The organism is Streptomyces sp. NPDC050842 (assembly GCF_044456565.1).
Lineage (GTDB): Bacteria > Actinomycetota > Actinomycetes > Streptomycetales > Streptomycetaceae > Streptomyces.
In genome coordinates this window covers 115,344-171,589 of sequence record NZ_JBITGA010000010.1, presented here as the reverse complement: position 1 = coordinate 171,589, position 56,246 = coordinate 115,344, and the positions used below count along the sequence as shown (strand labels likewise).

51 protein-coding genes and 1 pseudogene (2 of these 52 cut by a window edge) are annotated in these 56,246 nt (G+C 71.9%); 31 read left to right on the top strand and 21 right to left on the bottom strand.

The features are described 5' to 3' along the window. A protein-coding gene (locus ACIBG6_RS30555; RefSeq protein ID WP_399225922.1) for an acyltransferase domain-containing protein crosses the window boundary here: on the bottom strand, positions 1-5,556 show its 5' portion. It extends 468 nt beyond the left edge of the window; only the first 5,556 of its 6,024 coding nucleotides appear in the window; it begins with the start codon at positions 5,554-5,556; its stop codon lies beyond the left edge, outside the window. Between the two features lie 605 nt (positions 5,557-6,161). Between ACIBG6_RS30555 and ACIBG6_RS30550 the strand changes: the two genes are divergently transcribed. Continuing rightward, positions 6,162-7,508, top strand: a complete 1,347-nt coding sequence (locus tag ACIBG6_RS30550; protein ID WP_399225921.1) for an MFS transporter — start codon at positions 6,162-6,164, stop codon at positions 7,506-7,508. Positions 7,509-7,775: 267 nt separating this feature from the next. Here ACIBG6_RS30550 and ACIBG6_RS30545 read toward each other — a convergent pair whose 3' ends face one another. Beyond that, positions 7,776-8,096, bottom strand: coding sequence for a hypothetical protein (locus tag ACIBG6_RS30545; protein WP_399225920.1), 321 nt, complete (start codon positions 8,094-8,096; stop codon positions 7,776-7,778). A gap of 23 nt (positions 8,097-8,119) precedes the next feature. Between ACIBG6_RS30545 and ACIBG6_RS30540 the strand changes: the two are divergent. Continuing rightward, positions 8,120-8,385: pseudogene (locus ACIBG6_RS30540) on the top strand (short-chain fatty acyl-CoA regulator family protein); the annotation flags it as partial. Between the two features lie 163 nt (positions 8,386-8,548). Here the strand turns inward: ACIBG6_RS30540 and ACIBG6_RS30535 are convergent. Beyond that, positions 8,549-10,096, bottom strand: coding sequence for an MFS transporter (locus tag ACIBG6_RS30535; protein ID WP_399225919.1), 1,548 nt, complete (start codon positions 10,094-10,096; stop codon positions 8,549-8,551). 186 nt (positions 10,097-10,282) lie between these two features. Here ACIBG6_RS30535 and ACIBG6_RS30530 point away from each other — a divergent pair, with 186 nt between their 5' ends. Beyond that, positions 10,283-11,347, top strand: coding sequence for a nitrous oxide reductase family maturation protein NosD (locus tag ACIBG6_RS30530; protein ID WP_399225918.1), 1,065 nt, complete (start codon positions 10,283-10,285; stop codon positions 11,345-11,347). A gap of 52 nt (positions 11,348-11,399) precedes the next feature. Beyond that, positions 11,400-12,449 carry a methyltransferase gene (locus tag ACIBG6_RS30525; protein WP_399225917.1) on the top strand — a complete coding sequence of 350 codons (1,050 nt, stop codon included), beginning with the start codon at positions 11,400-11,402 and terminating at the stop codon, positions 12,447-12,449. A gap of 76 nt (positions 12,450-12,525) precedes the next feature. Here the strand turns inward: ACIBG6_RS30525 and ACIBG6_RS30520 are convergent, their stop codons facing one another. The 7 genes from ACIBG6_RS30520 to ACIBG6_RS30490 form a co-directional block, all read right to left on the bottom strand. Beyond that, complete coding sequence (locus tag ACIBG6_RS30520) at positions 12,526-12,858, bottom strand: TcmI family type II polyketide cyclase (protein ID WP_329620429.1); 333 nt, start codon at positions 12,856-12,858, stop codon at positions 12,526-12,528. Between the two features lie 52 nt (positions 12,859-12,910). Beyond that, the gene (locus ACIBG6_RS30515; RefSeq protein WP_399225916.1) at positions 12,911-13,390 is read right to left on the bottom strand and encodes an SRPBCC family protein; all 480 of its coding nucleotides are present in this window, start codon (positions 13,388-13,390) and stop codon (positions 12,911-12,913) included. A gap of 1 nt (position 13,391) precedes the next feature. Continuing rightward, positions 13,392-13,652: a phosphopantetheine-binding protein gene (locus ACIBG6_RS30510; RefSeq protein ID WP_399225915.1), complete on the bottom strand. Its 261-nt coding sequence runs from the start codon at positions 13,650-13,652 to the stop codon at positions 13,392-13,394. 24 nt (positions 13,653-13,676) lie between these two features. Further along, positions 13,677-14,924 carry a ketosynthase chain-length factor gene (locus ACIBG6_RS30505; RefSeq protein ID WP_399225914.1) on the bottom strand — a complete coding sequence of 416 codons (1,248 nt, stop codon included), beginning with the start codon at positions 14,922-14,924 and terminating at the stop codon, positions 13,677-13,679. Continuing rightward, positions 14,921-16,189 (bottom strand): beta-ketoacyl-[acyl-carrier-protein] synthase family protein, encoded by a 1,269-nt coding sequence (locus ACIBG6_RS30500; protein WP_399225913.1) that lies wholly within the window; start codon positions 16,187-16,189, stop codon positions 14,921-14,923. The genes ACIBG6_RS30505 and ACIBG6_RS30500 overlap by 4 nt, the downstream gene beginning before the upstream one ends. Next, a complete protein-coding gene (locus tag ACIBG6_RS30495) occupies positions 16,186-16,656 on the bottom strand; it encodes a cupin domain-containing protein (RefSeq protein WP_399225911.1) in 471 nt (156 codons plus the stop codon). Before ACIBG6_RS30495 ends, ACIBG6_RS30500 begins: the two co-directional genes overlap by 4 nt. Positions 16,657-16,721: 65 nt before the next feature. Next, positions 16,722-17,843 (bottom strand): SchA/CurD-like domain-containing protein, encoded by a 1,122-nt coding sequence (locus ACIBG6_RS30490; protein WP_399225910.1) that lies wholly within the window; start codon positions 17,841-17,843, stop codon positions 16,722-16,724. Between the two features lie 231 nt (positions 17,844-18,074). Here ACIBG6_RS30490 and ACIBG6_RS30485 point away from each other — a divergent pair, with 231 nt between their 5' ends. The 10 genes from ACIBG6_RS30485 (at position 18,075) to ACIBG6_RS30440 (ending at position 27,363) form a co-directional block, all read left to right on the top strand. Then, complete coding sequence (locus ACIBG6_RS30485; protein ID WP_399225909.1) at positions 18,075-19,751, top strand: FAD-dependent oxidoreductase; 1,677 nt, start codon at positions 18,075-18,077, stop codon at positions 19,749-19,751. A 260-nt stretch (positions 19,752-20,011) separates the two neighbouring features. After that, complete coding sequence (locus ACIBG6_RS30480) at positions 20,012-20,530, top strand: sortase (protein WP_399225908.1); 519 nt, start codon at positions 20,012-20,014, stop codon at positions 20,528-20,530. Between the two features lie 206 nt (positions 20,531-20,736). Next, positions 20,737-21,987 carry an alpha/beta fold hydrolase gene (locus ACIBG6_RS30475; RefSeq protein ID WP_399225907.1) on the top strand — a complete coding sequence of 417 codons (1,251 nt, stop codon included), beginning with the start codon at positions 20,737-20,739 and terminating at the stop codon, positions 21,985-21,987. A gap of 9 nt (positions 21,988-21,996) precedes the next feature. Next, positions 21,997-22,629: an MBL fold metallo-hydrolase gene (locus tag ACIBG6_RS30470; protein WP_399225906.1), complete on the top strand. Its 633-nt coding sequence runs from the start codon at positions 21,997-21,999 to the stop codon at positions 22,627-22,629. A 70-nt stretch (positions 22,630-22,699) separates the two neighbouring features. After that, entirely contained in the window at positions 22,700-23,479 is a 780-nt protein-coding gene (locus tag ACIBG6_RS30465) for an exodeoxyribonuclease III (protein ID WP_399225905.1), read from the top strand. An 86-nt stretch (positions 23,480-23,565) separates the two neighbouring features. Continuing rightward, positions 23,566-24,015, top strand: a complete 450-nt coding sequence (locus ACIBG6_RS30460; protein WP_399225904.1) for a DUF6278 family protein — start codon at positions 23,566-23,568, stop codon at positions 24,013-24,015. 151 nt (positions 24,016-24,166) lie between these two features. Further along, entirely contained in the window at positions 24,167-24,913 is a 747-nt protein-coding gene (locus ACIBG6_RS30455) for an amino acid ABC transporter ATP-binding protein (protein ID WP_399225903.1), read from the top strand. A 15-nt stretch (positions 24,914-24,928) separates the two neighbouring features. Beyond that, positions 24,929-25,846: a glutamate ABC transporter substrate-binding protein gene (locus ACIBG6_RS30450; RefSeq protein WP_399225902.1), complete on the top strand. Its 918-nt coding sequence runs from the start codon at positions 24,929-24,931 to the stop codon at positions 25,844-25,846. 18 nt (positions 25,847-25,864) lie between these two features. Then, complete coding sequence (locus ACIBG6_RS30445) at positions 25,865-26,509, top strand: amino acid ABC transporter permease (RefSeq protein ID WP_329620414.1); 645 nt, start codon at positions 25,865-25,867, stop codon at positions 26,507-26,509. Beyond that, complete coding sequence (locus ACIBG6_RS30440; RefSeq protein ID WP_399225901.1) at positions 26,506-27,363, top strand: amino acid ABC transporter permease; 858 nt, start codon at positions 26,506-26,508, stop codon at positions 27,361-27,363. The genes ACIBG6_RS30445 and ACIBG6_RS30440 overlap by 4 nt, the downstream gene beginning before the upstream one ends. Before the next feature lie 38 nt (positions 27,364-27,401). Here ACIBG6_RS30440 and ACIBG6_RS30435 read toward each other — a convergent pair whose 3' ends face one another. Both ACIBG6_RS30435 and ACIBG6_RS30430 read right to left on the bottom strand, forming a co-directional pair. Further along, positions 27,402-28,958, bottom strand: a complete 1,557-nt coding sequence (locus tag ACIBG6_RS30435; RefSeq protein ID WP_399225900.1) for an alpha/beta fold hydrolase — start codon at positions 28,956-28,958, stop codon at positions 27,402-27,404. 107 nt (positions 28,959-29,065) lie between these two features. After that, the gene (locus tag ACIBG6_RS30430; protein ID WP_399225899.1) at positions 29,066-30,319 is read right to left on the bottom strand and encodes a hypothetical protein; all 1,254 of its coding nucleotides are present in this window, start codon (positions 30,317-30,319) and stop codon (positions 29,066-29,068) included. 133 nt (positions 30,320-30,452) lie between these two features. Between ACIBG6_RS30430 and ACIBG6_RS30425 the strand changes: the two genes are divergently transcribed. After that, positions 30,453-31,715: a cytochrome P450 gene (locus ACIBG6_RS30425; protein ID WP_399225898.1), complete on the top strand. Its 1,263-nt coding sequence runs from the start codon at positions 30,453-30,455 to the stop codon at positions 31,713-31,715. Here ACIBG6_RS30425 and ACIBG6_RS30420 read toward each other — a convergent pair. Then, a complete protein-coding gene (locus tag ACIBG6_RS30420) occupies positions 31,666-32,397 on the bottom strand; it encodes a hypothetical protein (RefSeq protein ID WP_399225897.1) in 732 nt (243 codons plus the stop codon). The two genes, ACIBG6_RS30425 and ACIBG6_RS30420, sit on opposite strands and share 50 nt — an antisense overlap. A 104-nt stretch (positions 32,398-32,501) precedes the next feature. Here ACIBG6_RS30420 and ggt point away from each other — a divergent pair, with 104 nt between their 5' ends. Further along, complete coding sequence (gene ggt, locus ACIBG6_RS30415; RefSeq protein ID WP_399225896.1) at positions 32,502-34,313, top strand: gamma-glutamyltransferase; 1,812 nt, start codon at positions 32,502-32,504, stop codon at positions 34,311-34,313. Between the two features lie 79 nt (positions 34,314-34,392). Here ggt and map read toward each other — a convergent pair whose 3' ends face one another. Then, the gene (gene map / locus ACIBG6_RS30410; RefSeq protein WP_399225895.1) at positions 34,393-35,160 is read right to left on the bottom strand and encodes a type I methionyl aminopeptidase; all 768 of its coding nucleotides are present in this window, start codon (positions 35,158-35,160) and stop codon (positions 34,393-34,395) included. 32 nt (positions 35,161-35,192) lie between these two features. Between map and ACIBG6_RS30405 the strand changes: the two genes are divergently transcribed. Further along, positions 35,193-35,459, top strand: a complete 267-nt coding sequence (locus tag ACIBG6_RS30405) for a helix-turn-helix domain-containing protein (protein ID WP_399225894.1) — start codon at positions 35,193-35,195, stop codon at positions 35,457-35,459. A gap of 19 nt (positions 35,460-35,478) precedes the next feature. On the opposite strand, the gene ACIBG6_RS30400 is transcribed toward ACIBG6_RS30405, so the two are convergent. Then, positions 35,479-36,168 carry an NAD(P)-dependent oxidoreductase gene (locus ACIBG6_RS30400; RefSeq protein WP_399225893.1) on the bottom strand — a complete coding sequence of 230 codons (690 nt, stop codon included), beginning with the start codon at positions 36,166-36,168 and terminating at the stop codon, positions 35,479-35,481. Between the two features lie 60 nt (positions 36,169-36,228). On the opposite strand from ACIBG6_RS30400, the gene ACIBG6_RS30395 reads away from it, so the two are divergent. The 8 genes from ACIBG6_RS30395 (at position 36,229) to ACIBG6_RS30360 (ending at position 45,016) form a co-directional block, all read left to right on the top strand. Further along, positions 36,229-36,666: a winged helix-turn-helix transcriptional regulator gene (locus ACIBG6_RS30395; protein WP_399225892.1), complete on the top strand. Its 438-nt coding sequence runs from the start codon at positions 36,229-36,231 to the stop codon at positions 36,664-36,666. Between the two features lie 27 nt (positions 36,667-36,693). Further along, on the top strand, positions 36,694-37,089 hold the full coding sequence (locus ACIBG6_RS30390) for a PPOX class F420-dependent oxidoreductase (RefSeq protein ID WP_399225891.1): 396 nt from the start codon (positions 36,694-36,696) through the stop codon (positions 37,087-37,089). A 103-nt stretch (positions 37,090-37,192) separates the two neighbouring features. Continuing rightward, positions 37,193-38,551 carry a UL36 very large tegument protein gene (locus ACIBG6_RS30385; RefSeq protein WP_399225890.1) on the top strand — a complete coding sequence of 453 codons (1,359 nt, stop codon included), beginning with the start codon at positions 37,193-37,195 and terminating at the stop codon, positions 38,549-38,551. Between the two features lie 216 nt (positions 38,552-38,767). Further along, complete coding sequence (locus tag ACIBG6_RS30380; RefSeq protein ID WP_399225889.1) at positions 38,768-39,610, top strand: nitrilase-related carbon-nitrogen hydrolase; 843 nt, start codon at positions 38,768-38,770, stop codon at positions 39,608-39,610. Next, positions 39,607-40,887 (top strand): aspartate aminotransferase family protein, encoded by a 1,281-nt coding sequence (locus tag ACIBG6_RS30375; protein WP_399225888.1) that lies wholly within the window; start codon positions 39,607-39,609, stop codon positions 40,885-40,887. Before ACIBG6_RS30380 ends, ACIBG6_RS30375 begins: the two co-directional genes overlap by 4 nt. Positions 40,888-40,944: 57 nt before the next feature. Continuing rightward, positions 40,945-42,348, top strand: a complete 1,404-nt coding sequence (gene hydA / locus ACIBG6_RS30370) for a dihydropyrimidinase (RefSeq protein ID WP_399225887.1) — start codon at positions 40,945-40,947, stop codon at positions 42,346-42,348. A 23-nt stretch (positions 42,349-42,371) separates the two neighbouring features. Further along, the gene (locus ACIBG6_RS30365; protein ID WP_399225886.1) at positions 42,372-43,388 is read left to right on the top strand and encodes a TIGR03842 family LLM class F420-dependent oxidoreductase; all 1,017 of its coding nucleotides are present in this window, start codon (positions 42,372-42,374) and stop codon (positions 43,386-43,388) included. Positions 43,389-43,471: 83 nt separating this feature from the next. Further along, a complete protein-coding gene (locus ACIBG6_RS30360; RefSeq protein ID WP_399225885.1) occupies positions 43,472-45,016 on the top strand; it encodes an NCS1 family nucleobase:cation symporter-1 in 1,545 nt (514 codons plus the stop codon). Here the strand turns inward: ACIBG6_RS30360 and ACIBG6_RS30355 are convergent. The 3 genes from ACIBG6_RS30355 to ACIBG6_RS30345 form a co-directional block, all read right to left on the bottom strand. Beyond that, entirely contained in the window at positions 44,970-45,761 is a 792-nt protein-coding gene (locus tag ACIBG6_RS30355; protein WP_399225884.1) for a serine protease, read from the bottom strand. The two genes, ACIBG6_RS30360 and ACIBG6_RS30355, sit on opposite strands and share 47 nt — an antisense overlap. A 212-nt stretch (positions 45,762-45,973) precedes the next feature. After that, entirely contained in the window at positions 45,974-46,792 is an 819-nt protein-coding gene (locus ACIBG6_RS30350; RefSeq protein ID WP_399225883.1) for an isocitrate lyase/phosphoenolpyruvate mutase family protein, read from the bottom strand. Between the two features lie 105 nt (positions 46,793-46,897). Next, on the bottom strand, positions 46,898-47,965 hold the full coding sequence (locus ACIBG6_RS30345) for a biotin/lipoate A/B protein ligase family protein (RefSeq protein ID WP_399225882.1): 1,068 nt from the start codon (positions 47,963-47,965) through the stop codon (positions 46,898-46,900). Positions 47,966-48,084: 119 nt separating this feature from the next. Here ACIBG6_RS30345 and ACIBG6_RS30340 point away from each other — a divergent pair, with 119 nt between their 5' ends. From ACIBG6_RS30340 to ACIBG6_RS30315, 6 genes are all read left to right on the top strand, one after another. Continuing rightward, positions 48,085-48,921, top strand: coding sequence for an inositol monophosphatase family protein (locus ACIBG6_RS30340; RefSeq protein ID WP_399225881.1), 837 nt, complete (start codon positions 48,085-48,087; stop codon positions 48,919-48,921). Between the two features lie 81 nt (positions 48,922-49,002). After that, the gene (locus tag ACIBG6_RS30335; RefSeq protein WP_399226090.1) at positions 49,003-50,406 is read left to right on the top strand and encodes a phytoene desaturase family protein; all 1,404 of its coding nucleotides are present in this window, start codon (positions 49,003-49,005) and stop codon (positions 50,404-50,406) included. A 9-nt stretch (positions 50,407-50,415) separates the two neighbouring features. Continuing rightward, entirely contained in the window at positions 50,416-51,036 is a 621-nt protein-coding gene (locus ACIBG6_RS30330) for an L-threonylcarbamoyladenylate synthase (RefSeq protein ID WP_329620389.1), read from the top strand. 140 nt (positions 51,037-51,176) lie between these two features. Next, positions 51,177-51,947, top strand: a complete 771-nt coding sequence (locus ACIBG6_RS30325) for a metallophosphoesterase (RefSeq protein WP_399226089.1) — start codon at positions 51,177-51,179, stop codon at positions 51,945-51,947. Positions 51,948-52,007: 60 nt separating this feature from the next. Then, on the top strand, positions 52,008-53,495 hold the full coding sequence (locus ACIBG6_RS30320; RefSeq protein ID WP_399225880.1) for an AlkA N-terminal domain-containing protein: 1,488 nt from the start codon (positions 52,008-52,010) through the stop codon (positions 53,493-53,495). Between the two features lie 6 nt (positions 53,496-53,501). Continuing rightward, entirely contained in the window at positions 53,502-54,005 is a 504-nt protein-coding gene (locus tag ACIBG6_RS30315; protein ID WP_399225879.1) for a methylated-DNA--[protein]-cysteine S-methyltransferase, read from the top strand. A gap of 19 nt (positions 54,006-54,024) precedes the next feature. On the opposite strand, the gene ACIBG6_RS30310 is transcribed toward ACIBG6_RS30315, so the two are convergent. From ACIBG6_RS30310 to ACIBG6_RS30300, 3 genes are all read right to left on the bottom strand, one after another. Then, positions 54,025-54,744: an SIR2 family NAD-dependent protein deacylase gene (locus tag ACIBG6_RS30310; protein ID WP_399225878.1), complete on the bottom strand. Its 720-nt coding sequence runs from the start codon at positions 54,742-54,744 to the stop codon at positions 54,025-54,027. 70 nt (positions 54,745-54,814) lie between these two features. Next, entirely contained in the window at positions 54,815-55,309 is a 495-nt protein-coding gene (locus ACIBG6_RS30305) for an NUDIX domain-containing protein (protein WP_399225876.1), read from the bottom strand. Next, positions 55,306-56,246, bottom strand: partial view of an ADP-ribosylglycohydrolase family protein gene (locus ACIBG6_RS30300; RefSeq protein ID WP_399225875.1) — the 3' portion only. The gene runs 142 nt beyond the window's last position; only the last 941 of its 1,083 coding nucleotides appear in the window; its start codon lies off the right edge, out of view; it ends in the stop codon at positions 55,306-55,308. Before ACIBG6_RS30300 ends, ACIBG6_RS30305 begins: the two co-directional genes overlap by 4 nt.

Sequence of the window (56,246 nt, the reverse complement as noted above, 5' to 3'; positions counted from 1 at the left end):
GTCGCCGGACGGCTCCGCGCGGACCAGCACCGTGTTGAGGTAGTAGCCGATCGCGGATTCCCAGCCGGGTTCGGCGCGTTGGGCGACGGCTGTGGCCAGGACGGAGTCCTCGACCCCGGCCGCGCGGTTGAGCGTCGCGAAGAAGCCCGCCAGGACGACCGTGCTGATCGACACGCCCTCGCGTACCGCGAACTCCCTGAGCAGGCGCGTCTCTTCGGCGCTCCAGCGGAGCGTCAGGTCGCGGCCTTCGTAGGTGACGCCCGGGGGCCGCTCCCTGGTGGACAGGTCGAGGTGGGCGGGCGGGTCGGCCAGCTTCCCCGACCACCAGTCCAGCGCCGCCTCGGCCGCCGGACCTGCCAGCCACTCCCGCTCCCACGCGACGAACTCCGTGTAGGGGGCGACCGGTTCACGAGCGGCGGGGTCGGCGCCCTCGTAGAACTCCTGGAGTTCGCGGATCATCACGTCCGCCGAGGCCGCGTCCGACGCGATGTGGTGCACGAGCACCAGCAGGTAGTGGTCCGCGGGCCCGCGCGTCATCAACACCACCCGCACCAGCGGCCCGTTGTCCAGGTCCAGCGGCTCGTGCCCGTACTCGGCCAGTTCCTCGCGGGCCTGCTCGTCGTCCAGGTCCGTGCTGTCCACGACGAGGAACTCGTACACCGGTTCGTCCAGGATGACCTGGTGCGGCCGGCCGCCGGCCTCGACGAAGAGCGTGCGCAGCGCGGGATGCCGTTCCATCACGGCCCGTACGGCGAGGTCGAGCGTCTTCTCGTCGACCTCGGCGCGGATCCGGGCCGCCACCATGAAGTTGTAGGGCACCGCGTCCGGTGAGACCTGCTGCATGAACCAGAGCGAGGCCTGGCCGTGGGAGGTCGGCGCCAGTTCGAGACCGAGACCGCCGGCGCGCAGCCGCTCCGACGGCGATGCGTCGGCGGGCTCCAGGAACCCGCGCGCGACCAGCTCTTCCACCAGCTCCTCGGCGTCCACCTCGGACAGGTCGTCGAGGAACGACCGGGCCGGCTCGGGCGCGGGTGCTGGTGCCGGCTCCGCCACCGCCTTCGCCTGCGGTTCCGGCGTCCCCCCGATGGTCTCGACGACGTGGCCGACGACCTCGGATATCGTCCGGCCGTCCAGGAACACCACCGGCGACACGCGCTGTCCGAACAGCGACTGCAGCCTGTTGACGAGGCGGATCGCCAGCATCGAGTCGAGGCCGAAGTCCCGCAGCTCGGCGCCGGCGTCCAGCGTGCCGACCGGCACACCCAGCGCGTCGGCGAGCTCGCCGAGGACGACGTCCTTCAGCGGCCTGTCCGCCACGGACTCGACGACGGACCCGGCCACCGCCACGGCCCTGGCCACCGCCACGGTCTCGGTCACGGCCACGGTCTCGGCGACCGGTGTCGATGTCGACGCGATCTGGGGGAGAGGCGCGGTGTCCAGCCAGTAGCGGTCCTTCTGCCATTGCACGAGCGGGGTTTCCACGACCTCGACGTCGTCGGCGAACAACGAGTCGAAGGTCAGCGGCAGCCCCCGGACGTACAACGACGCGGCCGCCCCCAGCAGGCAGCGGACGTCGCTCTCGTTGCGCCGCAGGGAGTTGACCGCGTGCACCCGGGCGCCACGGGTCAGCGCGATCTCCTCGACCGCGCCGCGCAGCGTCTCGTGCGGGCCGATCTCGATGAAGGTGCCGACACCCTCGTCGACCAGCGCACCGATCGTCTCGGCGAACCGCACCTGGTTGCGCAGGTTGTGCACCCAGTAGTCGACGTCCGTGACCGGGTTCACCGTGTCGGCCAGTGCCGTGGAACGGAAGTCGATCGTGTTCGTCAACGGGCTGATTCCGTCGATGCGTTCGCGCAGCGGCTGGATCAGCGGATCCATGCCGGGGCTGTGCACCGGTCGCTCGACCCGGATCCTCCTGGTCGAGATCCCGGCCTGCTTCAGGTCGGCCTCCAGGGCGTCGATGCCCTCGGGCGAGCCGGACACCGCCGCGCTGGTGGGGCTGTTCACCACGGCGATGGCCACGTGCTCCGCGTACGGCGCGATCCTCGGCAGCAGCTCCTGCTCCGGCAGGTCGACCGAGATCATGGCCCCGGCGGCCGCCTTCCGTTCGAGCAGGTGCGACCGGGCGACCACGACGCGGGCGGCGTCGTCCAGCGACAGCGACCCGGCGACACAGGCGGCCGCGACCTCGCCCAGGCTGTGCCCGACGACGGCGGTCGGCCGGATGCCGAGTCCGAGCCAGACCTTCGCCAGCGAGACCTGCAAGGCGAACAGCACGGGCTGCTGGAAGTCCATCTCCTCGAACCGGGCCTCGCCGGCCGGGGCGTCGAGCTCGTCGAGCACCGAGCAGCCGCCGGCCGCGCGCACGGCGGCGTCGCAGGCGTTCATCCACGTACGGAAGCCGGCGTGCGAGCGCAGGAGCTCCCGTCCCATGCCGACCCACTGCGTCCCGCCGCCGGAGAACACCAGCGCCACCCGCCGGTCGCTGTTGCCGGCGACCGTGCCCGTGACGACGTCGGGGTGCGGCCGGCCGGCGGCGACCCGGGCGAGTCCGTCCAGGACGTCCTGACGGTTGCGGGCGAACAGCGCTATCCGCTGGTTGTGGTGCGTACGCCGGGTCGCGAGCGTGTACGCGAGGTCGGAGACCCGCAGGCCCGCGTCGCGTTCGACGTGGTTGGACAGCTCGCGGCAGGTGTCGGCCAGCGCGTCCGCCGTGCGCGCCGTGACGGGCACGAGGTGCACCTGCTCGTCGGGCGCGGCGTCGCCCTGGCTGGGCGTGACGTGGCGTCCCCGGTCACCCGCGAGGAACGGGCCGGGCGTGACGGGGTGGCCGGCGGCGTGCAGTGCGCCGAGCGAACCGAGCAGGGTCCAGGCCTCGTCGGTGCCGCGCCGGAGCGAGGGCAGGGTGGTCGCCGCCGGCAGGATCTCGGCCACGGACTTGAGCAGGACGGGATGCGGACTGAGCTCGATGACGGCGTCGATGTCGTGGTCGCGCAGGGCCGTCAGGGCGTCGACCACCCGGATCTCGCCGCGCAGGTTGTCCGCCCAGTAGTCCGGCCCGAGCTCCGTACCGTCGACGAGTGTGCCGGTGACCGTCGAGACCATCGGGACGCGGGTGGTCCGGGGCGTGATGCCGTCGAGTTCGACCTTCAGCGGGGCGAGGACGTGGTCGACCAGCGGCGAGTGCGGTGCGTGGCCCATCCGCACCCGATGGCTCGTGACGCCCTCGTCGGTCAGCCGCTGGACGAGTCCGTCGATCTCCTGCGGTGTGCCGGTGACCAGTGTCGAGTGCAGGCCGTTGTAGCCGGCGACCGTCAGCTGCCCGGTCAGGTACCGCCTGACGGCGTCGGCACCGGTCGTGACCACGATGCCGTCGCCGCGTCCGACGGCGAGCTGCTGGAGCAGCCGGCCGTGGCCGGCGGCCAGCCGGGAGGCGTCCTCGAAGTCGAGCGCACCGGCGATGTGGGAGGCGGCGAACTCGCCGACGCTCTGTCCCACGACGACGTCCGGCTCCACCCCCAGGGAGCGCCAGGCGTCGGCCAGAGCGACCTGGATCGAGAACAGCAGCGGCTGGAAGACGTCCATGTCGTCGATGCGGCCGTCGGCCGCCAGCATCTGGTCGACGAGCGAGAAGCCGAGCAGCTCCCGCATCCGCTTGTCGGAGCGCATCATCGACCGCCGGAACACGGGCATTCCGGCGAGGAGTTGCCGGCCCATGCCCACCCACTGCGAGCCGTTGCCCGAGAACAGGAACGCCACCCGGGGTTTGCGTCCCGTCGCTTCCCCGACGTTCAGCCCGTCGGCCGGCGTGCCGGTGGCGAAGGCGTCCAGCTGCGTCCTGAGCTCCATCAGGTCACGGGAGGCGGCCGCGAGCCGGAACGTTCCGTCGCCGGGAGTCCGCCGGCAGACCGCCCGCAGGTCGTCCTCGTCGCGCAGCGCCGCGGCCCGTTCGGCCAGCGCCTCCCGCGAGTCCTCGGCGAGCAGGAGGAGCGTGCCCTCGGGCTGCGGCAGTTCCTCGACGACGACGTGACAGATCGCGCCGCCGAAGCCGAAGGAGCTGACGCCGCCGCGGCGCGCGTCCGACCGTCGGGGCCATGGCGTGAGGCGGTCCTGGACGGTGAGGTTGTACTCGTCGAACAGGATCTGCGGGTTCGGCGAGGTGTAGTGCAGGCTCGGCGGCAGCACGCGGTTGCGGATCGACAGCGCGAGCTTGACCAGGCCGACGATGCCGGCCGCCGCCTCCAGATGTCCGACGTTGGACTTGACGGAGCCGAGCCGCAGCGGCTCGGCGCGGTCGCCGCCCAGGACCGCGCCGATGGCGTTGGCCTCGATCGGGTCGCCGAGGGGTGTCGCGGAGCCGTGGCACTCGATGTAGTCCACGAGGGACGGAGCGATGCCGGCCCGCCGGTACGCGTTGCGGAGCATCAGCTCCTGCGCCTGCGGGTTCGGCGCGGTCATGCCGTTGCTCAGCCCGTCGTTCTGGGAGGAGCTGCCCTTGATCACGCAGTAGACGGGCAGGTCGCGTTCGAGGGCCACGCTCAGCGGGGCGAGCACGACGACTCCGGCGCCCTCACCGCGGACGTAGCCGTCGGCCCGGGCGTCGAACGACTTGCAGCGGCCGTCCGGGGCGAGCGCGCCCATCGCGTCCATGGCGGTGTAGTAGTCGGAGACGAAGCTCAGGTTCACGCCACCGGCGAGCACCAGCTCGCTCTCGCCCATCCAGATCGACTGGCAGCCCGCGTGCACGGAGACCAGCGACCCGGCGCAGGCGGCGTCGATGGCCATGCTCGGGCCCTGGAGGCCGAGGACGTAGGAGACGCGGTTGGCGATGATGCCGTCGTGCATGCCGGTCGCGGTGTGCGGGGTGATCTGGACGTCGGGCCCGCGGTAGTGCGCGAGCGCGGCGTAGTCGCCCCAGCAGGAGGCCATGAACACACCGGTCTCGGTGCCGACGAGGCTGCCGGGCGCGACGCCCGCGTCCTCCAGCGCCTCCCAGGCGAGCTCCAGGATCAGCCGCTGCTGCGGGTCCATCTGGACGGCTTCGCGGGGTGAGATGCCGAAGAACAGCGGATCGAACTGGTCGATGCCGTCGATGAACCCGCCCCAGCGGGCCGAACCGCGCAGCAGGTCGCGGCGGGCGGCCGGCACCGGACCGACGGCGTCGCGGCCCTCGGAGAGCAATTTCCAGAAGGAGGACGGGTCGGGCCCGCCGGGGAAGCGGCAGCCGATGCCCACGATCGCGATGGGTTCGTGCGAGACCGTACGGCGCTCGGTGCCCGGCGTGGGCTCCGCCGCCCGCGGGCCGTCCACAAGAGCCCTGCACAGCTCGTCGACGGACGGGTACTGCCACATCCAGGTGACGGGAACCTTCCAGCCGACGAATTCGGATAAGGAGGTGGCGAGATGGGTGAATTTCAGCGAATCGAGACCGTATCGGTGCATCGGTGTCCAGCGGTCCACCGAGTCCTTGGGCAGATCCATCAGGTCGACAACGCGAGAAAGAATGAACTCCGTCAAGGCATGCTGATCTCGTTCTGCGCGCTCTTGGGGCATTACGGCTCCTCAGCAGGGCGGGTGGTGTGGGCCGACAGAGCTATGTCGTGGCAGGTGGAGAGGGTTGCGGCGCGCGTACGGGCCGTGTCGGCGGACACGGCCGGGGCCTGCGGTCTCGGAATGACTCCTGGCGAGTCATCCTGGCTGAATCGGATCGGGGTCCGCATCAGGACCGTTTCCCGGCGGTCCAGCCGCCGGCGTACATCGCGCGCTCCTGGTCGCGTCGCTCCGCGACTGCGATCCCAGGTCTAGAACCAGCGGGCTGAAATGGCCCGTATGACGAAGTAGTTGCCCCGATCGACCAACATCAGACTGCCACTCTGGGAAAGGCGAGACAAGGGTGCTTCCCGGGTCGGATGGTGCGCTGGCGTGATTTGGGCCCCTACTGACCGAATCGACGCGCTCAATGATCGTGGGGTGGTTCGGGGGCTCCCGGGATTCGAGGCGGACTGGACAGCGGACGGACGACCTTGCAAGCTGCTCGGCATGAAATACATGAACCACCGAAAGGAACTTGCCACCGTGCGGCAAGTGTTTTCGGCCGATGTCGACAGCGCTTTATTCAGGCGTCCCCCGCACACGCCTGTCACGGTTGCGGGTGACGCATGACCGGTATCGAGGTGATGCCACGGCACAGGCCGGGCCTGGCACTTGGCGTCCTGGCCGGAGCGCTCGCGCTGGACGTGAGCGGTCTCGGGGTGCTCAACGCCGCGCTTCCGTCGGTCGGAGCGCGTTTCGGCCTGGACGACAGCACGCTCCAGTGGGTCATGATCGCCTACGCCGTGACGTTCGCCGGCTTCCTGTTGGTGGGCGGCCGCCTGGCCGACGTGCTGGGCCGCCGGCGCGTGTTCGAGTTCGGGGTCGCCCTGTTCACGGCGGCCGCGCTCGTCGGGGCCGTGGCGCCGGACACCGCGGTGCTGCTCGGCGCGCGGGCGGTCCAGGGCATCGGTGCGGCCCTGTCGGGGCCGGCCGCACTGGCCCTGCTGACCGAGGTGTTCCCGGCCGGCCCGGAGCGCAACCGGGCATTCAGCGTGTACGCGGCGGTCGGCGCCGCGAGCTTCAGCGGCGGGGTGCTGCTGGGCGGCGTACTGACCCAGTTCTTCGGCTGGCGGTCGGTGTTGTGGTTCTCGGTGCTCCTGGGTCTCGTCGTGCTGGCCGCGACGCGCGCCGGGCTGCCCGGCGGTGTCGGGCGCGGCGGCAGCCTGGACCTGCCCGGTGCGATCACCGGCACGCTCGGCCTCACCCTGCTGATCGTCGGCGTGAGCACCGGCGGCGCGGCGGCCTGGATCGCGCTCTCCGCCGCGGTGGCGTTCCTGGTGTTCTTCGTGGTGCGCGAGCACCGCACCGCCGACCCGGTCCTCCCGCTCGGCCTCTTCCGGATCGCGTCGGTACGGGCCGCGAGCCTGGCGGCGTTCCTCCAGTACATGGGCTCGGTCGGGATGTTGTTCTTCGCGCCGCTGTATCTGCAGGGCATGCTGGACTACTCCCCGCTCGAGTCCGGTCTCGCGCTCGTGCCGATGTCGGTGGCCGTGTTCCTCACCGCCAACTTCGCGACCGGGCGCCTGCTCGCCCGGCACACTCCGCGCACGCTGATGGCCGTCGGGCTCGTCCTGATCGGCGTGGGAACGGGACTGTGGCTGAGCACGCCGCAGGACGGCAGTTACGTGCTGCACGTGTTGCCCGGCCTGGTCATCAGCGGCATCGGCCAGGGGCTGAACTTCCCCTCGATGACGTCCGCAGCGCTCACCGGCGTGCCGCCGGAGCGACACGCGGTCGCCGGCGCGGTGAACGTGGTGGCGCAGCAGATCGGCGCCAGCGTCGGCGTGGCGGTCATGGTCCTGATCGCGGCGACCAGCGCTGACCAGCTCACGGGTTACCACCTGGCCTACGTGGCGGCGGCCGTCGCCTGTGTGCTCGGAGCGGTGGCCATCGCCGCGGTACGGAAGCCCTGACGGAAGCCCTGGCACGCCTCCTCGGAATTCGGAATGCGGAATCCGGAATTCTGGATCCCGGATCAGCCGACGAGGCGTGCCGGACCCGGTTTCGGTCAAATGAATGCCCCGGTCGACCGATTCTCCTCTGACCGTAGATCGGCGGCTACTGCGGCGAGGTCACCCAATGCTTTGAAACTCGACATGCCATTGCGATGATGTCGCGCTCCGATTGTAGAAGCGTGGTCGTGAACTCTCGTTCTCTCTTGCGGGATCGGGATCATGAAATCAGAAACATGGGCCCCGAAACGGCAGGAGGGCGGGCAGCGCCACAGCGACCATCCGCGGGAGCAGCGGGGGAGGGGCGTACAGCGGTTCCTTGAACTCGTCGTAGAGCGAGCCGGAAACCGCGCGGCCGGACCGCGAGGGTGCCGGGATGCGGGCCCAGTCGGTACTCCTTGCCTCGGGGCTCGTGAAGTCGAGACGGCGCTCGACGGCGTCCAGCAGCACGAGCTGGCCGCCGATGACGTTCTCCCAGGTGGGGGCGGTGGCGTCCTCGAAGTCGGCCATCCAGACCCGCGCACCGGAGTTCAGCGCGTCGACGGCCATGCGCCGCTCCGGCGGGCGTCCGGGTGTTCTCCCGTTCCGGCGGCACCTGCCCCCTGTGGAACGTGTACGAGGGCTTCGCCGCGCCCGGCCGCATCCACGTCCAGGTCGCGGCCATGCCCGACGGACAGCGCTACCTCGGGACGGCACGCGCCGTCACCCGGCACCGCGGCGGCTGGGGCGCGCCCGGCAAGACCTTCGCCATCGGCCTCGGCCGCGAGAGCCGCCACACCCCCGGCTGGTGTACTCCGACGGCCTCGACCTGGACAACACGGCCGCCGTCACCCCGATCGGCATGGGATGCCGCGTCTGCGAACGCCTGGACCGCCCCCAGCGCGCCGCACCGCCCCCTCGGCCGCCCGCTGCGGATCGACCAGAACACCAGCACCTTCGTGCCGTACCCCGTCGCCGACCCGACGGGCTGACCCACTCCGCCGCCCGCACCCGGGCCGCCGCTACAGGGCGGCGTCCGCTCGCGTCTCCTGTCCGTGTGGGCTCGCGCCCGCTGCCCGCTTCCGCTGCTCGGCGCCGCCCGTGGGGACACGTACCGTCGCGACGACGAGCAGTGAGGCCGCCGCCCCCAGCGCCGCCGCCACGACCAGCACCGCGTTCAGGCCGGACGCGAACGCCTCACGTACCAGGAGCGCCATCTCGGCGCGTTCACCTTCCGGCCAGCCGGCGACGATCGACCGGGCTTGTCCGCCGCTCAGAGCGACGGCCGCCGCATGCGGGTCCGGGACACTGCCGTCAGCCTTCAGCACACTCTCGATCCGCGACTGAAAGATCACGCCGAACCCGGCGATCCCCAAGGCGAAGCCCAACTGGCGGAACGTGTTGACCGCACCGCCCACCATGCCTCCGCGCTCCGGCGGTACCGTGGCCAGGGCCGCCGCCGACAGGCTCGGTGTCACGAGCCCGACGCCCAGACCGGCGACGACGAGCCCTGCCACGAGGCTGCCACCCGAAGACTCCGCGTCGAGGGTGGCCTGCATTCCGGAGCCCAGGGCGATGAGCGCCAGCCCTCCGCCGATGGTCGCCCGGGGCGGCCAGGGACCGAAGCGGCCCGCGAGCGCCGAGACGACGAACGCGGAGGCGCACATGGGCAGGATGGACAGACCTGCTTCGACGGGCTCGTACCCCAGGACGGACTGCATCCACAGCGACTCGAACAACAGATAGGCGAACGCGGCGCCTTGCAGGAACAGGGCGCTGATCATGATGCCGGTGAACGACGGCCTGCGGAACAGCGACAGGTCGAGGACGGGGTGCTCGTGCCTCGTCTCGACCACGACGAAGAGGGTGAGGGCGACGGCCGCCGTCGCGAACAGGCCGAGCGTGAAGGGTGTCGCCCAGCCGTCGGAGTGGGCTCGGATCAGCCCGAACGTGAGGGCCCCGCTCGCCACCGTGAAGGTGACCATGCCGAGCACGTCCGCACGCTGCCGGCCCTGGCCCTTGGCCTCTCGCACCGAGCGCAGAGTCATCACGACGGCGGCCAGACAGACCGGCAGGTTGACGAAGAAGATCCATCGCCAGTCCAGGTACTGGGTGAGGAGTCCGCCCACCACCGGCCCGGCCGCCGCGGCGACCGAGTTGGTGGCGCCCCACACGGCGAAGGCCACACCCCGCTCCCGGCCGCTGTAGTGCATGCCGAGCAGGGCGATCGTCGTACCGAACATCCCGGCGGCGCCCAGTCCCTGTACCGCCCGGGCGCCGATCAGCACACCCACGTTCGGGGCAACCGCGCACATCAGCGAAGCCGCGGTGAAGACGATCAGCCCGACGAGATACACCTTCTTGCGGCCCACCCGGTCGGCCCGGGAACCGACGCCGAGCAACAGCGACGCCAGTGCCAGGGCGTAGATGTCGACCACCCACTCCACATCGGGGAGCGTGGTGCCGAGGTCCGCGGCCATGGCGGGCAGCGCCACGGTCACGATCGTGACGTCCAGCAGAAGCATGAAGGTGCCCAGACAGATCGCCGCCAAGGGCCACCACTTGCGCATCCGAACCCCTTACCTGCCCGCCGCACCGAAGAGACGCCCCCGGCGGCCCCATGATCCACGGCGGAGCGCCGTATCCCCCCGGGACCCGCGCGCCACGCCCATCGCGTGGACCGCAGGGAGGTATGCCTAGGGCCGCCTGGAGGATCAGCGGTGGCACGTCGAAACACGCGCTCATAGCTTCGCCGTATGACCAGACGACAGATCGCCTACCTGGCATGCACCGTGACTCTCGTGGTCTCGGGGATGGGGGCCGCCGCTCCGACGGCCGGCCATCGTACGGTGCACCGGGTCAAGCCGGGCGAATCGATCCAGCAAGCAGTGGACGCCGCGAAGCCCGGGGACACCGTCGTGATCTCCCCCGGCACCTACCGTGAGAGCGTCCGCATCACCACGTCGAACCTGACCCTGCGGGGCTCGACCGTCTTCCCCACCGTCCTCGTGCCCGGCAAGACCGCCGCCGACGACGTGTGCGCCAAGGCCGGTCACGGCATCTGCGTGACCGGCACGGACAGCAGTCCCGTCGAGGGCGTCACCGTGCGCTCGCTGACGCTCAGGAACTTCACCAAGAACGGCCTGTGGGCGTCGCGGACCGACCGGCTGAAGGTCCACCGGGTGACCGCCGAGAAGAACGGCAACTGGGGCATCGCCCTGGAGCGCTCCGTACGCAGCGTGCTGACCCACAACGTCGCCCGGGACAACGCCGACGCCGGACTCTTCGTCTCCAACACCACCGACACGGAGGCGGGAGCCGTCGACACCAAGGGGACGGTGATCAGCCACAACCGAATGTCCGGCAACCGGATCGGCGTCACCGTGCGGCGCCTGCGGAACCTGACCGTCGAGCGCAACGAGGCGACCGGGAACTGCGCCGCCGTGTTCGTGGTGGGCGACGAGTCCACTCCGCGCGCCGGATCGATGAGCCTGCGCCGGAACATCATCCACGCCAACAACAAGCACTGCCCCAAGACGCCCCGACTGCCCTTCCTGCAGGGCTCGGGAATCGTCCTCACCGGCGCCGAGGAGACGCTGGTGGCGGAGAACAGGATCGTGGACAACGTCGGCGCCTCGCCGCTGTCGGGCGGCATCGTGCTCTTCAAGAGCTTCGTGGGCGCCCTCAACGAGCGCAACGAGATCCGCGACAACGTCGTACTCCGCAACGGCTCGGCCGACCTCGCCAACCGGGACACCGGCACGGGCAACACCTTCCGCGGCAACACCTGTGGGGTCTCTGAGCCCGCGGGCATGTGCTGACGACCGGCCCCGCTTCCCCAGCCACGGCACCACAGCACAGACAAGGCGACAGATGACGACTGTTGATCCGGTTCCCCCGACCGTCGATCCGGCACCTCCACCGCCCATGCGGCTCAGGGAGCTCGTGTTCGGCGCGGCGCGCGCCGCCGCCGTACGCGCGGCCGTCCGCCTCGGTGTGGCGGACGCCCTGGCCGACACGCCCATGACCGTCGAGGACCTGGCGGCCGCGGTGAAGACCCAGCCGGGAACACTGCGGCGGCTGCTGCGCGCGCTGGCCTGCCAGGGCGTCTTCACGGAGCACCCCGACGGCACGTTCGCCCACACCGAGATGTCCCGGCTGCTGCGCGAGGACGATCCGCACAGCCTGCGGTACATCGCCCTGTGGTGCACAGAGCCGTGGACGTGGGACGTCTGGCCGAAGCTCGACGAGGCGGTGCGCTCGGGCCGTCCCGTCTTCGAGGACGTGTACGAGAAGGAGTTCTTCACCTACCTCAACGAAGAGGCGCCCGAGTCCGCGTACGTGTTCAACCGGGCCATGACCACGTCGAGCCGGCAGTCCGCCCGGGACGTCGCCGACCTGCTCGATCTGCAGGGGGCCTCCTCCGTCGCGGACATCGGAGGGGGACAGGGGCACGTCCTGGCGAGTCTGCTGGAGCGGCACCCCACCCTGAACGGCACGCTGCTCGACCTTCCCGGGGTGGTGGACAACGCCGACCCGCGCCTGCGGGACGGCGGCGCACTGAGCCCCCGGGTCCGTGTCGTGGCAGGCGACTGCCGTGAGGACATCCCGGTCCAGGCGGATGTGTACATCATCAAGAACATCCTGGAATGGGACGACGACAGCACCCGCAGGGCGCTCGCCAACGTCCGCAAGGCGGCGCGTCCCGGCGCCCGGGTCGTCGTGATCGAGAACCTCGTGGACGACACGCCCTCGATGAGGTTCACGACGGCCATGGACCTGCTGCTGCTCCTCAATGTCGGCGGTGCGAAGCACACCCGGCAGAGCATGGTCGACCGGCTGACGGCCGCGGGTCTCGTCATCGGCGAGATCCGGCCGGTCAACGCGTACCTCCACGCGTTCGAGTGCACCGTTCCCGCCTGACGGGCGAAGGAAAACCCGAGGCCGCCCGCTCCGCGTCGTACGCGGGGCGGGCGGCCTCGGGTTTGCTCTCGGGAGATCAGGAACCTGCGTCCCGCTCCCAGCTGTAGAAGCACTGCGCCATGGCGTCCTTGGGGCTCCGCCACGTCTTCGGGTCGTACGCGCTGACGAACGCCGACAGCTTCTCGCTCGCGTCCCGGAACTCGGGGTGTCCGGTCAGCTTCGCGATGGCCGGCGCCGGGTCCTGCTCCGACTCGATGAGGTGCAGGTACACGTCGCCGAACTGGAACAGGCGACGCCGGGAGACGCCGACCAGGTGGGGGAGTTCGCCACGGTCGGAGGCGGCGAACACGTCGGCGATCGCCGGCGCCGAACCGGGCGCCATGCGGGCGACGATCAGAGCGTGGTGCATCGAGCGTCCTTCCTGGGTGTGCGGGTGTGCGGGTGTGCGCGGCCGAGTGTGCTCAGCCGGGCAGGACCGAGGCGCCCCGGCGGTCGCGGGCGACCTGCTCGACGCGGTCCCGGATGAGGGCCATCTGTGTGCGGGAGTTGCGGTTGATGTTGTCGGTCATCCAGGCGTCGTCGACCGGAGCCTCGGGCTTCATCGCGAAGTCCTGCACCCAGCGCATGTGGACGCCGGCCGGCGTCTCCTCGTACTCCCACCGGATGTTCATGTGGTCGAACGGGCCGGTCTCGACCCGGCGGGCGCGGACGGTCCGCCCGGCGCGGTCCACGGTGCGCTCCGACACCCAGCTCCAGACCTTCCCGGACTCGTCCGGGTGCATGGTCAGGCGGAAGGTGGTGGAGTCGCCCTCGCGGGAGAGCACCTCGAGGGAGGCGTACTCGCTGAAGAGCCGGGGCCAGTTCTCGATGTCGTTGGTGATGTCCCAGACGAGGTCGAGCGGGGCGTCGATGGTGATGCTGTTGTCGGTGTGGCCGGACACGTCAGACTCCCGTCTTGAGGGCGCTGTTGACCAGGCCGACGAACTCGGCGGGCGTCTTGCAGCGCTCGGCGTCGGTGGGCAGCGCCACGCTGTACCGGTTCTCCAACTCGCCGACGATCCCGAGCAGACCGAGCGAGTCGAGGCCGAGGGTGGTGAACGGCGCGTCCGGCGCCTTCTCCAGCTCCCGGGCGTCGACGGTGACCCCGGCCGCCTGCTTCATCAGCGCGGCGAGCTCGTCGAAGGTCAGTGCGGTGGTGATCATCTGTGCTCTCCTTCCCGCCCGGTCCTACCGGGCGGAGTCGTCGCCGCGGCGCACGATCAGCGCCGCGTTGGATCCCATGAGTCCCCGGCTGAGGACGAGGGCCGTGCGCAGCTCGGCGGGGCGAGCGCGGGACACCACCAGATCGAGGTCGTGGCAGATGTCGAACACGTTGGGGGTGGGGGGCACCAGGCCGTGTTCCATCGCGAAGACCGCGGCGGCGGTGTCCAGGACGGGCGCCCCGCAGTAGGCGCGGCCGATGCCCGTCTTGGGCGCCGTGACGGGTACGCGGGTGGCGTGTGCTCCGAGGGCGTCGGCGATCGCCAGCGCCTCGGCGCGGTCCGCCTCCGGTACGCCCAGGGCGTCGGCGAAGACGACGTCGATCTCCTCCGGGGCGCACGCGGCCTCGTCGAGGGCGACGCGGATCGCGCGGGCGAGTCCCTCCCGGGACTCCTCCCATCGGGACGCGCCGGTGAACGTGGCGCCGTGGCCGGCCACGACGGCCCGGACGGCCGCTCCCCGGTCGCGAGCACGGGACTCGTCCTCCACGACGAGCATCGCGCCGCCCTCCGCCGGGACGAAGCCGCAGGCTCCGGCGGTGAAGGGCCGGTAGGCGCGGTCCGGGTCCTCGACGGTGCTGAGCTCCGGGTATCCGAGCTGGCACACCATCGAGTACGGGGCGAGGGGAGCCTCGGCGGCGCCGACGATCACCGCGCCCGTTCCGCGTCGTACGGCCCGAGCGGCGTGGGCGATGCCGTCCAGGCCGCCCGCCTCGTCGCTCGCGACCACTCCGCACGGCCCCTTGAACCCGCTCCGGATGGAGATCTGGCCGGTGCTCGCGGCGTAGAACCAGGCGATGGACTGGTACGGGCCGACGAACTTGGATCCCTGGCTCCAGAGCTTCTGGAGCTCCCGCTGGCCGAACTCGCCGCCGCCCGAACCGGCAGCGGTGACCACGCCGATCGAGAAGGGCTCCTCCGGGTCGTCGCGGGCGAGGCCGGCGTCGTCGAGGGCGAGTTGGGCCGCGGCCATGGCGTAGTGGCTGAACCGGTCGGTCTGGACGAGGAAGCGCTCCTCGATCAGGTCGGAGGCGTCGAAGCCCCGGACCTCGCCCGCGACCTTGAGAGGCATGTCCTCGCAACCCTCACGGGTGATCCGGTCCAGTACGCCGAGCCCTTCCCGGACGGACTTCCAGTACGCGTCGGCGCGCAATCCGTTGGGGGCGATCACACCGATCCCGGTGACGACCGCACGCCGTGGGCGCTCAGTGCTCATCGTGTCCTCCCACCCGGACCCGTCAGGAGCACCGCGGACTGGAAGCCGCCGAATCCGCTGCCCACGGAGAGCACGTTCCTGAGCTTCCGGGGGCGGGCGGTGCGCGGCACGTAGTCCAGGTCGCACTCGGGGTCGGGGGTCTCGTAGTTCGCCGTCGGAGGTACCACCTGGTGCTTCAGCGCGAGGACGCAGGCGGCCACCTCTATCGCGCCGATCGCGCCGAGCGAGTGCCCCACCATGGATTTGATGGAGCTCATGGGCGTGTCGTAGGCGTGTGCGCCGAGGGACCGCTTCACGGCGGCGGTCTCGTGCCGGTCGTTCTGCCGGGTGCCCGAGCCGTGCGCGTTGACGTAGTCGATCAGCGTGGGGTCGAGCCGGGCCTGGTCGAGCGTGGTGTCGATCGCCCGGGACATCTCCAGTCCCTCGCCGGTCAGTCCGGTCATGTGGTACGCGTTGCCGAAGGTGGCGTAGCCGCCGATCTCGCAGTAGATGTGCGCACCGCGGGCCCTGGCGTGCTCGTACTCCTCCAGGACGAGGACCGCCGCGCCTTCGCCCATGACGAAACCGTTGCGGTTGTTGTCGAAGGGCCGAGAGGCGTGCTCCGGGTCGTCGTTGTCGGGCGACGTGGCCTTGATGGCGTCGAAGCAGGCCATGGTGATCGGGGAGATCGGGGAGTCCGACGCCCCGGCGATGCAGATGTCCGCGCGGCCTTCCTCGATCGTGTGGAAGGCGTAGCCGACGGCGTCGAGGCCGGAGGTGCATCCGGTGGAGACGGTCTGCACCGGGCCGCGGGCGCCGAACTGTTCGGCCACGACGGAGGCGAGCGTGCTCGGCGAGAACGCCATGTGCAGCTTGGGGTCGGCCGCGCGGTGGTCCACGTCCCACCGCCGGCCGCCCGCGCTGACCAGGACGTAGTCGTGTTCGAGCCGGGTGGTGCCGCCGACGGCGCTGCCCAGGGAGACGGCGACGCGCCAGGGGTCTTCGGTGTCGGTGTCGAGTCCGGAGTCGCGGACGGCTTCCCCGGCGGCGACGACGGCGAACTGGATGTACCGGTCGGCGTGGCGGCTCAGGTCCGGGCCCAGTCCATGGTCCGCCGGGTCGAAGTCGCACTCGGCGGCTATGCGGGAGCGCAGCCCGACCGGGTCGAACAGGGTGATGCCGCGGGTCGCGGTACGGCCGGCGGCGAGGAGGTCCCAGAACGCCTTCGCTCCGGTGCCGCCCGGAGCGACCACACCGATACCGGTGACGGCGACTCGCCGGGTCACTCGATGGCCCCGCTTCGCTCGGACACCTGTCCCGGATCGTGCACGGTCGGGTGCGGGCCCGCGGCGGCGAACTGGGCCTCTTCGGTGACCTCCGTGTCGACGTGGCCGAGACTCGGCCGGGGGGCGAGCGGGCCCAGGTGGAACACCATGCGGGCCTCCACGTCGCCCACGTTGCGGAAGCGGTGCCGCACGTCGATCGGGATCAGGAGTCCCTGATCGGGCTGGAGCGCGTACGTGTCGCCGTCCAGGTCCACTTCCAGCGCGCCCGAGACGACGTACACGAACTCCTCGGAGTACGGGTGGTAGTGCTCGCCGATGCGCTCGCCCGGCTGGACGATGGCCAGGCCCATGAAGCCGCTGGTGGCACCCACCGTGGCCGGCGTGAGCATGGCCCGCAGGTCACCTCCCCGCCTGCGGTTGGGTTCCGTCTCGCTCAGGTTCACGATGCGTGGACGCTGCTTGAGCATGCTGATACCTCCGGATGTGGCAGTGACGTGCTGGGGAGCGACTGCGGCGGGGCCGCGACTGGCCGTCAGGAATCCGCCGAGCGGTCGGTGACGGGCAGCATGTCGGCGTGCGACAGGAGCCGGTTGACGTTGCGTTCCGTCTTCAGGGAGCCCTCGACGCCGATCGCGGCGCCGTCGAGAAGACGTTCCAGCTCCAGGGCCTTGCCGGCGCCCTTGATCCCGAGGGAGGCGGCGGGGTCGAGGTCGGGTTCGCCCGTGATGTCGATGAGGCGCACCACGATGTCGTCGCGATGGAACACGGTGCTGCCGTACACCGGGCTGTCCGGATCGTCCGTCGCTGCCTGGTCCTGATGGGCGAGCAGCCGGGCCAGCTCCATCCCGCGGCCTTCCTTGGCCGGGTAGTACAGAGCGTGCCGTCGCAGGTCGGCCGGTGCCGGCCGGTCGGACACCACGTGGTGGACGGCCGGGAGCGCGGCACGGGTGAAGAACACGCGCGCCGACTCGGGGTCGCTCAGGTCCCGGTCCTGCTCCAGGTACGGGTTGATGGCCTCCTCGACCGCTCGTACCTCGGGCTGACGGGCGACGTGCCGGAGTGCCGCGAGGAGGTCGCCCTCCACCTCCACGGCCCGCACGACGCGATTGCCGTGCATGAAGAGGGAGGTACGGCGCAGCCGTGTGTTCTCGTCGACCTGGGCCCGGGGCGACTCGTACCCGGCCAGGATCTCCGCCACCTTCGACTCGGAGCCCGGCTTGACGGTGAAGGTGAGGGCGTGGCGTGCCGCACCGTCGCCCACGCGGGCCGCCACCTGCACGCCCGCCGGTGCCGCGGTCCGCGAGGCCTGCTGATCGGGACCGGTCTCCCGGAGGATGCTGTAGCGCATCGAACGGGTGTCCCGGACACAGCTGTGCATGGGCTTGACGGTTTCGACGTGCTCCTCGCTGTTCACCCACGCGAGGAACGGCGGCGCGCTCTCCCACTCGCTGGTGATGAGCCACTGCGAGGGGTTCTCGATGGACTGGCAGAGCTGGTCACTGATGTGACCGGGAACGGAGGCGACCTGCTTGCGCATGAGTTCGTACGCGTCCAGGAACTGCTGCTGAGCTCCTTCGTACAGGTCGAGCAGGAGAATCACCCGCAGCTTGGAACCGTCGAAGGCCGACTGCGAGATGCGTCCCGAGGGGGCCATCCGGCACACCTCTTTCTCTTCTCAGTGGGGGCGGGGACGACCTACGTGGCGGAAACGCCGGGGTCGTGATGTGTCGATAGTTGACAGGAGCGTCGACGGCGCGCGAGTCCGAAAGAGCGGACGAGTGAACCGCGTGCCATCCGGGTGTCCCTGGCACGCGGACCCGACCCCGAAGGACTTGAATCTGCATCCCATCCCCGAATCGCGTCGCAGGTGGCGCCGGAGACGACAATGAACCGATTCGACGTGGCCGGCGAAGCAGCCGGTCACCGCACGCCCGTACTCATCGTCGGCGGCTCGCTGGTGGGGCTGTCCACCTCGCTGTTCCTGGGGCGTCTCGGAGTGCCGCACACCCTGGTCGAGCGCCATTCGGGCACCTCGATCCACCCGCGCGGCCGCGGCAACAACGTGCGCACGATGGAGCTGTTCCGCAGTGCAGGGGTCGAGCAGCCCATCCAGGAGGCCGCGTCGGTCCTGGCACGCAACAACGGAATCCTGCAGACGCCGAGCCTGGTGGGCGATGTCGGCGAGTGGCTGTTCAAGGAGATCGATCCCGGCGGCGGGCTCGCCCGCTTCAGCCCCGCCGGATGGTGCCTGTGCAGCCAGAACAATCTCGAACCGGTGCTGCTCAAGCGCGCCGGGGAGCTGGGCGGGGACCTGCGGTTCTCGACGGAGCTGATGTCGTTCGATCAGGACGCCGAAGGGGTGACCGCGCAGGTCAAGAGCCGCGACACCGGTGAGCACACCACCATCCGCGCGGACTATCTCGTCGCGGCGGACGGCCCGCGCAGCCCGGTTCGCGAGCGGCTCGGCATCGGGCAGAGCGGCCGGGGCGACCTGTTCCACAACGTGAGCGTGACCTTCGTGTCCCGCGGCCTCGCGGACGTCGTCGGCGACCGGCGGTTCATCGTCTGCTACCTGACGAACCCGGAGGCCGACGGGGCTCTGCTGCCGGTCGACAATCGGGAGCGCTGGGTGTTCCACGCTCCTTGGCATCCCGAACACGGCGAAACGCTGGAGGAGTTCACCGACGAGCGGTGCGTGGAACACATCCGGCGGGCCGTGGGGGTGCCGGACCTCGATGTGGAGATCACGGGCAGAGCTCCCTGGCACGCGGCCGAGAGGATCGCCGAACGGTACGTGGACGGCCGGGTGTTCCTCGTCGGCGACTCGGCCCACGAGATGCCGCCCACCGGGGCGTTCGGCTCCAACACCGGTATCCAGGACGCGCACAACCTCGCCTGGAAGCTCGCCGCCGTACTGGGCGGCTGGGCCGGCCCTGGCCTGCTCGCGTCCTACGACGCGGAGCGCCGGCCGGTGGCGGAGGCGACGAGCGCCCGGGCGTCCGCGCGGTCGGTCGAACACAGCCACCCCGGGTACGTCCCCGGCCCCGGATCCGGCGGCCCCCAGGGAAGGAAGGGCGGCATCCTCAACGAGGTGCTCGGCTACCGCTATCCGCAGGGCGCCGTCCTGGGTGCCGACCGGACGCTGCCGGCCGTGTCCGACGCACTGCGGTTGACGGGCGAACCCGGGAGCCGGGCACCCCACATGTGGCTGAACCGCGCCGGTACGCGGGTCTCCACCCTCGATCTGTACGAGCGGACCCTGGTGCTCCTGAGTTCCGAGGACGGCGCCTGCGAATGGCACACCGCGGCGACACGCGTCGGGCAACAGCTGTCGGTGCCGCTCGACTCGTACCGGATCGGCGACGGGCCCGACGCGGAGCTCTCCCCCGCGAGCGACACGGACTGGGCGGAGGCCCACGGCGTCACCACGGACGGCGCGGTGCTGGTCCGCCCCGACGGGTTCGTCGCGTGGCGGTCCGAAGGGGCGTCGGCTGATCCCGGAGCGGCCTTGCGGCAAGCCCTCACGGCGATCCTGGGCCGGGCCGGTTCTCAAGGCCGGTGATCGACTGGCCGGGTCATCGAGGAGACGGGCCCTAGCCCGTTCGCGCGCAGGGCGCCGTTCGTTCCCGAGCATCACACGGGCCGCCGTGACCTGCGGCGATGATGACCGGCAAGGGTGATCAAGACCCCGACCGGGGGACATCGCGCGAGATCCTCCCGTTGCGGCGGTCACCGGTCGGGGTTCCTCTCGTGAACGGAGCACAGCACAGGCGCCGCGCGGCCCAGCCGGCCAGGAAAGCTCCGTCGAAGGAGAGAAGAAGCATGCGTCTCGCACGTACAGGTTCCCAGCTCGCCCTGGTCCTGGTCGCCCTTGCCCTGTCCGCACCCTCCGCCGTCGCGGCGCCCGACGGTGACGTCCGGGTCACTCCGAGGAAGGCGACCCCTGGTACCACCGTCACCGTCAGCACCACCGCCTGCGGCAAGGAGACGTACGGCAAGGGCGAGTCGGAGGCGGGCGGGAACTTCCACCTCCTGCCGGGCAACCGGAAGGGCGTCCTGGTGGGTAAGTTCACGCTCCCGCTGGACGCCGTCTCCGGCACGGACACCGTGACCCTCAAGTGCCCGCCCCGCATCAAGCAGACCGTCACCTACCAGATCTTCGGCCTGCCGAACGGTGCCGTGGAAGCGGGCTTCGGCTGGGCCGCCACGGCCACCGCGGCCGCGGACAGCGGCGACAGCGGCAGCCCGTACGCCCTCGGCGCGCTGCTCTTCGGCGGCGCCGCCGCGGGCGTCCTGTTCAGGATGCGCCGACGCGCCACCGCCGCCCGGAACTCCGACTGAGCCCACGCCCCACGCCCCACGCCCCCAAGCCCCACGCCCCACGGCCACGGCCCCGGCCCCGGCTCCGAAAGGAGATCCGGGGCCCGCTTGCCGTCGAGGACCGGTTTCCCGTCGACAAGGTCCCCGGCGACTCGGACCGCGGCGCAGGAGCCGTTAGGTTCGACCCGACGACGTGAGAGCTTGCGAGAGATGAGAGGGTCTTGCGGGTGAGTGAGACACCGACGAACACCCTGCAATACCGACTCGACGGGCGAGAAGACGCCCCGGTCCTGGTCATCGGGCCCTCTCTGGGTACCACATGGCACATGTGGGACCGGCAGATACCCGAGCTCACCCGGGACTGGCGGGTCGTCCGCTTCGACCTTCCCGGGCACGGCGGTGCGCCTGCCGAGGCCTTCACCTCCGTCGCCGAGCTCGGTGACCGGCTCCTCGCCACCCTCGACACGATCGGCGTGCAGCGCTTCGGGTACGCCGGCTGCTCCCTCGGCGGCGCCGTGGGCCTCGACCTGGCTCTGCGCGCGCCCCACCGGGTCTCCTCGCTCGCCCTGGTCGCCACCTCGCCCCGGTTCGGCAGCGCCGACGAGTTCCGCCAGCGCGGCGTCATCGTCCGCGCCAACGGCCTGGAGCCGATGGCCCGCACCGCGCCCGAGCAGTGGTTCACCTCCGTGTTCGCCGGTGCGCAGCCCGCGATCGTGGACTGGGCCGTGCAGATGGTCCGGGCGACCGACCCCGCCTGCTACATCGCCGCCTGTGAGGCCCTCGCCGTCTTCGACGTCCGGGACGCCCTCGACCGGATCACCATCCCCGCGCTCGTCCTCGTCGGCTCGGAGGACCAGGTCACCGGCCCCGCCGAGGCCCGCACCCTGGTCGCCGGGATCGCTGACGCCCGGCTCGCCGTCGTCCCCGGTGCCTCGCACCTGGCCCCCGTCGAGCAGCCCGCCGCCGTCACCGACCTGCTCGTCGAGCACTTCGCCGGCACCGCCCCGGACACCAGCGGCACCCTGACCGTCCCGCCCCCGCCCGCGGCCCCTGCACCCGTGGCCGAGCCCGCCCCGGCCGCCGACGCCACCGAGGCCGCTCGTCCCGACCCGTACGAGACGGGCCTCGGACTGCGCCGCGAGGTCCTCGGCGACGCCCATGTGGACCAGGCCCTCGCCGACGATCCCGACAGCGGCTTCCAGGAGCTCGTCACCCGGTACGCCTGGGGCGAGGTCTGGAGCCGCGAGAGCCTCGACCGGCGCACCCGCAGCGCCGTCACCCTCACGGCCCTCATCGCCGGAGGACACCACGAGGCGCTCGCCGACCACACCCGGGCAGCCCTCCGCAACAGCCTGTCGCCCGACGAGCTCCGCGAGATCGTGCTCCACACCGCCGTGTACTGCGGCCTCCCGGCCGCCGAGTCCGCCCTGCGGGTGGTCACCCGCGTCATCCGGGAGGAGACGACGCCTCCCGCGTAACCTGGCCGCGTGAAGCTGACGAAGAAGTCCCACGCCTGCGTCCGGCTGGAGAAGGACGGCCGGACGCTCGTCCTCGACCCGGGGAATTTCACCGAGGAGGACGCGGCCCTCGGGGCGGACGCCCTGCTCGTCACCCACGAGCACCCGGACCACTTCGACGAGAGCCGGCTGCGCGCGGCCCTGGAGGCCAATCCGGCCGCCGAGATCTGGACGCTGCGGAGCGTCGCCGACCGGCTCTCGGCGGCCTTCCCCGGCCGGGTGAACACCGTCGGCCACGGCGACACCTTCACGGCCGCCGGGTTCGACGTCCAGGTCCACGGCGAGCTGCACGCGGTGATCCACCCCGACATCCCGCGCATCACCAACGTGGGCTTCCTCGTCGACGGCGCCGTCTTCCACCCCGGCGACGCGCTCACCGTCCCCGACCACCCCGTCGACACGCTGCTGCTGCCGGTCATGGCCCCCTGGAACAAGATCTCCGAGGTCATCGACTACGTCCGCGAGGTGAAGCCGCGCCGGGCGTACGACATCCACGACGCCCTCCTCACCGACCTCGCCCGGCCGATCTACGACCGGCAGATCGGAGCCCTCGGCGGCACCGACCACTCCCGCCTCGCGCCCGGCGCCTCCGCCGAGCTCTGAAAGGACGGGCCCTCGCCCGCCAGCAGGCCGAATCCGCCGACTGTCACACCCCGCCAGTAGGCTTGCGTCCATGCGCATCGCCACCTGGAACGTCAACTCGATCACCGCCCGGCTGCCCCGCCTCCTGGCCTGGCTGGAGAGCACCGGCACCGACGTGCTGTGCATCCAGGAGACCAAGTGCACCGCCGAGCAGTTCCCCACCGAGGAGCTGCGCGCGCTGGGCTACGAGTCGGTGGTCAACGCCACCGGACGGTGGAACGGCGTGGCACTGGTCTCCCGCGTCGGCCTCGCGGACGTCGTCACGGGCCTGCCCGGTGGCCCCGAGTACGAGGACGTGGAGGAGCCGCGGGCCATCTCCGCGACCTGCGGCCCGGTCCGCGTCTGGTCGGTCTACGTGCCGAACGGCCGCGAGGTGATCCACGACCACTACGCGTACAAGCTGCGCTGGCTGGAAGCGCTCAAGGCGGCCGTCGCGGACGACGCCGCCGGAGACCGCCCCTTCGCCGTCCTCGGCGACTACAACATCGCCCCGGCCGACGAGGACGTCTGGGACATCGCCGAGTTCGAGGGCGCCACGCACGTCACCGAGCCGGAGCGGGTCGCCCTCGCGGGCCTGCGCGAGACCGGTCTGACCGACGTGGTTCCGCGCCCCCTCAAGTACGACCACCCGTACACGTACTGGGACTACCGCCAGCTCCGCTTCCCGAAGAACAAGGGCATGCGCATCGACCTGGTCTACGGCAACAAGCCCTTCGCCGAGGCGGTCTCGGACAGCTACGTGGACCGCGAGGAGCGCAAGGGCAAGGGCGCCTCGGACCACGCGCCGGTCGTGGTCGACCTCGACGTGTGACCTCGACGTACGAGCGGGGTGCGCGGAGCTGACGATCTCCGCGCGCCGGGTGGTCGACCGGCAGGTGGCGGTGCGACGCTGTTCGGATGAACATTCCGTTTCTGGACAAGTGGCGCAAGCGGCACGGGAGCGAGGCGGAGGAGGCCGGCGAACCGTCGGCCGCCGACTTCGACCGTGACCCCGACGGGGTGGGCGAGCTGCTCTCCGAGTGCGAGCTGCTCCGCGCCCGCGTCGAGGAGTCCGGGGTGGTGCTCGACAGCAGCCCGCGCTCCCTCCAGGAGCTGGACCAGTTGCCGCCCCGCTGGCGGGACGACCCCGAGGAGCTTCCCTGGTTCGGCAACGACGCCGGCCTCTACCTCGGCACGGTGATCGTCCGGAACGTGCCCGGGGCGCGGTGGCAGGTGTGGCCCGGTGGCGGGCCCGTGGTGCGGCTCGCCTCCGGCCGGGAGATCCAGGTCGTCGAGGCCGGTCTCGACTGGGCGATGCGGGGCGCGCCGGAGCTTTACCAGGTGTACGCCGAAGCCGCCGAATACTGAGCGGGACCCACTTCCCACCCCACCCCCGCACCACCCTTTTGCAGTAAATACGGCTTATTCCGGTTTCATGCGTGTCGGCCGTGAAGTCCCTTTTTCTGGTGGATAGTTTGCGCTGACCTCGACACCGCTGAGAAATGGGGCAGGGCAGCGTATGGCCGTCGTCGATCCGCTGATCGAACTGCGTGGCGTCAACAAGCACTACGGTGCGCTGCACGTCCTCCAGGACGTGGACCTCACGGTCGGCCGCGGCGAGGTGGTCGTCGTCATCGGTCCCTCCGGATCCGGCAAGTCCACCCTCTGCCGGGCGATGAACCGGCTGGAGCGCGTCGAGTCGGGCGAGATCGTCGTCGACGGGCAGCCCCTCCCCGGCGAGGGCAAGGCGCTCGCCCGGCTGCGGGCCGAGGTCGGCATGGTCTTCCAGTCCTTCAACCTCTTCGCGCACAAGACCGTCCTCGCCAACGTCTCCCTCGCGCAGATCAAGGTCCGCAAGCGCAAGAAGGAGGAGGCCGACCGGCGTTCGCGCGAACTCCTCGAACGGGTCGGCCTCGCCGCGCACGCCGAGAAGTACCCGGCGCAGCTCTCCGGCGGTCAGCAGCAGCGCGTGGCCATCGCCCGCGCCCTCGCCATGGACCCCAAGGCCCTCCTCTTCGACGAGCCGACCTCCGCGCTCGACCCCGAGATGATCAACGAGGTCCTGGAGGTCATGCAGCAACTGGCCCAGGAGGGAATGACGATGGTCGTCGTCACCCACGAGATGGGCTTCGCCCGCTCCGCCGCCAACCGCGTCGTCTTCATGGCCGACGGACGCATCGTCGAGGACCGCACGCCGGAGGAGTTCTTCACGAGTCCGCGCAGCGACCGCGCCAAGGACTTCCTCTCCAAGATCCTCAAGCACTGAGCGGGGGCGGCAACCATGCAGCGTACGCACCGGACCCTGGCCGCGCTCGCCCTGCTGCTCGCCGCGACGGCGGCGCTCGGCGGCTGCGGCCGGTCGGGCAGCCCGCCCGTCAAGGGCCCGCAGCCCGACCAACTCCCCGTCTATCAGGTCCAGTCGGGCTTCACTCTGCCCGACTCGACCACCTGGAACCGGGCGAAGAAGCGCGGCCGGCTCGTCGTCGGCGCCAAGGAGGACCAGCCCTACATGGGCGAGAAGGACCCGGCCACCGGCCGCTACTCCGGCTTCGACATCGAGATCGCCAAGATGATGGCGGCCTCCCTCGGCTTCGAACCCGCCGGCATCGAGTTCCGCACGATCGCCTCGGCCAACCGCGAGACCGCCCTGCAGAACGGCCAGATCGACTACTACGTCGGCACCTACACCATCAACGACAACCGCAAGAAGCTCGTCGGCTTCGCCGGCCCCTACTACCAGGCGGGCCAGTCCCTCCTCGTCCGCACCGACGAGGACGACATCGCAGGACCGCAGGACCTGGCCGGCAAGCGGGTCTGCTCGGCCGCCGGCTCCACCCCGTACCAGCGGATCGAGAAGGACTACCCGGAGGCCGAACTCGTCGCCTACGACACGTACTCCGTCTGCGTGGACAACCTGCTGACCTACCAGGTCGACGCGGTCACCACCGACGACACCATCCTCATGGGGTACGCCGCCAAGGTCCCCGACGAACTCAAGGTCGTCGGCAAGCCGTTCTCCGAGGAGCCGTACGGCATCGGCGTCCCGCGCGGCGACAACGCACTGCGCTTCGCCCTCGACGACGCCATCGCCGCCCACGAGAAGAACGGCGACTGGAAGAAGGCCTACGACGCCACCCTCGGCCTCTCCGGGGTCCCCGCCCCGACGCCGCCCGCCATCGACCGGTACCCGGCGAGCTGACCGGAGGAGCCTCCCGACATGGACGTCCTGACCGACAACTTCGCGCTCTACGGCGAAGGTTTCCTCGGCACCGTCGAACTGACCGTCTACGCCTCGGCGTTGGCCCTCGTCCTGGGCTTCGTCATGGCCTCCTTCCGGGTCGCGCCCGTGGGCTCCTTCCGGGTCTTCGGCACGGTCTGGGTCACGGTCCTGCGCAACACCCCGCTGACCCTGCTCTTCTTCGCGGTCATGCTGGGCCTGCCGCGCTTCGGACTCGTCCTGCCCTTCGAGGTGTTCGCGGTCCTCGCGCTCGGCTGCTACACCTCCGCCTTCATCTGCGAGGTCCTGCGCTCCGGCATCAACACCGTGCCGCGCGGTCAGGGAGAGGCCGCCCGCAGCCTGGGCATGACCTTCACGCAGACGCTCGGGGCGGTGGTCCTGCCGCAGGCCTTCCGCACGGTCATCCCGCCCATCGGCTCCACCCTGATCGCCCTCGCCAAGAACTCGGCGATCGCCGGTGCCTTCAGCGTCACCGAACTCCTCGGCACCTACAAGACGTTGAGCGAGCTCGGCTACAACATCGTCTGGACCTTCGTCTGGATCGCCGTCGGATACCTGATCATCACCCTCACCATCAGCGCGATCTTCCACGTCCTGGAGAAGCGCTGGGGAGTCGCCCGATGACCGAGTCCACCGCCCTCTACGACATCCCCGGGCCGCACGCCCGGCGGCGTCACCTCCTCTACGGCCTCGCGTCCACCGTCGTAATCCTCGGTCTGGCCGGCTGGTTCCTCTATCTCCTCTTCGACACCGAGCAGTTCACCTCCACCAAGTGGTCGCCCTTCCTCTACGAGGGCATCCAGGAGCTGCTGCTCGAAGGCCTCGGCAACACCCTCAAGGCCTTCGCGTACGCCTCGGTCCTGTCGCTCGCGCTCGGTGGGCTCCTCGCCGCCGGGCGGCTCTCCGAGCACCGCGTGTTCCGGTGGACCTCGACCCTGGTCGTCGAGTTCTTCCGCGCGATGCCCGTCCTCGTGATGATCTTCTTCATCTTCGTGGCGCTGAAGGTGCAGCCGCTGCCCGCGCTCGTCGCCGGCCTGACCCTCTACAACGGCTCGGTGCTCGCCGAGGTCTTCCGCACCGGCATCCACTCCGTCGAGCGTGGCCAGGGCGAGGCCGCGTACGCGCTCGGCATGCGCAAGACGCAGGTCATGACCTACGTCCTGGTGCCGCAGGCCGTCCGGGCGATGCTGCCGGCCATCATCAGCCAGCTCGTCGTGGCCCTCAAGGACACCTCGCTCGGCTTCCTCATCACCTACGAGGAGTTCCTGCACGCGGGCAAACTGATCGCGTCGAACCTCGACTACGACCTGCCGTTCATCCCCGTCGTACTGGTCATCTCACCGATCTACATCGGGATGTGCATGCTGCTCTCCTGGTTCGCCACCTGGGTGGCCCGCCGAGAGCGCCGCAGCCCGAAGACGAAGGCCGTGGACGTCGCGCCGGCCGACCCCGGGACGCTGCTGCCGGGAGCGCAGTAGCTGCTGTGAAGCCCTGCCCGCCCGGCAGCAGCCGGTGATCACTTCTCCCGCAGCGGTACCGACACGTACGAGGGGTCGGCCGACGGGGAGGAGAAGGTCAGCTGCGCGCCGGTCGGGTTGTGCTCGATGTAGAGCGGGTCGACGGTGTCGACGACCAGGGCGAGCCGATGCCCTGCCGGTACGTCGTACGCCGTGGAGAACAGCTCCAGATCTACGGCGAACGGCTTCCCCGGCGTCTTTCCGTGGAAGGTGTACGGGGCGTTGCTGATCAGCTTGCCCACGCCGAGCGGGCCCACGTCGTAGAGGTACGCGACGAAGGTGCCGCTCTCCTTCGTGGAGGTGACCGTGGTGTGCACCTGGGCCGTGCCCCGTACGCGCTGCGGGGTGGCGTACCGCTCGGACTGCCAGACGCCGGCGAAGGCCTGGTTGAGCAGCGGGACGGAGACGGTGGGCGGGGTGCGCAGGAGCTGGTCCAGGAGGTTGGTGAGCAGGGTGATGCCGCCGTTGGCGCCGGAGTCGACGTTCGCCCAGACGTGCTCGGAGTCGGCGAGCGCGAACTTCCGCTGGTTCGCGTGGACGGACTTCCAGTCGGGGTAGCCCTCGTAGCCGTCGGCGGAGCGGGACTTGAGCTGGACGGGCTGCTCGCGGTCGATGCCGTTGTCGACGCCCTTGAGGTGGCGGTCGAACCAGCGGTGGGCGTTGGTCCAGGTGTCGTTGGGGAGTCCGAGGATGCCGGTCGCCTCGGCGGTGGCGTGGTCGCCGGGGCGGAACTCCAGCCGCTTCGGACCGGTGAGCTTCTCGTAGAAGCTCGCGTACTGGTTCGGCGGGAAGATGGTGTCGCCCCAGGCGTTCCCCATCATGATCGCGGCGCCGTTGGCGTTGATCCGGTCCAGGTAGGTGAGCGGGGACCGCAGGCGGCCCCAGGCGATCATCTCGTCCTCCTTGTCGAGGTTCGACGAGAGGAAGTCGCTCAGGATCCCCTGGAGTTCGGGGCCAGGTCGCCCGGTGAGGAAGCCGGCGCCGCCGAGCAGGGCGGCGGCCTGGAGGTGCTGGGTGCGGCCGCTGTAGATCGAGTCGATGAGGTCGGCCCAGCCGCTGAGCGCGGCGACGGCCTTGATCCGGGGGTCGTGCGCGGCGGTGAGCAGACTGATCCCCGCGCCGTACGAGACCCCTGCCATGCCCACGTGGTCGGCGTCGGCCGGGGTGTTGGCGAGCGCCCAGTCGATGACCTTCGAGGCGTCGGCGATGTCCTTCGGGCCCGCGGTCTCGATCTCGCCGCCGGACTGCCAGAAGCCGCGGGAGTTGTAACTCACCACGATGTAACCGGAGTCGGCGAGCTTCTGCGCCTGGGCGAGGTACTCGATCTGGGGCATGGCCCAGCTCGTGGGCAGCACGATCAGGGGGAGGCGGGCCGAAGCGCCGGCGCCGGCGGGGGTGACGACGTTCGCCTTGAGGACGGTGCCGCCCTCCCCGGCGATGTCGACGAACCGGATGCCGGTCTGGCCGGTCTCGACGGCCTGGGCGGCGGGGGCCAGGCCGAGGGCCGTCCCGGCCACGAGAGCGGCCGAGACGGCGAGTGCCAGGGATGTGCGCACGGGTCACTCCTCACTGGGGGCACTGATGGGGGGGGCAGTGAATGGGGGGCAGTGAAAGTGACCCGACGGTAACCGGCGGGCCGTACCCGTGGTAACCGGTCGGTAAGTTACGTGCGGGTAACGATTGAAGGCGGAACTATGCCGTCGAGGAGGGCGACGGCCTCGGCGAAGTCGGCGTGGGCCTCCTCGTACCGCTTGGCGGCGACGAGGAACATCGAGCGGTCGGTCAGGGCACGGACGGAAGCGCCCGGTTCCTCCGGCAGTCGGCGGGCGAGCGCGACGCCTTCGTCGAAGAGGGGGCGGAGCGACTCCTCGAACCGCTGGGGGTGCCGTACCTGGAAGAGTCCCGAGCGGAGGGTCAGCCGATAGTGGGCGGTCACCTGGTCGGAGAGACCCCCGGGCCCGGGCCGGCCGGCGGCCTCTGCTTCGAGGGCCGGGATGCCGTCGAAGTACGCCTCGATCGTGGCGCGCGACCAGAAACGGAGCTCATGGCCGAACGGCGGCCCCGGTGCCTCCACGGATCCGGCGGCCTCGACGGCCCTGCCGGACAGGGTGAACAGATTGGCCCACCGGGGGAGGAGGTCGCCAGGATCCCCGGAGTCGCCGGACCGCGCGAGCCGGGCCAAGAGCGTCAGGACCTCCCGTCGATCCGCGCCCGCCTCCCGGCAGTGCCCGGCGGCGGCCGGCATCCGGGAGCGGTGGACCAGCGCCCACACCAGGACGGCCCGCGGGTCGGATCCCTCCTCGGCCCCGCGCCGGGTGGCGTCCACGAGTTCCGCGAACACGTCCAGGGCGTCCCCGTGCCGTCCTGCCGCGTCCAGCTCGGCGGACCGCGCCACCGACTCGCCGAAGGACGGCCCGGACCGCGCGGCCCGGGCGTCCAGGGCGCAGACGTCCGCCGCCTCGCCGTGGCGCCCCTCCTCGGCCAGGACCGCGGCCAGCCGCCGCCCGTAGCCGTTCCTCGCCGCACCCCTCTGCTCCAGAGTGCGCCGCCCCACCTCGGCCACCTCCTCGCACACAGCCAGTCCTTCCTCGCGCCGCCCGACGGAGAACAGCGCGTGCTGGTACGCGTGCAGGGCCTGGCAGAGGAGCCTCGCCCCGTTCGTCTCGGTGGCGTCGAGGCGTCGTGCGGCCTCCGCCGCCTCGGCGTCCAGCGCCAGCCGCATGTCCGGGCGGTCCCGGAATCCGGGCCCGTACGCGTTCAACGCCCGGACCAGCTTCGGCAGATAGGCCGCCGGACTCACCTTCGCGAGCACCCGGTACGCCTCGACCTCCTGGGACAGGCTCGGCCAGCCTGATCCGAGCAGCATCGTCCGTGCCCGCAGCACCGCATCCTGATCGATGTTCTCGGAGTGATTCATGACGGCGATTCTGGGAGCCGGGCACGGCGCCGGACAAGGCTTCACAACTGTGCGATCAGTCCTACGAAAACCGCCTCTGACCTGTCATGATGGAAACGTCTTCACCTCTGGTTGACCCCTGACGGGAGGCACGGTGGGCGACACGGGCGACGTACCCGATGTGTTCGACCCGCGGATCTACGCCGCCGGGATCCCGCACGACCGCTTTCGCGTACTGCGCGACCGCGCGCCCGTCGCCCGGCAGGCGGAGCCGGAGATCCTGGGATGGCCCGCCGGGCCCGGGTTCTGGGCCGTCACCCGGCACGCCGACGTCGTCCGGGTGCTCAAGGACTCCGGCACGTACTCGTCCGCCCTCGGCGCCACGCAGATCCGGGACCCCGACCCCGCCGACCTCCCGTTCATCCGGCGCATGATGCTCAATCAGGACCCTCCGGAGCACGGGAGGTTGCGGCGGCTCGTCAGCCGGGCCTTCACGCCCGGGCGGATCGAGCGGTTCGCCGCCACCGCACGGGAGCGGGCCCGTGGCCTGCTCGCGGACGCGGTCGCGGCCGCGGACGGCGGCGAGATCGACCTCGTCCGGACCGTCACCGACGACTACGCCCTGCTCAACCTCACCGACCTGCTCGGCGTGCCCGCGAGCGACCGGGGACTGCTCCACGCCTGGACCGAGCGGGTCATCGCCTACCAGGACCCCGACGAGCCACCCGTCCTCGACGCCCAGGGCCGGCCGGTCAACCCCCGCTCGCCCGCGATGCTCGCCGAGATGTTCGGCTACGCCCAGGAACTCGCCGCGTACAAGCGCGCGCACCCCGCCGACGACGTGATGACCTCGCTGGCCACCTCCGAACTCGCCGACGCCGAAATGGAGATGTTCTTCTTCCTGCTGACCGTCGCCGGGAACGACACCGTCCGCAGCGCCGCCCCCGGCGGACTCCTCGCCCTCGCCGAACACCCCGGAGAGCAAGCCAAGCTGTGGAGCGGAAAGGTCTCCATGGAGACGGCCGTCGACGAACTCCTGCGCGTGCACCCGCCCGTGCTCTCCTTCCGGCGCACGGCGACGCACGACACCGAGCTGGCCGGACAGGCGATCCGGGAGGGCGACAAGGTCGTCGTCTTCCACGCCTCCGCCAACCACGACGAGCGCGTCTTCGCCACACCCCACCGCCTCGACCTCGGCCGGAGTCCGAACGCGCACGTCTCCTTCGGCGACGGCCCGCACGTCTGCCTCGGCGCCCACTTCGCCCGGCTTCAGCTCCGGGTGCTGTACGAGGAGGTGCGCGAGGTCTGCGACGGGCTGACCCTCGCGGCTCCGCCCCGCCGCCTCGTCTCCAACTTCATCAACGGGATCAAGTCGCTGCCGGTTCGGCTGCGGGAGCCGTCCGCGCCGGCTGCGTGATGTCGGCGACCAGCTCCACCACATCGGGGCCGTAGGCCTGCGAGTTGATCACCTTCAGGAGCAGCACGAAGGAGCCCGCGCGGTAGCGGCGGGCCAGTGAGCGGTGGTGGCGTGCCAGATAGCGGGTCGCCGCCTGGTTGGTGATGGCCCGCTGCCCGCAGAAGAGGAACACGGGCCGTCCGCCCTCGCCGGCCGTGAGCCGGGCCAGGATCACGTACTCGGACACGCCCGCCTCCGAGAGGTAGCGCTCCGAGCCGATCCGGAACATGCCCCGGTCCGAACTCGGCTCCACCTCGACGTTCACCGTCACGCCCGGCAGGAGCGTGGCCAGATGGGCGTTCATCCGCCTGTTCGAGTAGGGGCCGCCGACGCAGAACTCGGTGCGGTCCCCGAACCCCTGGTGCGCCTGGTCGTGGGTGAGGATCCGCGCCTGCGCCCCGCAGTCCTTGATGAGCGCGGAGAGTTCGAGCAGCGCGAACACGTCGTACCGGTGCACGGAACGGTCCCCGCCGGATTCCCTGTTCACCACGAGCAGGCACTCCGAGTTCCCCGGCAGCCCGAAGAACGCCTGCTTGCGGCGGAGGCTGCGCCGCCACAGGTACGTGCGGCCCAGCCAGCCGAGGGAGGCACTGACCCCGGTGGCCAGGACCCCGAGCACGATGTTGCGCACGTCTTCGTCCATGGGCGGGCATGGTAGCGGCGATTCGGACTTCGTTCGAGGCGGTCCTGACGGGAGGCGCATGCGGAAGTTACGCTGCGCGGACGGTTGTTGACTGGAGGTTGCGCATGCGTCGATCCGCCGCCCGGAAGGTCTCCGTTCTCGCTGTAGCGGCGACGGTCCTCTCGATGGGCGCCGCCGCGCCGTCCGCGGCCCCTCCCGGTGCCCCGCCGACGCCGGTCAAGGAGCCCGTCGCCGTCGGCCACGGCGGAGCGGTCGCGAGCGTCGACGCCGACGCCTCGGCCGCCGGTATCGAGGTGCTCCGCAAGGGCGGCAACGCCGTGGACGCGGCCGTCGCCGTCGCGGCGGCCCTCGGCGTCACCGAGCCCTATTCCGCCGGGATCGGGGGCGGCGGCTACTTCGTGTACTACGACGCCAAGAGCCGTACGGTCCACACCGTCGACGGCCGGGAGACCGCGCCGCGCTCCGCCGACGCGAACCTCTTCACCCAGAACGGCAAGCCGATCCCCTTCGAGGAGGGCATGACCAGCGGCCTCGGCGTCGGCACCCCCGGCACCCCGGCGACCTGGAAGACCGCACTCGACGCCTGGGGCAGCAAGCGCCTCGCCACCCTCCTCGCGCCCGCCGAGCGGCTCGCCCGCGAGGGCTTCACCGTGGACCCCACCTTCCGGGCCCAGACGGCCGCCAACGAGGCCCGGTTCCGCGACTTCCCCGACACCTCCGCACTCTTCCTGCCCGACGGCCGGCTGCCGGTGGTCGGCTCGGTGTTCAAGAACCCCGACCTGGCCCGTACGTACGAGACGCTCGGCCGCCAAGGCATCGGCGCCCTGTACCGGGGGCCGCTCGCCCGGGACATCGTCGACACCGTCCGCACGCCGCCCGTCCGCGAGGGCGCCACCCGGACCGTCCGCCCCGGCGATCTGACGGAGCATGACCTCGCCGCGTACCGGACCGAGTTCCGCAGGCCTACGAAGGTCGCCTACCGCGGACTCGACGTCTACGGCATGGCCCCGTCCTCCTCCGGCGGCACGAGCGTCGGCGAGGCGCTCAACATCCTGGAGGGCACCGACCTCGCCGCCGCCACCCCGGCCGGCTATCTGCACCGGTTTATCGAGGCGAGCCGGATCGCCTTCGCCGACCGGGGACGCTGGGTCGGCGACCCCGCCTTCGAGTCCGTGCCGACCCGCGAACTGCTCTCCCAGCGGTACGCCGACTCCCGCGCCTGCCTGATCCGCGACGACGCCGTCCTCACCAGCCCGCTCGCGCCCGGCGACCCCCGCGACCCGGCGCCCTGCGCGACCGGCGGGACCGCGGCCCCGACCACGTACGAGGGCGAGAACACCACCCACCTGACGGCCGCCGACAAGTGGGGCAACGTCGTCGCCTACACCCTGACCATCGAGTCCACCGGCGGCAGCGGCATCACCGTGCCCGGCCGGGGCTTCCTGCTCAACAACGAGCTGACCGACTTCTCCTTCGCCCCCGCGAACCCGGCCGTGCACGACCCGAACCTGCCCGGCCCCGGCAAGCGCCCGCGCTCCTCGATCTCCCCGACGATCGTCCTCGACCGGCACGACCGGCCCGTCCTCGCCCTCGGCTCGCCGGGCGGCGCGACCATCATCACCACGGTCCTCCAGACCCTCACCGGGGTCGTCGACCGGGGCCTGCCGCTCGTCGACGCGATCGCCGCGCCCCGCGCGAGCCAGCGCAACCAGGCCACCACCGAACTCGAACCCGGTCTGTGGAACAGCCCGCTGAGGGCGGAGCTGGAGGGGATCGGCCACGGCTTCCGGCAGAACCCGGAGATCGGCGCGGCGACGGGCGTACAGCGCCTGCCCGACGGCCGCTGGGTGGCCGCCGCGGAGACGGTCCGCAGGGGCGGCGGCTCGGCGATGGTCGTCCGGCCGACGGGCCGGTAGCGGGCGCACCGGTAGCGGGCGCACCGGTAGAGGGGCGGGTCGGTGAAGGGCGGGTCGGTGGCCTGATCGACAAGGCCCCCTACAGGGCCGTGAGCACGCGCGGGCCGTCGTCCGTGATCGCGACCGTGTGCTCGGCGTGGGACGCGCGTGAGCCGTCGAGCGTACGGATGGTCCAGCCGTCCCGCGCCGTGTAGTGGTCGTCGGTGCCGCCGCCGATGAGCATCGGCTCGATCGCGAGCACCATCCCGTGCCGCAGCTTCATGCCCCGGCCCGGGCGTCCCTCGTTGGGGACGCCCGGGTCCTCGTGCATGGTGCGGCCGATGCCGTGGCCGCCGAAGCCGTCGGGGATGCCGTAGCCCGCCCCGCGGCAGACCCGGCCGATCGCGTGCGCGATGTCGCCGATGCGGTTGCCGACGACGGCCGCCGCGATGCCCGCCTCCAGGGCCTTCTCCGCCGCGGCGATCAGCCGTGTGTCCTCCGGTCGGGCCCGGCCGACCGTGAAGCTGACGGCCGAGTCGCCCGCCCAGCCGGCAAGGAGCGCTCCGCAATCCGCGGACACCAGGTCGCCGTCGGCCAGCCGGGTGTCGTCGGGGATGCCGTGCACGATCGCGTCGTTCACGGAGATGCACACGACGGCCGGGAACGGCACCGGCGCCCACTCCGGGTGGTAGTCGAGGAAGGGCGAACCGGCGCCCGCCTCCGCCAGGACCGCGCGGGCGGCCCGGTCGAGCTCGGTCAGCGCGACGCCGGGCGCCGCCTTCTCCCGTACGGCCGCGAGGGCGCGGGCCACCACCCGCCCGGTCTCGCGCATCGCCGCCAGGGATTCGTTCGTCTTGATCTCCACCATGCCAATTACTATACCGGTATTAGAATGGCGGCATGGTGCGCACACCCCTGACCCCCGAAGAGCGCGAGCGCGGCGAGCGCCTGGGCCTCCTCCTGCGCTCGGCGCGCGGCGAGCGGTCCATGGTCGAGATCGCGGCCGCGGCCGGCCTGTCCGCCGAGACCCTCCGCAAGATCGAGACCGGGCGGGCCCCGACGCCCGCCTTCTTCACCGTCGCGGCCCTCGCCGGGGTCCTCGACCTGTCCATGGACCAACTCGTGGTGCTCTGCACTCCGGCCCCGGTCATCGAGGCCCCCGCCTGACGGGGGCCTGACCGGAGTCTCATACGGAGACGGCCAGCTGCACCCTGCTGTGGCGCGGGCGCTCGATCTCGTCCAGGAGCGCGAGCGCCAGATCGGCGTGCCCGATACGCCCCGGCCCCTCGACCACCGTGCCCACGGCCGTCCGGTAGCCGCCGGTCCGCTCCGCCTCCGCGTTCAGGTCCAGCGGCGGCACCACCATCACCCAGTCGAGCTCCGGCCCCGCCTCGGCCGTGAGCAGCTCGAACTCGGCCACATGGCCCTGGGCGAAGGCGCGCCACGCCGCCGGGAACTCCGGCGCGTCCATGAGCCGCACCCCCGGCGCGGTCTCCAGCGTCGTCGCGATCCCGAGGGTCAGCAGCCGCCGCACCCCCGCCTCCGCGAGGCCCGTGACCAGGGCCTTCGCCGCCGCCGTGAAGTACTCCTCCGAGGGCAGATCCAGGCGGGCCGCCGCGTGGAGTACGGCGTCGTGGCCGGCCGTGAGCGCCGCCACGGAGGCCGCGTCCGTCGCGTCTCCCCGGACGAGCGTGACTCCCGCGCCCTCCAGGTCGCGATACGCGGCCGGGTCGCGGACCACGGCCGTCACCCGGTGGCCCCGGGCCACCGCCTCGGCCACGGCCGCCCGGCCGACCCGCCCGCCGGCGCCGAAGACCGCGATGCGCAGTCCGTTGCTGTTGCTCTTGCTCTTGCTGATGCCGTTCTCGATGTCCATGCCCGGACGGTAGAACGGAGGTCCCTGGTTACTTCAACGGTACTGGGCTAGCGTCGGACCATGCCTGATCAGCCCTTCCCCGCCGCACCGTTGGACTCCGCCCGCTTCGACGACCCCGACTGCGCCGGCAGCCCGGCCCAGCCCTTCCGCGTCGGCGACAAGTGGACCGGCATGGTGCTGCGCTGCCTGGAGGACGGCACGCCCCGCCGCTTCACCGAACTGCGCGTGCCCCTGCACTGGATCACCCCCAAGGTCCTCACCGAGACCCTCCGCTCCATGGAACGGAACGGCTTCGTCACCCGGACCGTCCACGACGAGAACCCGCCCCGCGTCGAGTACGCCCTCACGTCCCTCGGGCGCTCCCTCATCGGACCGCTCGACACGGCCTGCGACTGGGCCCGGGCCCACGCCCCCGCCATCACCGAGGCCCGCGCCACGTACGAGCAGGCCGGCCGCGGGGAGACCCTCACCCATGCCTCCGGCCCAGCCCCTGCGTGACGTCCGTCCTGGCCTAGGCTCCGGGGCATGATTCCCGAGGAACTGCGGCGCGGCCGCTACGTCAGCCTGACCACCTTCCGCAAGAACGGCACGGGGGTCGCGACGCCCGTCTGGTACGCGGTGGAGGGCGCCGAGCTGTACGCGTGGACCCGCACCGACTCCTGGAAGGTCAAGCGGCTGCGCAACGACCCGCGCGTCGAGGTCGCCGTCTGCGACGTGCGCGGCAACGTCGCCGAGGGCGTCACGCGCTTCCCCGGCGAGGGCAGGCTGGTCGAGGGGGAGGAGCTGCGCCGGATCCGGGGCCTGCTCTCGCGCAAGTACACCTGGCAGTACTGGCTGACCGACGTGCCGGCCATGATCGTCCGCCTCGGCAAGCGTCCGCACACCGGAATCGTCGTGCGTTTCGGCGAATCCGCCGAGTGAGGCACCCGCACGAAAACGGACCGTAGTCGTCCCGTAACACGACTGCGGTCCAATACCCGCGGACCGGCAGGTTCCAGTCGACGGCGGGGCAGGTGCGGATCGCATGACAGTGTATCAACTCCCGGTGGACGTCATGGCGTTCGCGCACTGGCTGACGGAGCTCGCATCCCGCCTCCGGCCGGACGCCGGCTGGTACGGCGTCTTCGCCGACCGCGACCCGGAGGGGCTGCGCGCCTGCTTCGACGGTACGGAGATCCTGCCCTGGGACGTCGTCGAGTCGCTGCTCCAGGACGCCGGAGAGCCCGCCGACGGACCGCTCGCCGCCCGGGCCGGGACGCTGTACGCGGCGGCGGCCACCGCCCACGACCGGCGCCCCGGCGGGGCCGCCGCGCTCGCCGAACGCCGGGGGCTCATGGAGCGGGAGCGGCGGTACGCCGAGTCCCGCGCCCGCGAGCTGGGGGAGCGGCTCCGCGCCACCGCGGGGGCGGCCGAGGCGGCCGCCCTGGAGAACGACCTCGCCTGGATCCGCGACGACCAGGCCCGGGCCGCCGCCCGCGTCGCCGAACTGACGGCCCGCCTGGCCCGCCTCGAAGAGGCCGCCGAGGCCGTGAGGGCCGCGCCGGAGAGGGCCGCCGGGTGGGCGAAGGCCCCTGCTCCGGCGAAGGCCCCTGCTCCGGCACAGGCTCCCGCCTCCGCCCAAGCTCCCGCCTCGGCCTCGGCCCCTGCCCGGCCCGCCGCCCGGCCCGCGAAGGCGCGACCCCGTGGCGCCCGGTACGCCTGGCTGGAGGAGAGTGCCGAGGAGCGGACGCCGGCGGTGGCCGTCCCCGAGTTGCCGACCGGGGGAGCGGCGCCCCGGGGTGCCAGGTTCGGCGGTGGCGGCGAGGCGAGCGCGGCGGCCCCGGCACCCGACGTGGCGGCGGCGGACCCCGGGGAGGCAGCCCGCGCCGCGGCCAATGCCGTCTACGCCCTCCAGCGGCTCCGCGCCCAGAGTCGCAGCGGCGAGGCGCACGCCCTGCTCTGCGAGGCACTCAACGGCCCGCCGGACCGGCTGCCCGCCCTCGCCGCGGAGCTGCACAGGGCCGGCCTCGGCGCCGACTGGTCCACCCTGCTCTGGGAGGCGGCCTCGCTGCCGCCCGGCAGACTCGCCGCCGTCGCAGGGGTCCTCGCCGACGCGGGCCGGGCGGCCGACTGCGACCAGCTCCTCCGTCAGGGCGTGGCCCGCCCCGTGGAGGAGCTCGCCGGGGCGTGCGCCGCGCTGCACGCGGAGGACCACCACCGCGAGGCGCACGCGCTGCTCACCGCCTTCGTCCGGGTCCGGGCCCCCGAGGACGCCGCCCGCCTCGCGGGCGCCGACCCGCGCGGACTCGTCCCCCAGCTCCTCGACGCGGCCCGCGCGGTCTCCGTCGCCCGGGAGCGCGACCTGCTCCACGCCCTGCGCGTGGCGGGCCTGGCGGGGGCCTGAAGCCGCCTCCGGCGGGGCCACCCCGGGCACGTGTCGTTACTTGCGGGTACGTGTCGGTACGTGTCCGACGTGGACCACTCGGGTATGAAACATGATCGACGCCGCCGCTTCGCGACGGTGGTCTTGCTCCGGGGTGTGACGGGGCTTACGTTCTCCTCCTACGCCCCGCGTCTACGGGCGTAGAGGCTCTCTGACGCCGTGCCGAAGGAGCAGCTCATGACCGACGTCGTACGCGCCGCGCTCGTCCAGGCGACCTGGACGGGCGACACCGAATCCATGATCGCCAAACACGAGGGGCACGCCCGGGAGGCCGCCCGGCAGGGTGCCAAGGTGATCGGGTTCCAGGAGGTGTTCAACGCCCCCTACTTCTGTCAGGTCCAGGAGCCCGAGCACTACCGCTGGGCCGAGCCCGTCCCCGACGGCCCCACGGTCAACCGGATGCGGGCGCTCGCCCGGGAGACCGGGATGGTGATCGTCGTCCCCGTCTTCGAGGTCGAGGGCGAGGGCTTCTACTACAACACCGCGGCCGTCATCGACGCCGACGGCACCTACCTCGGCAAGTACCGCAAGCACCACATCCCGCAGGTCAAGGGCTTCTGGGAGAAGTACTACTTCCGCCCGGGCAACGCCGGCTGGCCGGTCTTCGACACCGCCGTCGGCAGGGTCGGCGTCTACATCTGCTACGACCGCCACTTCCCGGAGGGCTGGCGCCAACTGGGCCTCAACGGCGCACAGTTGGTCTACAACCCGTCGGCCACCTCGCGCGGTCTCTCGTCCTACCTCTGGCAGCTGGAACAGCCCGCCGCCGCCGTCGCCAACGAGTACTTCGTCGCCGCGATCAACCGCGTCGGCCAGGAGGAGTACGGCGACAACGACTTCTACGGCACCAGCTACTTCGTCGACCCGCGCGGCCAGTTCGTCGGCGAGGTCGCCTCCGACAAGACCGAGGAACTCGTCGTCCGCGACCTCGACTTCCGCCTCATCGAAGAAGTCCGGCAGCAGTGGGCCTTCTACCGGGACCGCCGCCCCGACGCGTACGACGGGCTGGTGCAGCCGTGAGCAGCCTGTACGACCGGCACAAGGCCGTCATCCCCGACTGGGTCGCCCTCTACTACCGCGACCCCATCGAGATCACCCACGGCGAGGGCCGCCACGTCTGGGACGCCGACGGGCGCAAGTACCTCGACTTCTTCGGCGGCATCCTCACCACGATGACCGCGCACGCGCTGCCCGAGGTCACCAAGGCCGTCGCCGAGCAGGCCGGACGGATCGTCCACTCCTCGACGCTCTACCTCAACCGGCCCATGGTGGAGCTCGCCGAGCGGATCGCCGGCCTCTCCGGCATCCCCGACGCCCGCGTCTTCTTCACCACCTCCGGCACCGAGGCCAACGACACGGCCCTGCTCCTGGCCACCGCGTACCGCCGCTCGAACCAGATCCTGGCGATGCGCAACAGCTACCACGGCCGCTCCTTCTCCACCGTCGGCATCACCGGCAACCGCTCCTGGTCGCCGACCGGCCTCTCGCCGCTCCAGACGCTGTACGTGCACGGCGGCGTCCGCAACCGCGGCCCCTACGCCCAGTACACCGACGAGCGGTTCGTCGACGCCTGCGTCGCCGACCTCGAAGACCTCCTCGGCCACACCCGGGACGTCGCCGCGCTCATCGCCGAACCCGTCCAGGGCGTCGGCGGCTTCACCTCCCCGCCCGACGGCCTGTACGCCGCCTTCCGGCGCGTCCTCGACCGGCACGGCATCCTCTGGATCGCGGACGAGGTGCAGACCGGCTGGGGCCGCACCGGCGACCACTTCTGGGGCTGGCAGGCCCACGGCCAGGCCGGGCCGCCCGACATCCTCACCTTCGCCAAGGGCATCGGGAACGGCATGTCCGTCGGCGGGGTCGTGGCCCGCGCCGAGATCATGAACTGCATCGACGCCAACTCCATCTCCACCTTCGGCGGTTCGCCGATCACCATGGCCGCGGGCCTGGCCAACCTCTCCTACCTCCTGGAGCACGACCTCCAGGGCAACGCCCGCCGCGTCGGCGGCCTCCTCATCGAGCGCGTACGGGCCGCCGTCGCGGGCGTGGACGCCGTACGGGAGGTCCGGGGCCGGGGCCTCATGATCGGCATCGAACTCACCGAGCCGGGCACCGACCGCGCCGACCCGGACGCGGCCTCCGCCGTCCTGGAGGCGGCCCGGGAGAACGGCCTGCTCATCGGCAAGGGCGGCGGACACAACACCAGCGCCCTGCGGATCGCCCCGCCGCTCTCGCTCACCGTCGCCGAAGCCGAGGAAGGCGCCGCGATCCTCGAAGAGGCGCTCAGAGCCCTGTAGTTCACGCCCTTCAGCCCGCTTCCCTGTCGTTCACCCCTACTCACGCAGGAGGGTCCCGTGAGCACCCGTACCCTCATCCGGGGCGGTCTCGTCGTCACCGCCGCCGACGAGATCCACGCCGACGTGCTGATCGAGGACGGCCGGATCGCCGCCCTCGCCGCCCACGGCTCGGACGCGGCCGCCGGCTGGACCGCCGACCGGACCATCGACGCGACCGACCGCTACGTGCTGCCCGGCGGCGTCGACGCCCACACCCACATGGAGCTGCCCTTCGGCGGCACCGCCGCCTCCGACACCTTCGAGACCGGCACCCGCGCCGCCGCCTGGGGCGGCACCACCACGATCGTCGACTTCGCCGTCCAGACCGTCGGCCAGAGCCTCCGTGAAGGACTCGACACCTGGTACGCCAAGGCCGACGGCAACTGCGCGATCGACTACGGCTTCCACATGATCCTCTCCGACGTGAACGAGTACACGCTCAAGGAGATGGACCGGCTCGTCCAGGAGGGCGTGAGCTCGTTCAAGCTCTTCATGGCGTATCCGGGGGTCTTCTACTCGGACGACGGCCGGATCCTGCGCGCCATGCAGCGCTCCGCCGACAACGGCGGGCTGATCATGATGCACGCCGAGAACGGCATCGCCATCGACGTCCTCGTCGAGCAGGCGCTCGCCCGCGGCGAGACCGACCCCCGCTACCACGGGGAGGTCCGCAAAGTCCTCCTGGAGGCCGAGGCCACCCACCGCGCGATCCAGCTCGCCCGGGTCGCCGGAGCGCCGCTCTACGTCGTCCACGTCTCCGCCGAGGAGGCGGTCGCCGAGATCGCCGCCGCCCGCGACAAGGGGCTGCCCGTCTTCGGCGAGACCTGCCCCCAGTACCTCTTCCTCTCCACCGACAACCTCGCGGAGCCCGGCTTCGAGGGCGCCAAGTACGTGTGCAGCACCCCGCTCCGCCCCAGGGAGCACCAGGCCGCGCTCTGGCGCGGGCTGCGGACCAACGACCTCCAGGTGGTCTCCACCGACCACTGCCCCTTCTGCTTCACGGGGCAGAAGGACCTCGGCCGCGGGGACTTCTCCAAGATCCCCAACGGCCTGCCGGGCGTGGAGAACCGCATGGACCTCCTCCACCAGGCCGTCGTCGAAGGGCACATCTCCCGGCGCCGCTGGATCGAGATCGCCTGCGCCACACCCGCCCGGATGTTCGGCCTCTACCCGCAGAAGGGCACGATCGCGCCCGGCGCCGACGCCGACGTCGTCATCTACGACCCGAACGCCCGCCAGACCCTCTCCGCGACCACCCACCACATGAACGTCGACTACTCCGCGTACGAGGGGAAGGCGATCACCGGACAGGTCGAGACCGTCCTCTCGCGCGGCGAACTCGTCATCGACCAGCGGAAGTTCACCGGCCGTGCCGGACACGGCGCCTTCACCCCCCGCTCCACCTGCCAGTACCTGAACTGAACCCCGAACCAGGAGGTCCCCGCGTGGACTTCGGACTCGTCCTGCAGACCGACCCGCCCGCCTCGCAGGTCGTCGGCCTGATGCGCCGGGCGGAGCGGAACGGCTTCCGCTACGGCTGGACCTTCGACTCCGCCGTGCTGTGGCAGGAACCCTTCGTCATCTACAGCCGCATCCTCGAACACACCACGAAACTGCACGTGGGCCCCATGGTCACCAACCCGGGCACGCGCACCTGGGAGGTCACCGCCTCCACCTTCGCCACCCTCAACGACATGTACGGCAACCGGACCGTCTGCGGCATCGGCCGCGGCGACTCCGCCATGCGCGTCGCGGGCCGCAGGCCCAACACCCTCGCCCGGCTCGGCGAGGCCATCGACGTCATCCGCGACCTCGCCGAGGGCCGCGAGGCACTCGTCGACGGCAACCCGATCCGCATCCCCTGGATCAAGGAGGGCAAGCTGCCCGTCTGGATGGCGGCGTACGGCCCCAAGGCCCTCGCCCTCGCCGGACAGAAGGCCGACGGCTTCATCCTCCAGCTCGCCGACCCGTTCCTCACGGAGTGGATGGTCAAGGCGGTCCGGCAGGCCGCCACCGACGCCGGCCGCGACCCCGACGCCCTCACGATCTGCGTCGCCGCCCCCGCCTACGTCACGGCCGACGACTCTCCCGAGGCCCTGACCCACGCCCGCGAGCAGTGCCGCTGGTTCGGCGGCATGGTCGGCAACCACGTCGCGGACCTGGTCGCCAAGTACGGCGAGCACTCGGGGATGGTGCCGGAGGCGCTCACCGCGTACATCAAGGACCGGCAGGGGTACGACTACAGCCACCACGGCCGCGCCGACAACCCCGACACCGCCTTCGTCCCCGACGAGATCGTCGACCGCTTCTGCCTCCTCGGCCCCGCAGACGCGCACATCGAGAAGCTGCGCCGCCTCCGGGACATGGGCGTGGACCAGTTCGCCGTCTACAACATGCACGACAACCGCGAGGGCACCATCGACGCGTACGGCAGCGAGATCATCCCCGTCCTCCGCCCCTGACCCCGCGCCGCCGAACCCCCCACGCCCCGCACGGCCTCGTTCCGCCGCCAGTCCCCGCCGAACGAACGAAGGGTTCCGCCGCCATGACCGCCACCGACTCCGCCCCCGCCTCCTCCGGAAGACCCGCCATAGCCGACGGCCGTGCCGAGCTCGCGCCCGGCACGGCCCCCACCGACCCCCGCTTCGTCAACGACGACCTGCTCCCCGTCCCCGTCGCGGAGCGCCGCTGGACCACGTACAACTTCGCCGCCCTCTGGGTCGGCATGGCGCACAACATCCCCTCCTGGATGCTCGCCTCCGGTCTCGTCGCCCTCGGCATGGACTGGAAGCAGGCCGTCCTCACCATCGCCCTCGCCAATGTCGTCGTCCTCCTGCCGATGCTCCTCACCGGGCACGCCGGACCCAAGTACGGCATCCCGTTCCCGGTCCTCGCCCGCGCCTCCTTCGGACTGCGCGGCGCCAACCTGCCCGCCCTCATCCGCGCCGGCGTCGCCTGCGCGTGGTTCGGCATCCAGACCTGGATCGGCGGACAGGGCGTCTTCATCCTCCTCGACAAGGTCTTCGGCGGCAGCTGGGCGGAGGCGTCGAGGATCGGCGGCCAGCCCTGGACCCTCTGGCTCTGCTTCGTCCTCTTCTGGGCCCTCGAACTCGCCATCATCTACCGGGGCATGGACGCCCTGCGCCGCTTCGAGAACTGGGCCGCGCCCTTCGTCATCGTCGGCGCGCTCGCCCTCCTCGTCTGGATCACCGTCAAGGCGGGCGGCCTCGGCCCCCTCCTCGACCAGCCCTCCCGGCTCGGCTGGGGCGCGGACTTCTGGCCGGTCTTCTTCCCCGCCCTCATGGGCATGATCGCCTTCTGGGCGACGCTCAGCCTCAACATCCCCGACTTCACGCGCTTCGGGGCGGGCCAGCGGGCCCAGGTGTGGGGCCAGACCCTCGGCCTGCCCACCACCATGACCCTGTTCGCGCTGCTCTCGGTGCTCGTCACGTCCGGCTCGCAGGCCGTGTACGGAGCGCCCGTCTGGGACCCGGTGGAGCTCGCCGCCAAGGCCGACAACGTCTTCGGGCTGCTCTTCGCCCTGGTGACCGTCCTCGTCGCGACCCTGTCGGTCAACATCGCGGCGAACGTCGTCTCCCCGGCGTACGACCTCGCCAACCTCGCGCCGAAGCTCGTGAACTTCCGTACGGGCGCGCTGATCACCGGGGTCGTCGGCGTCCTCATCATGCCGTGGAAGCTCACCGCCACCCCCGAGCTCTACATCTTCACCTGGCTCGGTCTGGTCGGCGGCCTCCTCGGCACCGTGGCCGGCATCCTCATCGCCGACTACTGGCTCGTCCGCCGCACCGCGCTCGACCTCGAAGGGCTGTACCGGGCGGACGGGCCGTACTGGTACCGGGGCGGCTGGAACCCGGCGGCCGTCCTCGCGTTCGCGGTCGGCGGCGTCCTCGCCGTCGGCGGCTCCCACTCGGCGCCGGGCACCGGCCCGTTCCCCGAGGACGGCCTCATCCCCTTCCTCAAGCCCCTCGCCGACTACGGCTGGGCCGTGGGACTGGCGGCCTCTCTGCTCCTCTACGTCGCGCTCATGAGGCGGCGGGGCGTTTCCCCGTCGTCCTCCCGATCCAGCTGAGGTAGGACCACACGCGGGTGTTCACGGCCGGGGTGTCGGTCGCGCAGCCCTTCCCGTAGGAGACCAGGCCGACCAGGTACGGCTTCCGCCCGACCTTGCGGACGAGGGGGCCGCCGGAGTCGTACAGACAGGTGTCGCGCCCGGGGGCGTAGGTGCAGATCTGCGGGGCGGCGACGTGGGCCATGCCCCGGTCCACGCACGTCGGGTTGCTCATCGTGCCGAGGACCACCGTGCGCAGGACGTCGGAGGTCCGGCCGCCGAACGAGGTGGCGCCCCACCCGGGGACCTCGACCTGCGTGTGGTCGAAGGTGTCGTGGGAGTACGGGGCGGGCAGCCCGACCGGGCTCACTCCGCGGTTGTACGCGACCGGTTCGGCCAGCCGGACGAGCGCGATGTCGTTCCGCTGGGTCTCCGGGTCGTAGTCGGGGTGCACGACGAACCGTTCCGGCGTCGCGAGCACGGTGTACGGGCTGTCGTCCCCGGTCGTCAGGTCGTGGTCACCCAGGAGGACGCCCAGCCGGGCGGGGTCGCTGTAGGAGCCGGTCAGACAGTGGGCGGCGGTGAGCACGTACCGGTCGGTGACGAGCGCCCCGCCGCACACCACCCGCTGCTCGGCGAGGTCCACGAGCCCCGCCATGAACGGGTACTGGTGCGGCTTCGCCTCCTGGCCTCCGACGATCGCGTGCGCCGCCGGGGCGGGGCCGAGGGGGCTCAGGGCCAGCGCCGCCCCCGTGGCCGTGGCCACGAGCCTTCGCAGCCTTCTCATCCGTCCCATGCATCCCATGCGTCCCACGGCATCTCCGAACTGTCGGCGGCGTTTCCCCGGGGCCGGCGGAGGCATGCGGAGACGTTTCCTCCGCCCGTCACCACGGCCCGCTCCGGCCCGTCCGGACTTCAACGATCAAGGCGGGGAGCGGTCACCGGTGCGGGTCGGGGGCCGGCCGGCTGCCGGGCCGTTCAGCGGGGCTCGGCGAGCAGCCCGTTGAGTTCGGGGAAGTCGATGCCCTCGGCGAGGGATCGGTACTCGCCGGTGCCGAAGAGCTCCCGCGCCGCGCGGCGGGCAGCGGCGTAGGCGGCCTGCGCCACCCCCGAGCCGAGACTGACTCGCGCCGCGCCGAGGGCGCCGAGCTCGGCAACGGTCGGGGCGCCGGGGCCGGCCATGACGTTCAGCGGTACGGAGATACCCCCGGCCAAAGCCGCGATGGTGTCGGCGTCGGTGACGCCGGGGACGAAGATGCCGTCCGCACCCGCGTCGACATACACGCGCGCCCGGGCGAGGGTCTCCTTCAGACGGGTTTCCGGGTCGCCGAGACCGAACAGGAAGGTGTCGATGCGCGCGTTCAGGAACAGGTCCGCGCCCGCCCGGTCGGCGGTCTGCCTGGCCACGGCCAGCCGCGAGGCGAGCTCCCCCGGGGGCCGCGTGCCGTCCTCGATGTTGACGCCGACAGCGCCCGCTGCGAGCACTCCGGCGACGGTCTCGGCAACACCGGTGGCGTCGTTCCCGTACCCACCCTCGATGTCGGCGGTGACGGGAACCGCCACGGCCGCGACGACGCGGGCGACGAGGTCCAGCGCTCGGTCACGGGTGAGGACGTCACCGTCCGGAGAACCCAGCGACCAGGCGACGCCGGCGCTGGTGGTGGCGATCGCGGGGGCCCCCGCGGCCTCGATGACACGGGCGCTTGCGACATCCCAGGCGTTGGCGAGCGCGAGAGGGGCAGGCGAGGTGTGCAGGGAGCGGAAGAGGCGGGCACGATCCGCCGGTGCGAGGGTCATGGGCGCAGTCAACCATCGACCACCGCCCGCCTTCTGGCAGGTATGCGACACCAACGTCGAGGCCCGTGCCGGTCGGACGACGTGCGGAGCCGTCGCAGAGCAGTCCTACGGCACCCGGGCCGTCCACTCCGCCGTGCCGAACTTCGTCTCCGCCAGCTCCTTCGCCCGCGTCAGCTCGTCCTCCGTGAGGGCGCCCTCCGACAGGCCGTACCGGCCGCGGAAGGAGTCGATCATCCGCTCGATCACCGCCTCGCGCGGCAGCCCCGTCTGCCGCCGCAGCGGGTCCACCCGCTTCTTCGCGCTCTTCGTGCCCTTGTCGGAGAGCTTCTCGCGGCCGATCCGCAGCACCTCCGTCATCCGGTCCGCGTCGATGTCGTACGCCATCGTCACGTGGTGCAGGACCGCGCCGCCGCCCCCGACCATCCGCTTCTGCGCCGCGCCCGCGATCTTCCCGGCGTCCGTCGCGATGTCGTTCAGCGGCTGGTACCAGGCCTTGATCCCCATGTCGCCGAGCGCGCCGAGCACCCAGTCGTCGAGATAGGCGTAGCTGTCGGCGAAGGAGAGCCCCTGCACGAGCGCGTCCGGGACGGAGAGCGAGTACGTGATCGTGTTGCCCGGCTCGATGAACATCGCCCCGCCGCCGCTGATCCGGCGCACCACCTGGATGCCGTGGCGCTCGGCGGCCGCCGGGTCGACCTCGTTGCGCAGGGACTGGAAGCTGCCGATGACCACCGCGGGGGCGCCCCACTCCCAGACGCGCAGGGTGGGCGGCCGGTGACCGGCCGCCACCTCGGCCGTCAGGACCTCGTCGAGGGCCATGTGCAGCGCGGGTGCCTGCGGCGGCTCGTGGATCAGCTGCCAGTCGTAGTCGGTCCAGTCCGTGGCGTGCGCGAGGGCCCTGCGGACCGCCACTCCGACGCCCTCGGCGGTCAGCCCGAACATCTGCGTGCCCGGCGGGAGGGCCGCGTCGATCCGCGCCGCGAGCCCGGCGGCGTCCGTGTCGGCCGGCGCGCCCTCCAGGGCCCGGTCGATCGCCAGGATCGCCTCGTCGGGCTCCAGGAAGAAGTCGCCCGCGACCCGGACGTTCCGCAGGACACCGCCCTCGGTGTCGAGGTCGACGACCACCAGCTTGCCGCCGGGGACCTTGTACTCGCCGTGGAACGCGCCGTGCACGGACCCTCCCTGCAGATAAGGGGCGAACTCAATCAAGGGGCCAAAGGGTACTCCTGGGGAGAACAGCGGGTGACAAGTGCGGCATTCCGGTTGTCAGTGCCCCGTGCTTAGCTGGGGGCATGATCGAAGAGTTCCTTGAGCACGTCCTCGGCGGCCGTACGACCGAGGTGGAGGAGGCGGTCCGCAAGGCGGCCGCCGCCGAGATCATGCCGCGCTTCCGGCAGCTCGCCGCGCACGAGATCGTGGAGAAGAACGGGCCGCACGACCTGGTCACCGTCGCCGACCGGGCCGCCGAGGCCCACCTCACCACCTCGCTGACCGCCCTGCTGCCCGGCTCCGTCGTCGTCGGCGAGGAGGCCGTCCACGCCGACCCCGCCGTGTACGAGGCACTGCGCGGCGACGCGCCCGTCTGGATCGTCGACCCCGTCGACGGCACCCGTCAGTTCGTCCACGGCGACCCCGGCTTCTGCACCCTCGTCGCCCTCGCCGTCCGCGGCGAGCTCCTCGCCTCCTGGACCTTCGCCCCGGCCCTGGACCTGATGGCGGTCGCGGTGCGCGGTCGCGGGGCCACGCTCAACGGGCAGCCGATACGGTCGGGTTCGCCGGCGCCCGGCGAGGTCCTGGAGGTCGCCGCCTCCCACCCCGACTACACCACCCCGGAGCAGAAGCAGGCCCTGCTCGGCCTGCGGGTGGAGGGCGTCGCCCCGCGTCCGTGCGGCTCGGCCGGTCTCGAGTACCTCGCCGTGGCCCGCGGCGTGCTCTCCGGGACCGCCTTCTCCTGGGAGTACGCGTGGGATCACGCGGCCGGACTGCTCCTCGTCGTCGAGGCGGGCGGCGCGCACACCACGATCGCCGGGGAGCCGTTCCGTATCGCCGGAGGGAACGCACTGCCGTTCACGGCAGCCAGGGACGCGGCCACCGCCGAACGGATCCGGACGCTTCTCGGGGGCGCGTGAGGCGCGGGGGTCCACCGGCCTATCCTGAGAGCCTTGGCCATCGGCTGACGAAGGAGTCCGAAGGTGACGAACGAGACGTCGATGCTCGATGCCGTCGTCGTGGGAGCGGGCCCCAACGGACTGACCGCGGCGGTGGAGTTGGCCCGGCGCGGCTTCTCCGTCGCCGTCTTCGAGGCGAAGTCGACGGTCGGCGGCGGCGCCAGGACCGAGGAGCTCACCCTCCCCGGATTCCGTCACGACCCCTGCTCAGCCGTGCACCCCCTCGGCGTCGGCTCGCCCGTCTTCAAGACGATGCCGCTGGAGCGGTACGGCCTGGAGTGGCTCCACCCGGAACTGCCCATGGCCCACCCCTGGGACGACGGCACCGCCGCCGTCCTGGCCCGCTCCGTCGCCGAGACCGCCGCCTCCTTCGGCCCGCGCGACGCCGGGGCGTACCGCCGGCTCGTCGCCCCCTACATCGGCAAGTGGGACACCCTCGCACGGGACTTCATGCAGCTCCCGCTCACCGGACTGCCCCGCGACCCCGTCACCCTCGCCCGCTTCGGCATCGACGGACTGCCGCCCGCGACCTGGCTGATGCGAAGGTTCCGGGACGAGAAGGCCCGCGCGCTCTTCGCCGGCCTGGTCGGCCATGTCATCGCCCCGCTCGGTGGCTTCGCCACCGGAGCCGTCGGCCTCGTCTTCGCACTCGCCGCGCACGCCGGAGGCTGGCCGATGCCCCGGGGCGGCTCGCAGTCGATCTCCGACGCCCTCGCCGCGTACCTCAAGGACCTCGGCGGCGCCGTCCACACCGACTACGAGGTCAAGCGGCTCGACGACCTGCCGCCCGCCCGCGCCTACGTCTTCGACACCTCGCCCACCGCCCTCGCCCGGATCGCCGGCTTCGGCGGGCACTACGACCACTACAAGTACGGCGCAAGCGTCTTCAAGATCGACTACGCGCTCGACGGGCCCGTGCCCTGGACCGCCGAGGAACCCCGGCGCGCCGGCACCGTCCAGATCGGCCCCACCGCCGGCGAGATCGACACCGCCCTGCACCAGGCCTCCTCCGGCACCGCCCCCGACGCGCCCTTCCTCATCACCGCCCAGCCGAGCCTCGTCGACCCTTCCCGCGCCCCCGAGGGCAAGCACGTCTTCTGGGCGTACGGACACGTGCCGAACGGCTGGCGGGGCGACCTCACCGACGCCATCGAGCGTCAGATCGAGCGCTTCGCACCCGGCTTCCGCGACCGCGTCCTGGCCCGCGCCACCGCCGGACCCCCCGAACTCGCCGACCGCAACGCCAACTACGTCGGCGGAGACATCGCCTGCGGAGCCGCCCGAGGCCTCCAGCTCGTGCTGCGTCCCACGCTCTCGCTCCGCCCCTACGCGACCCCGCACCCGGCGGTCTTCCTCTGCTCCTCCGCGACCCCGCCCGGCCCCGGAGTCCACGGCATGTCCGGCCACAACGCGGCGAAGGCGGTCTGGCGCCGACTGCGAAAATAGACTGCCCCCATGGCCAAGTACTTCGACGTGCACCCCGACAACCCCCAGCCGCGCACCATCGGCTCGGTGGCCGACAGCATCCGGAACGGGGCGCTCGTCGCGTACCCGACCGACTCCTGCTACGCCCTCGGCAGCCGACTGGGCAGCCGCGACGGCATCAGCCGCATCCGCGCGATCCGCGACCTCGACGACCGCCACCACTTCACGCTCATGTGCCAGAACTTCGCCCAGCTGGGCCAGCTCGTGCACATCGACAACGACGTCTTCCGCGCGGTCAAGGCCGCGACCCCCGGGCCGTACACCTTCATCCTGCCCGCCACCAAGGAGGTGCCGCGCCAGCTGCTGCACCCCAAGAAGAAGACCGTCGGCGTCCGCATCCCCGACCACGTCGTCACCCAGGCGCTCCTCGCGGAACTCGGCGAACCGCTGCTCTCCAGCACGCTGCTCCTGCCCGACGAGGCCGAACCCCTGACGCAGGGCTGGGAGATCAAGGAGCGCCTCGACCACCAGGTGGACGTGGTCGTCGACTCCGGCGACTGCGGCACCGAACCGACCACCGTCGTCGACTTCTCCAGCGGGGAGCCCGAGATCGTCCGGCGCGGGGCCGGGGACACGACGCGGTTCGAGTAGGGAGAGGGACAGGGCGGGGACAGGGGGCGGGGTGCCGGGAGCAGGCCACCGCTCCCGAACCGGCCCTTACGGTCAGGACCGTGAGCGCCGTACGGTCGTGCGAGCAGCCGCTCGCCGGAACCGACGGAGGACCGAGTCTCGTGATCGTCATCGCCCAGGTCAGTGACATCCATGTCGACGGGGAACCGCGCAGCGTCGACCGCACCCGCGCGGTCCTGCGCTACCTGGAGGAGCTGCCGTACGACCTGGCGGCCGTCCTCGTCACCGGGGACATCGCCGACCACGGGACGGCGAACGAGTACGCGGTCGTCCGTGAGCTGCTGACCTCCCGTCACCCGCTGCTCGTCTGCCCCGGCAACCACGACGACCGCGCCGCCTTCCGGGCAGGCCTCCTCGCACCGGCGGAGGGGGTCACGGCCCGCCCGGACGCGCCCGTCAACCAGGTGCTCCGGGGCGAGGGCTTCGTCGTGGCCCTCTGCGACTCCTCGGTGCCGGGCAAGGACGAGGGCTTCCTGGAGGACGAGACGCTGGAGTGGCTGGACGGCGTCCTCGGCTCCACCCCGCGCGAGGTGCCCGTCCTCGTCGCCTTCCACCACCCGCCGGTCCCGCTGCACACCCCGTACGTGGACGGGATCCGGCAGTTCGGCGAGGAGCGGCTCGCCGCCCTCGCCGAGCGCCACCCCCACCTCACGGCCTTCCTCGCGGGCCACGCGCACACGGCGGCCGCCACCACCTTCGCCGGGCGCCCGCTCCTCGTGGCACCCGGTGTCGTCTCCGCCCTCCGCCTCCCCTGGGAGAACCCGGGGCCGGACTCGCCGCACGTCCACCTCGATCTGCCGCCCGCGCTCGCCTTCCACGTCCTCGCCGAGGACGGCAGGCTGACGACCCACTACAGGACCGTCGCCATGTGAGGTGACGTCCATGTCGTTTTCTCGCCAGCCCGCGAGCCGCCCGTCCCCGATCCTGGAACCATGCACACCGAAACCGAGCGCTGCGTGCGGGCCGTCCAGTCGAAGGACGCCCGCTTCGACGGCGTGTTCTTCACCGCCGTCCGCACCACCCGGATCTACTGCCGGCCCAGCTGCCCGGTCGTCCCGCCCAAGCCCGAGAACATGGAGTTCCACCCGAGCTCCGCATCCTGCCAGCGCGCCGGATTCCGGGCCTGCAAGCGGTGCCGGCCCGACACCAGCCCCGGCTCGCCCGAGTGGCACGTCCGGGCCGACGCCGTCGCCCGCGCCATGCGGCTCATCCAGGACGGCGTCGTCGACCGGGAGGGCGTCCCCGGGCTCGCCCGGCGGCTCGGCTGGTCCACCCGCCAGATCGAGCGCCAGCTCCTCGCCGAGCTCGGCGCCGGACCGCTCGCCCTCGCCCGCGCCCAGCGCGCCCAGACCGCCCGGGTCCTCATCGAGACCACCCCGCTGCCGATGGGCGAGATCGCCTTCGCCGCCGGCTTCTCCTCCATCCGGACCTTCAACGACACCGTCCGCGAGGTCTTCGGCCTCACCCCCGGGGAGCTCCGCGCCCGGGCGACCCGCCCCCACGCCGCCAAGGCCGCCACCACCCCCGGGGTGATCAGCCTCCGGCTGCCGTTCCGCGCGCCCCTCGAACCGTCCAACCTCTTCGGGCACCTCGCCGCGACCGCCGTCCCCGGCGTGGAGGAGTGGCGCGACGGTGCCTACCGGCGGACGCTGAGCCTCCCGTACGGACACGGCATCGTCGGCCTCGCACCCCGCGCCGACCACATCGCCTGCCGCCTCTTCCTCACCGACCCCCGCGACCTCACCCACGCGATCAGCCGCTGCCGAAGGCTCCTCGACCTCGACGCCGACCCCGTGGCCGTCGACGACCGGCTGCGCACGGACCCGCTCCTCGCGCCCCTCGTCGACGCGGCGCCCGGCCGCCGGGTGCCCGGGACCGTCGACCCCGCCGAGTTCGCCGTCCGGGCCGTCCTCGGCCAGCAGGTCTCCACCGCAGCCGCCCGCACCCACGCGGCCCGTCTGGTCACCGCGTACGGCACCCCCATCGACGACCCCGAGGGCGGCCTCACCCACCTCTTCCCCGGCCCCGAGGCCCTCGCCGCGCTCGACCCGGAGAGCCTCGCCCTGCCGCGCAGCCGCCGCACCACGCTCCTCACCCTCGTGGGGGCGCTCGCGGACGGCTCGCTCACCCTCGGCCCCGCCGACGACCGCGAGCAGGCCCGCGCCCGGCTCCTCGCCCTGCCGGGCTTCGGCCCCTGGACCACCGAGATCATCGCGATGCGGGCGCTCGGCGACCCCGACGCCTTCCTCCCCGGCGACCTCGGCGTCCGCCGCGCCGCCGAGGGCCTCGGCCTGCCCGGCACCCCGGCCGCGCTCACCGCCCGCGCCGCCGACTGGCGGCCCTGGCGCGCCTACGCCGTCCAGTACCTCTGGGCCACCGACGACCACCCCATCAACCACCTGCCCGGTGAGGAGAGCTGAACCACCATGCCCGCCACCGTCCGCCACACCGTCGTCGACAGCCCGTACGAGCCGCTGACCCTCGTCGCCGTCGACGGCGTCCTCAGCCGCATCCACATGACCGGCCAGCGCCACCGCCCGCCCGAGGAGACCTTCGGCGAGCCCGACCCCCGCCCCTTCGGCGAGACCGTCCGGCAGCTCGACGCCTACTTCGCGGGCGAGCTCACCGAGTTCGACCTCCCGCTCCACCTGGTCGGCACCCCGTTCCAGCTCCGGGTCTGGGCGGAACTGTGCCGCATCCCGTACGGGGAGACCCGGACGTACGGCGAACTGGCCGAGGCCCTCGGCAACCCCGCCGCCTCCCGGGCCGTCGGCCTCGCCAACGGCAAGAACCCCGTGGGCATCGTCGTCCCCTGCCACCGCGTGGTCGGCGCGAGCGGAAGCCTCACCGGCTACGGCGGCGGCCTGGACCGCAAGCAGCGCCTGCTCGCCTTCGAATCGGGGACGGAGGAACCCGCGGGCCTCTTCTGAGAGCGCCTGCGGGAGCCGCCTACCGGAGCCGGTCGAGCAGCGCGGGCAGCGCCGTGCCGATCGGCTCGCGTACGACCTCGTCGGCGACGGGGTCGTACGGGGTGGGCTCGGCGTTCACGATGATCAGCCGGGCGCCGTGCTCGGCGGCGATCCCCGCGAGCGACGCCGCCGGCTGGACCTGGAGGCTGCTCCCGACCGCCACGAACACCTCCGTGGCCTTGGCGATCGACATGGCATCGCCGAGCACGACCGGGTCGAGCCGCTGCCCGAACATGACCGTCGCCGACTTCAGGATCCCGCCGCACACCCGGCACGCCGGGTCGTCCTCACCGGCCCGCACCCGGTCGAGCGCCTCCTCCATCGAGGAGCGGGCGTGGCACGCCGTGCACACCACCGACCGCGCGGAGCCGTGGAGTTCGAGGACCTTCCGCGCGGGCACCCCGGCGGCCTGGTGCAGCCCGTCCACGTTCTGCGTGATCACCCGCAGCGCGTGGCCGCTCGTCCGCTCGTACGCGGCGATCGCGTGGTGCGCCACGTTCGGCTCGGCGCTCAGGGCGGGTCCGTCGAGTCGCATCCGCCACGAGCGGCGGCGGATCTCCGGGTCGGCCATGTACGGCCCGTACGTGACGAGCCGCTCGGCCTCCGGGTCCTGGCGCCAGACGCCGTTCGGCCCCCGGTAGTCCGGGATGCCCGAGTCCGTCGAGATACCGGCTCCACTGAGAATCGCGACCATCGTCATACGACGAGCCTAGGCAGCGCCGAACCGCTCCCGCGAACGGGTTTTCCGGGTGTGACGGGCCGGGCCGGCGTCATCCCCGCGCGGGGTGACCGTTCTCCAGCTCCACCGGACCCCGGCCCGTCTCCAGGACGTCCAGCGCGGCGAGGACGCGCCGGCCCAGGCTGCCCGGCAGGTGGGCGGTGACCTCCCCGCGGTCGATCAGCTTCCAGGAGAGCAACTCCTCCTCCTGGAGTCGGATCTCCGCGAACCGCTCCTCGGGCAGCACCCCGCCGTCGTACACGTACGCCACGATCGGCGGCCGCTCCGTGCCGTGCGACCAGTCGACGGCGAGCAGCGGGCCGAGCGGGACGTCCAGGCCGATCTCCTCCGCCGTCTCCCGGCGTGCTGCCTCCCGCGGCGTCTCGCCGCCGTCGGACTCGATCGTGCCGCCCGGCAGCGCCCAGCCGTCGCGGTAGTTCGGCTCCACGACGAGGACCCGGCCCTCGGCGTCGCGGAACAGCGCGGCGGCGGCGGCCAGGACGCGGGGGAGGCCGGCGATGTACGCGGCGTAGTCGGTGGTGGTCATTCCGTCAGCTTAGCCAGCCGCAGCGTCCGCTCGGCGAGTTCGGTGATCCGCACCCCGTCGTAGCCGAAGACCGCGCTGCTCACCCGGTCCCGCAGCGGCTCCGACCACTGCGGCGGGATCGCGGCCGCCCCGCACATCACCCCGGCCACCGAGCCCGCCGTCGCGCCGTTGGAGTCCGTGTCGAGGCCGCCGCGCACGGTCAGCGCGATCGTGCGCGTGAAGTCCCCCTCGCCGTACAGGAGTCCGGCGGTCAGGACCGCCGCGTTCGGGACGGTGTGGATCCAGCCGAGCCCCGCCGTCCGCTCCTCCAGCTCGGCCAGCGCCTCGGACCAGCCGAGCCCGGACTCGTACAGGGCGATCGTCCCCCGTACGGTCCGGGCGAGCCGGCTGCTCGCCGGGACCCGCTCCAGACCCGCCTCCAGGGCGGACCGGACGTCGGGCGCGGTGAAGGCGGCGGCGATCAGCGCCGCCGCCCACATCGCCCCGTACACGCCGTTCCCCGTGTGCGAGAGGACCGCGTCCCGGCGGGCGAGCGAGGCGGCCCGGCGCGGATCCCCCGGGCAGGTCCAGCCGTAGACGTCGGCCCTGATCAGCGCGCCGATCCACTCCTGGTACGGGTTGTCGTACGTCGCCGTCAGCGGTGGCCTCAGCCCGTTCGCGAGGTTCCGGTAGGCGACCCGCTCGGCCGTGAACGTCTGGAGGTACGGCAGCCGCAGCAGCCACTCCTCGCCGACCTGTTCGGTCGTGAACGCGAACCCCCGGGTCTCCAGGAGGTGCAGCCCGAGGACCGACCAGTCGACGTCGTCGTCCCGGCAGCTCCCGTCGATCCCGCCGCGCACGCACCGGGGCCACTCGGGACGCAGCTCGAAACCGGTCGCCCCGGGCGGCGGGGGCGGCAGGTAGTCGGTCAGCGGGAGCGCGTCCGTGAGCCGCAGGT

What these genes read in the sequence shown, in the direction of transcription:
- ACIBG6_RS30550 (WP_399225921.1), top strand. Translation starts at nt 6,162, where the DNA reads ATGACCGGTATCGAGGTGATGCCACGGCACAGGCCGGGCCTGGCACTT.
- ACIBG6_RS30545 (WP_399225920.1), bottom strand. Translation starts at nt 8,096, where the DNA reads ATGGCCGTCGACGCGCTGAACTCCGGTGCGCGGGTCTGGATGGCCGAC.
- ACIBG6_RS30535 (WP_399225919.1), bottom strand. Translation starts at nt 10,096, where the DNA reads ATGCGCAAGTGGTGGCCCTTGGCGGCGATCTGTCTGGGCACCTTCATG.
- ACIBG6_RS30530 (WP_399225918.1), top strand. Translation starts at nt 10,283, where the DNA reads ATGACCAGACGACAGATCGCCTACCTGGCATGCACCGTGACTCTCGTG.
- ACIBG6_RS30525 (WP_399225917.1), top strand. Translation starts at nt 11,400, where the DNA reads ATGACGACTGTTGATCCGGTTCCCCCGACCGTCGATCCGGCACCTCCA.
- ACIBG6_RS30520 (WP_329620429.1), bottom strand. Translation starts at nt 12,858, where the DNA reads ATGCACCACGCTCTGATCGTCGCCCGCATGGCGCCCGGTTCGGCGCCG.
- ACIBG6_RS30510 (WP_399225915.1), bottom strand. Translation starts at nt 13,652, where the DNA reads ATGATCACCACCGCACTGACCTTCGACGAGCTCGCCGCGCTGATGAAG.
- ACIBG6_RS30505 (WP_399225914.1), bottom strand. Translation starts at nt 14,924, where the DNA reads ATGAGCACTGAGCGCCCACGGCGTGCGGTCGTCACCGGGATCGGTGTG.
- ACIBG6_RS30495 (WP_399225911.1), bottom strand. Translation starts at nt 16,656, where the DNA reads ATGCTCAAGCAGCGTCCACGCATCGTGAACCTGAGCGAGACGGAACCC.
- ACIBG6_RS30490 (WP_399225910.1), bottom strand. Translation starts at nt 17,843, where the DNA reads ATGGCCCCCTCGGGACGCATCTCGCAGTCGGCCTTCGACGGTTCCAAG.
- ACIBG6_RS30485 (WP_399225909.1), top strand. Translation starts at nt 18,075, where the DNA reads ATGAACCGATTCGACGTGGCCGGCGAAGCAGCCGGTCACCGCACGCCC.
- ACIBG6_RS30480 (WP_399225908.1), top strand. Translation starts at nt 20,012, where the DNA reads ATGCGTCTCGCACGTACAGGTTCCCAGCTCGCCCTGGTCCTGGTCGCC.
- ACIBG6_RS30465 (WP_399225905.1), top strand. Translation starts at nt 22,700, where the DNA reads ATGCGCATCGCCACCTGGAACGTCAACTCGATCACCGCCCGGCTGCCC.
- ACIBG6_RS30460 (WP_399225904.1), top strand. Translation starts at nt 23,566, where the DNA reads ATGAACATTCCGTTTCTGGACAAGTGGCGCAAGCGGCACGGGAGCGAG.
- ACIBG6_RS30455 (WP_399225903.1), top strand. Translation starts at nt 24,167, where the DNA reads ATGGCCGTCGTCGATCCGCTGATCGAACTGCGTGGCGTCAACAAGCAC.
- ACIBG6_RS30450 (WP_399225902.1), top strand. Translation starts at nt 24,929, where the DNA reads ATGCAGCGTACGCACCGGACCCTGGCCGCGCTCGCCCTGCTGCTCGCC.
- ACIBG6_RS30445 (WP_329620414.1), top strand. Translation starts at nt 25,865, where the DNA reads ATGGACGTCCTGACCGACAACTTCGCGCTCTACGGCGAAGGTTTCCTC.
- ACIBG6_RS30440 (WP_399225901.1), top strand. Translation starts at nt 26,506, where the DNA reads ATGACCGAGTCCACCGCCCTCTACGACATCCCCGGGCCGCACGCCCGG.
- ACIBG6_RS30430 (WP_399225899.1), bottom strand. Translation starts at nt 30,319, where the DNA reads ATGAATCACTCCGAGAACATCGATCAGGATGCGGTGCTGCGGGCACGG.
- ACIBG6_RS30420 (WP_399225897.1), bottom strand. Translation starts at nt 32,397, where the DNA reads ATGGACGAAGACGTGCGCAACATCGTGCTCGGGGTCCTGGCCACCGGG.
- ggt (WP_399225896.1), top strand. Translation starts at nt 32,502, where the DNA reads ATGCGTCGATCCGCCGCCCGGAAGGTCTCCGTTCTCGCTGTAGCGGCG.
- map (WP_399225895.1), bottom strand. Translation starts at nt 35,160, where the DNA reads ATGGTGGAGATCAAGACGAACGAATCCCTGGCGGCGATGCGCGAGACC.
- ACIBG6_RS30405 (WP_399225894.1), top strand. Translation starts at nt 35,193, where the DNA reads ATGGTGCGCACACCCCTGACCCCCGAAGAGCGCGAGCGCGGCGAGCGC.
- ACIBG6_RS30400 (WP_399225893.1), bottom strand. Translation starts at nt 36,168, where the DNA reads ATGGACATCGAGAACGGCATCAGCAAGAGCAAGAGCAACAGCAACGGA.
- ACIBG6_RS30395 (WP_399225892.1), top strand. Translation starts at nt 36,229, where the DNA reads ATGCCTGATCAGCCCTTCCCCGCCGCACCGTTGGACTCCGCCCGCTTC.
- ACIBG6_RS30390 (WP_399225891.1), top strand. Translation starts at nt 36,694, where the DNA reads ATGATTCCCGAGGAACTGCGGCGCGGCCGCTACGTCAGCCTGACCACC.
- ACIBG6_RS30385 (WP_399225890.1), top strand. Translation starts at nt 37,193, where the DNA reads ATGACAGTGTATCAACTCCCGGTGGACGTCATGGCGTTCGCGCACTGG.
- ACIBG6_RS30380 (WP_399225889.1), top strand. Translation starts at nt 38,768, where the DNA reads ATGACCGACGTCGTACGCGCCGCGCTCGTCCAGGCGACCTGGACGGGC.
- ACIBG6_RS30360 (WP_399225885.1), top strand. Translation starts at nt 43,472, where the DNA reads ATGACCGCCACCGACTCCGCCCCCGCCTCCTCCGGAAGACCCGCCATA.
- ACIBG6_RS30350 (WP_399225883.1), bottom strand. Translation starts at nt 46,792, where the DNA reads ATGACCCTCGCACCGGCGGATCGTGCCCGCCTCTTCCGCTCCCTGCAC.
- ACIBG6_RS30340 (WP_399225881.1), top strand. Translation starts at nt 48,085, where the DNA reads ATGATCGAAGAGTTCCTTGAGCACGTCCTCGGCGGCCGTACGACCGAG.
- ACIBG6_RS30335 (WP_399226090.1), top strand. Translation starts at nt 49,003, where the DNA reads ATGCTCGATGCCGTCGTCGTGGGAGCGGGCCCCAACGGACTGACCGCG.
- ACIBG6_RS30330 (WP_329620389.1), top strand. Translation starts at nt 50,416, where the DNA reads ATGGCCAAGTACTTCGACGTGCACCCCGACAACCCCCAGCCGCGCACC.
- ACIBG6_RS30320 (WP_399225880.1), top strand. Translation starts at nt 52,008, where the DNA reads ATGCACACCGAAACCGAGCGCTGCGTGCGGGCCGTCCAGTCGAAGGAC.
- ACIBG6_RS30315 (WP_399225879.1), top strand. Translation starts at nt 53,502, where the DNA reads ATGCCCGCCACCGTCCGCCACACCGTCGTCGACAGCCCGTACGAGCCG.
- ACIBG6_RS30310 (WP_399225878.1), bottom strand. Translation starts at nt 54,744, where the DNA reads ATGACGATGGTCGCGATTCTCAGTGGAGCCGGTATCTCGACGGACTCG.
- ACIBG6_RS30305 (WP_399225876.1), bottom strand. Translation starts at nt 55,309, where the DNA reads ATGACCACCACCGACTACGCCGCGTACATCGCCGGCCTCCCCCGCGTC.